General features: G+C 70.0%; 45 protein-coding genes and 1 other RNA gene (1 of these 46 running past the window's edge). 18 read left to right on the top strand and 28 right to left on the bottom strand.

The window, feature by feature from the left end; genetic code table 11:
- The 7 genes from J7E96_RS22330 to J7E96_RS22300 form a co-directional block, all read right to left on the bottom strand.
- Window positions 1-295 carry the 5' end (the start) of a uroporphyrinogen-III synthase gene (locus J7E96_RS22330; RefSeq protein ID WP_308296076.1) on the bottom strand. It extends 869 nt beyond the left edge of the window, so only the first 295 of its 1,164 coding nucleotides appear in the window; the start codon lies at window positions 293-295; its stop codon lies off the left edge, out of view.
- A gap of 119 nt (window positions 296-414) precedes the next feature.
- The gene (locus tag J7E96_RS22325) at window positions 415-1,746 is read right to left on the bottom strand and encodes a nitrate/nitrite transporter (protein WP_215133442.1); all 1,332 of its coding nucleotides are present in this window, start codon (window positions 1,744-1,746) and stop codon (window positions 415-417) included.
- A gap of 185 nt (window positions 1,747-1,931) precedes the next feature.
- Entirely contained in the window at window positions 1,932-2,798 is an 867-nt protein-coding gene (locus J7E96_RS22320; RefSeq protein WP_215133441.1) for a chitosanase, read from the bottom strand.
- Window positions 2,795-4,126, bottom strand: a complete 1,332-nt coding sequence (locus tag J7E96_RS22315) for an acyltransferase (protein ID WP_215133440.1) — start codon at window positions 4,124-4,126, stop codon at window positions 2,795-2,797. Before J7E96_RS22315 ends, J7E96_RS22320 begins: the two co-directional genes overlap by 4 nt.
- Window positions 4,123-6,285 (bottom strand): bifunctional polysaccharide deacetylase/glycosyltransferase family 2 protein, encoded by a 2,163-nt coding sequence (locus tag J7E96_RS22310; protein WP_251070269.1) that lies wholly within the window; start codon window positions 6,283-6,285, stop codon window positions 4,123-4,125. Before J7E96_RS22310 ends, J7E96_RS22315 begins: the two co-directional genes overlap by 4 nt.
- A complete protein-coding gene (locus J7E96_RS22305; protein WP_215133439.1) occupies window positions 6,282-6,905 on the bottom strand; it encodes a hypothetical protein in 624 nt (207 codons plus the stop codon). Before J7E96_RS22305 ends, J7E96_RS22310 begins: the two co-directional genes overlap by 4 nt.
- Window positions 6,906-7,146: 241 nt before the next feature.
- A complete protein-coding gene (locus J7E96_RS22300; protein ID WP_215133438.1) occupies window positions 7,147-8,112 on the bottom strand; it encodes a LysR family transcriptional regulator in 966 nt (321 codons plus the stop codon).
- A gap of 119 nt (window positions 8,113-8,231) precedes the next feature.
- Here J7E96_RS22300 and J7E96_RS22295 point away from each other — a divergent pair, with 119 nt between their 5' ends.
- Window positions 8,232-9,497 (top strand): MFS transporter, encoded by a 1,266-nt coding sequence (locus J7E96_RS22295; RefSeq protein ID WP_374196706.1) that lies wholly within the window; start codon window positions 8,232-8,234, stop codon window positions 9,495-9,497.
- A 29-nt stretch (window positions 9,498-9,526) separates the two neighbouring features.
- On the opposite strand, the gene ssrA is transcribed toward J7E96_RS22295, so the two are convergent.
- The 5 genes from ssrA to ftsE all read right to left on the bottom strand — a co-directional run bounded on the left by ssrA (window position 9,527) and on the right by ftsE (window position 13,366).
- Window positions 9,527-9,897: a transfer-messenger RNA gene (gene ssrA / locus J7E96_RS22290) on the bottom strand.
- A gap of 107 nt (window positions 9,898-10,004) precedes the next feature.
- Window positions 10,005-10,490, bottom strand: a complete 486-nt coding sequence (smpB, locus tag J7E96_RS22285) for an SsrA-binding protein SmpB (RefSeq protein ID WP_214969401.1) — start codon at window positions 10,488-10,490, stop codon at window positions 10,005-10,007.
- Between the two features lie 18 nt (window positions 10,491-10,508).
- Complete coding sequence (locus J7E96_RS22280) at window positions 10,509-11,681, bottom strand: S41 family peptidase (protein WP_215133436.1); 1,173 nt, start codon at window positions 11,679-11,681, stop codon at window positions 10,509-10,511.
- Window positions 11,682-11,749: 68 nt separating this feature from the next.
- Window positions 11,750-12,667, bottom strand: coding sequence for a permease-like cell division protein FtsX (gene ftsX, locus J7E96_RS22275; RefSeq protein WP_215133435.1), 918 nt, complete (start codon window positions 12,665-12,667; stop codon window positions 11,750-11,752).
- Window positions 12,668-12,676: 9 nt separating this feature from the next.
- Complete coding sequence (gene ftsE, locus J7E96_RS22270; protein ID WP_028815006.1) at window positions 12,677-13,366, bottom strand: cell division ATP-binding protein FtsE; 690 nt, start codon at window positions 13,364-13,366, stop codon at window positions 12,677-12,679.
- A gap of 258 nt (window positions 13,367-13,624) precedes the next feature.
- Between ftsE and J7E96_RS22265 the strand changes: the two genes are divergently transcribed.
- Window positions 13,625-13,819, top strand: a complete 195-nt coding sequence (locus J7E96_RS22265; RefSeq protein ID WP_215133434.1) for a hypothetical protein — start codon at window positions 13,625-13,627, stop codon at window positions 13,817-13,819.
- A gap of 140 nt (window positions 13,820-13,959) precedes the next feature.
- On the opposite strand, the gene J7E96_RS22260 is transcribed toward J7E96_RS22265, so the two are convergent.
- The 4 genes from J7E96_RS22260 to J7E96_RS22245 form a co-directional block, all read right to left on the bottom strand.
- Entirely contained in the window at window positions 13,960-14,961 is a 1,002-nt protein-coding gene (locus J7E96_RS22260) for a hypothetical protein (RefSeq protein WP_215133433.1), read from the bottom strand.
- A gap of 265 nt (window positions 14,962-15,226) precedes the next feature.
- Window positions 15,227-16,333 carry a peptide chain release factor 2 gene (prfB, locus tag J7E96_RS22255; protein WP_215133432.1) on the bottom strand — a complete coding sequence of 369 codons (1,107 nt, stop codon included), beginning with the start codon at window positions 16,331-16,333 and terminating at the stop codon, window positions 15,227-15,229.
- A 70-nt stretch (window positions 16,334-16,403) separates the two neighbouring features.
- Window positions 16,404-17,651, bottom strand: coding sequence for a serine/threonine-protein kinase (locus J7E96_RS22250; RefSeq protein ID WP_215133431.1), 1,248 nt, complete (start codon window positions 17,649-17,651; stop codon window positions 16,404-16,406).
- A gap of 137 nt (window positions 17,652-17,788) precedes the next feature.
- Window positions 17,789-19,411 carry a serine/threonine-protein kinase gene (locus J7E96_RS22245; protein WP_215133430.1) on the bottom strand — a complete coding sequence of 541 codons (1,623 nt, stop codon included), beginning with the start codon at window positions 19,409-19,411 and terminating at the stop codon, window positions 17,789-17,791.
- A gap of 417 nt (window positions 19,412-19,828) precedes the next feature.
- Here J7E96_RS22245 and J7E96_RS22240 point away from each other — a divergent pair, with 417 nt between their 5' ends.
- The 4 genes from J7E96_RS22240 to J7E96_RS22225 all read left to right on the top strand — a co-directional run bounded on the left by J7E96_RS22240 (window position 19,829) and on the right by J7E96_RS22225 (window position 26,729).
- Window positions 19,829-22,951 carry an FtsK/SpoIIIE domain-containing protein gene (locus tag J7E96_RS22240; RefSeq protein WP_215133429.1) on the top strand — a complete coding sequence of 1,041 codons (3,123 nt, stop codon included), beginning with the start codon at window positions 19,829-19,831 and terminating at the stop codon, window positions 22,949-22,951.
- A gap of 172 nt (window positions 22,952-23,123) precedes the next feature.
- Window positions 23,124-24,497, top strand: coding sequence for an ABC transporter substrate-binding protein (locus J7E96_RS22235; protein WP_215133428.1), 1,374 nt, complete (start codon window positions 23,124-23,126; stop codon window positions 24,495-24,497).
- 4 nt (window positions 24,498-24,501) lie between these two features.
- Complete coding sequence (locus J7E96_RS22230; protein WP_215133427.1) at window positions 24,502-25,857, top strand: carbohydrate ABC transporter permease; 1,356 nt, start codon at window positions 24,502-24,504, stop codon at window positions 25,855-25,857.
- Window positions 25,854-26,729 (top strand): carbohydrate ABC transporter permease, encoded by an 876-nt coding sequence (locus tag J7E96_RS22225; protein WP_215133426.1) that lies wholly within the window; start codon window positions 25,854-25,856, stop codon window positions 26,727-26,729. The genes J7E96_RS22230 and J7E96_RS22225 overlap by 4 nt, the downstream gene beginning before the upstream one ends.
- 76 nt (window positions 26,730-26,805) lie before the next feature.
- Here J7E96_RS22225 and J7E96_RS22220 read toward each other — a convergent pair whose 3' ends face one another.
- A complete protein-coding gene (locus J7E96_RS22220) occupies window positions 26,806-27,420 on the bottom strand; it encodes a TetR/AcrR family transcriptional regulator (protein WP_215133425.1) in 615 nt (204 codons plus the stop codon).
- A 117-nt stretch (window positions 27,421-27,537) separates the two neighbouring features.
- Between J7E96_RS22220 and J7E96_RS22215 the strand changes: the two genes are divergently transcribed.
- Genes J7E96_RS22215 through J7E96_RS22205 form a run of 3 tightly spaced genes read left to right on the top strand, consistent with a single transcriptional unit; the run spans window position 27,538 to window position 30,393 of the window.
- Window positions 27,538-28,413 (top strand): ABC transporter permease, encoded by an 876-nt coding sequence (locus J7E96_RS22215; RefSeq protein WP_215133424.1) that lies wholly within the window; start codon window positions 27,538-27,540, stop codon window positions 28,411-28,413.
- Window positions 28,406-29,125 (top strand): ABC transporter ATP-binding protein, encoded by a 720-nt coding sequence (locus J7E96_RS22210; RefSeq protein ID WP_215133423.1) that lies wholly within the window; start codon window positions 28,406-28,408, stop codon window positions 29,123-29,125. The genes J7E96_RS22215 and J7E96_RS22210 overlap by 8 nt, the downstream gene beginning before the upstream one ends.
- Before the next feature lie 26 nt (window positions 29,126-29,151).
- Window positions 29,152-30,393: a glycosyltransferase 87 family protein gene (locus J7E96_RS22205; RefSeq protein WP_215133422.1), complete on the top strand. Its 1,242-nt coding sequence runs from the start codon at window positions 29,152-29,154 to the stop codon at window positions 30,391-30,393.
- A gap of 67 nt (window positions 30,394-30,460) precedes the next feature.
- Here the strand turns inward: J7E96_RS22205 and J7E96_RS22200 are convergent, their stop codons facing one another.
- Window positions 30,461-35,434, bottom strand: coding sequence for an NAD-glutamate dehydrogenase (locus J7E96_RS22200; protein ID WP_215133421.1), 4,974 nt, complete (start codon window positions 35,432-35,434; stop codon window positions 30,461-30,463).
- Window positions 35,435-35,875: 441 nt separating this feature from the next.
- Here J7E96_RS22200 and J7E96_RS22195 point away from each other — a divergent pair, with 441 nt between their 5' ends.
- Window positions 35,876-36,454: a DJ-1/PfpI family protein gene (locus J7E96_RS22195; RefSeq protein WP_215133420.1), complete on the top strand. Its 579-nt coding sequence runs from the start codon at window positions 35,876-35,878 to the stop codon at window positions 36,452-36,454.
- A gap of 64 nt (window positions 36,455-36,518) precedes the next feature.
- Here the strand turns inward: J7E96_RS22195 and J7E96_RS22190 are convergent, their stop codons facing one another.
- Window positions 36,519-37,184 carry an HAD family hydrolase gene (locus J7E96_RS22190; protein WP_215133419.1) on the bottom strand — a complete coding sequence of 222 codons (666 nt, stop codon included), beginning with the start codon at window positions 37,182-37,184 and terminating at the stop codon, window positions 36,519-36,521.
- 69 nt (window positions 37,185-37,253) lie between these two features.
- Complete coding sequence (locus J7E96_RS22185) at window positions 37,254-37,760, bottom strand: hypothetical protein (protein ID WP_215133418.1); 507 nt, start codon at window positions 37,758-37,760, stop codon at window positions 37,254-37,256.
- A 278-nt stretch (window positions 37,761-38,038) separates the two neighbouring features.
- Here J7E96_RS22185 and J7E96_RS22180 point away from each other — a divergent pair, with 278 nt between their 5' ends.
- A complete protein-coding gene (locus tag J7E96_RS22180; RefSeq protein ID WP_215133417.1) occupies window positions 38,039-38,536 on the top strand; it encodes an Rv3235 family protein in 498 nt (165 codons plus the stop codon).
- Between the two features lie 82 nt (window positions 38,537-38,618).
- On the opposite strand, the gene secA is transcribed toward J7E96_RS22180, so the two are convergent.
- Complete coding sequence (gene secA, locus J7E96_RS22175) at window positions 38,619-41,453, bottom strand: preprotein translocase subunit SecA (RefSeq protein ID WP_215133416.1); 2,835 nt, start codon at window positions 41,451-41,453, stop codon at window positions 38,619-38,621.
- Window positions 41,454-41,692: 239 nt separating this feature from the next.
- Between secA and J7E96_RS22170 the strand changes: the two genes are divergently transcribed.
- Both J7E96_RS22170 and J7E96_RS22165 read left to right on the top strand, forming a co-directional pair.
- Entirely contained in the window at window positions 41,693-42,307 is a 615-nt protein-coding gene (locus tag J7E96_RS22170; protein WP_215133415.1) for a GNAT family N-acetyltransferase, read from the top strand.
- A 9-nt stretch (window positions 42,308-42,316) separates the two neighbouring features.
- Entirely contained in the window at window positions 42,317-43,489 is a 1,173-nt protein-coding gene (locus tag J7E96_RS22165; RefSeq protein ID WP_215133414.1) for a winged helix-turn-helix domain-containing protein, read from the top strand.
- Here J7E96_RS22165 and J7E96_RS22160 read toward each other — a convergent pair.
- From J7E96_RS22160 to mtnA, 7 genes are all read right to left on the bottom strand, one after another.
- On the bottom strand, window positions 43,482-44,237 hold the full coding sequence (locus J7E96_RS22160) for a response regulator transcription factor (protein ID WP_215133413.1): 756 nt from the start codon (window positions 44,235-44,237) through the stop codon (window positions 43,482-43,484). The two genes, J7E96_RS22165 and J7E96_RS22160, sit on opposite strands and share 8 nt — an antisense overlap.
- A 221-nt stretch (window positions 44,238-44,458) precedes the next feature.
- Window positions 44,459-45,148, bottom strand: a complete 690-nt coding sequence (hpf, locus tag J7E96_RS22155) for a ribosome hibernation-promoting factor, HPF/YfiA family (protein ID WP_215133497.1) — start codon at window positions 45,146-45,148, stop codon at window positions 44,459-44,461.
- 315 nt (window positions 45,149-45,463) lie between these two features.
- A complete protein-coding gene (locus tag J7E96_RS22150; RefSeq protein ID WP_215133412.1) occupies window positions 45,464-46,192 on the bottom strand; it encodes a ComF family protein in 729 nt (242 codons plus the stop codon).
- 71 nt (window positions 46,193-46,263) lie between these two features.
- Entirely contained in the window at window positions 46,264-48,150 is a 1,887-nt protein-coding gene (locus tag J7E96_RS22145; RefSeq protein ID WP_308296075.1) for an LpqB family beta-propeller domain-containing protein, read from the bottom strand.
- A complete protein-coding gene (gene mtrB / locus J7E96_RS22140) occupies window positions 48,140-50,131 on the bottom strand; it encodes an MtrAB system histidine kinase MtrB (RefSeq protein ID WP_215133411.1) in 1,992 nt (663 codons plus the stop codon). The genes J7E96_RS22145 and mtrB overlap by 11 nt, the downstream gene beginning before the upstream one ends.
- Before the next feature lies 1 nt (window position 50,132).
- Entirely contained in the window at window positions 50,133-50,822 is a 690-nt protein-coding gene (mtrA, locus tag J7E96_RS22135) for a two-component system response regulator MtrA (protein ID WP_187281934.1), read from the bottom strand.
- 4 nt (window positions 50,823-50,826) lie between these two features.
- A complete protein-coding gene (gene mtnA / locus J7E96_RS22130) occupies window positions 50,827-51,981 on the bottom strand; it encodes an S-methyl-5-thioribose-1-phosphate isomerase (RefSeq protein WP_215133410.1) in 1,155 nt (384 codons plus the stop codon).
- A gap of 140 nt (window positions 51,982-52,121) precedes the next feature.
- Between mtnA and J7E96_RS22125 the strand changes: the two genes are divergently transcribed.
- Genes J7E96_RS22125 through J7E96_RS22105 form a run of 5 tightly spaced genes read left to right on the top strand, consistent with a single transcriptional unit; the run spans window position 52,122 to window position 57,530 of the window.
- Window positions 52,122-53,360 carry a hypothetical protein gene (locus J7E96_RS22125; protein ID WP_215133409.1) on the top strand — a complete coding sequence of 413 codons (1,239 nt, stop codon included), beginning with the start codon at window positions 52,122-52,124 and terminating at the stop codon, window positions 53,358-53,360.
- 4 nt (window positions 53,361-53,364) lie between these two features.
- The gene (locus tag J7E96_RS22120) at window positions 53,365-54,054 is read left to right on the top strand and encodes a DUF4129 domain-containing protein (RefSeq protein WP_215133408.1); all 690 of its coding nucleotides are present in this window, start codon (window positions 53,365-53,367) and stop codon (window positions 54,052-54,054) included.
- Window positions 54,051-55,235, top strand: coding sequence for a DUF4350 domain-containing protein (locus tag J7E96_RS22115; protein WP_215133407.1), 1,185 nt, complete (start codon window positions 54,051-54,053; stop codon window positions 55,233-55,235). Before J7E96_RS22120 ends, J7E96_RS22115 begins: the two co-directional genes overlap by 4 nt.
- Window positions 55,232-56,206: a MoxR family ATPase gene (locus tag J7E96_RS22110; RefSeq protein ID WP_215133406.1), complete on the top strand. Its 975-nt coding sequence runs from the start codon at window positions 55,232-55,234 to the stop codon at window positions 56,204-56,206. Before J7E96_RS22115 ends, J7E96_RS22110 begins: the two co-directional genes overlap by 4 nt.
- 13 nt (window positions 56,207-56,219) lie before the next feature.
- Window positions 56,220-57,530: a DUF58 domain-containing protein gene (locus J7E96_RS22105; RefSeq protein ID WP_215133495.1), complete on the top strand. Its 1,311-nt coding sequence runs from the start codon at window positions 56,220-56,222 to the stop codon at window positions 57,528-57,530.
- Window positions 57,531-57,671: the final 141 nt, after the last annotated feature.

Raw genomic sequence — 57,671 nt, 5'->3', positions numbered from 1 at the left:
CCTCGCCCAGGCCCCAGCCGTCCGCCGCCTCCACCCAGCCCCGGAACCCGATCGCCGTCGTCGCGATCACGACGTCGGGCGCGTTGTCGATCAGCTGCTTCGTGGTGGCCAGGAGCTCGCTGTCGTCGGACAGCGGCACGATCCGCAGCGCGGGCGCGTGCATGACCACCGCGCCGCGCCGGGTCAGCAACGTGCCCAGCTCGTCGGCGCGCCGGGCGGCGGTGACACCGACGGTGAAGCCCGCTAGCGGGCCGTGCTGGGGCTCTGGCTGTGGTTCCTGCGTGGCGTTGTTCACGGACATCGCGTACCCGGCTCTCATACCGCTGTGCTGGTCGTGCGGAGGACCGAGCCTGTCAACACCACGTGACAGACTCGGTTCCTTCATATTTCCCGGCCGTTACGGACCCGCGCGGCTCACACCTCCGCATACGTGAGCTGCGGCTTCGCCGGCACGGCCGCCGGACGCCGAAGGTATACCGCCCAGGTGACGGCGAAGCACGCGGCGTAGAAGGCCAGGAAGGCCGCGAAGGCCGCCGTACCCGTTCCCGCTGTCTGGAAAGACTGACGGAAGGCGAGGTTGATCGCGAGTCCGCCCAGCGCGCCGACCGCGCCGATCAGCCCCATGGACGCCCCGGACAGCCGCCGCCCGTACGCCGCCGCCTCCTCGCCCTCCATTCCGTTCGCCAGCGCCTTCGCCTGGAAGATCGCGGGGATCATCTTGTACGTCGAACCGTTGCCGAGGCCGCTCAGGACGAACAGCGCGGTGAAGCCGGTCAGGAAGACGGGGAGGGACTTCGTGGTGGAGGCGTAGACGACCACGGACGTTGCCGCTGCCATCGCGGCGAAGTTCCAGAGGGTGATGCGCGCGCCGCCGAAACGGTCGGCGAGGGAGCCGCCGAGGGGGCGGATCAGCGAGCCGAGGAGCGGGCCGATGAAGGTGAGCGAGGCCGCCTGGAGCGGCGTACGGCCGAACTGGGTCTGGAGGACCAGGCCGAAGGCGAAGCTGTAGCCGATGAAGGAGCCGAACGTCCCGACGTAGAGGAAGGCCATGATCCAGGTGTGCGGGGCGCGGATGGCCGCCTTCGCCGCCCCCGTGTCGTTGCGTACGGGCGCCAGGTTGTCCATCCACAGCGCGGCGCACACCGCCGCGAGGATGATCAGCGGGATGTACGCGGCCAGGAGGATGCGGGGGTGGTTCGCGCCCGCCACCGCGATGACCAGCAGGCCCACGAGCTGGACCACCGGTACGCCGATGTTTCCGCCGCCCGCGTTCAGGCCGAGCGCCCAGCCCTTCTTACGGAGCGGGAAGAAGGAGTTGATATTGGTCATGGAGGAGGCGAAGTTGCCGCCTCCGACGCCGGTGAGCGCCGCCACCACCATGAAGGTGGTGTACGACGTGCCGGGTTCCATGACGGCGTACGCCGCGCCCGTCGGCAGGAGCAGCATCAGGGCGCTGAAGATGGTCCAGTTCCGGCCACCGAAGCGGGCCACGGCGAAGGTGTACGGCACCCGGACGACCGCGCCGACGAGCGTGGCGGTGGCGATCAGGAAGAACTTGCCCGCCGGGTCGATGCCGTACTCCGGGCCCATGAAGAGCACCATCACGGACCACAGGGTCCAGATGGAGAAGCCGATGTGCTCGGAAAATACGGAGAAGAGCAGGTTGCGGCGGGCGATCCGCTCTCCTGATTCCTTCCAGAAGGTGTCGTCCTCGGGGTCCCACTGTTCGATCCACCGGCCTGCCATGACGCGCCTCCACGAGTATTCGGGTCGTAGAGGCGACGCTAGGGACAGTGGATTTCAGGCCCCGTGCCGTGAGGTGACCGGCGCGCAACCTTGATCTCACCCGGCGCGGGGCCGGGCGGTGAGGGAGCGGGCCGGGGACTGTACGGCCTGCATGCAGCTGACCGACGGGCGCCACTGCCGCGATCTCAGCGGGAGCGGAATTCCTCTCCGTACATGTGCCAGGTCAGCGGTGTCCTCAGATCGAGATTGCCCTCCCGCAGGAAGACCCGCTGGGCCGTGTCGATGCGGCTGGTGTCGCGACCGGAATCCGACTGCTTCATCACCTGGCGGCAGGTGTCCAGGAACGCGTTGAGGTACACCGTCTCCTTGCCGCCCTCGGCCTTGGTCTTCGCCTTGGCCATCGCGCGCTCGCGGATCCCGTAGAAACCGTCACGGCCGACGCCGGGGCCGTGCAGGACCATCGCGTCGTAGTAGATGAACTGGCCGAGCGTCCCGAGGCCGTCCATCTTCGCGAGGTCGACAGCCTCCTTGAAGTACATGCTGTCCCGCAGTTCGTCCTGCGCCGCGCGGAAGGCGGCCTGGTCGGCCTCCTGCTCCCACGCCTCGGTGAAACCGTCCAGGCCCTTGTGCGAGTCGGTGCCGTTGACCTCGCGCAGAGCGGGCAGGTACTCGGCCAGGCCGTTGTCGGGGTGGTCCTCGGTGTAGGACTCGACAAGCGTCAGCATGTCCTTCGTGCCGGAGCAGAAGCCGACCACACCGCCGCAGTAGCCGGAGCCGTGACCGCTGTCCGCGATGTGGCCGTACAGGCTGCGCCACTTCTTCGTGGAATTCATGGCGGTCGCCACCAGCTCGTGGGCGAGTTCCTTCTTGTCCGGGGCCGCGAGGCCCGGCGGCAGCTTCGCTATCAGGTCCTCGGCCGCATCGCGTTCATGCCGCGCGCGCTCGGCGGTGCTGCGCGCCTGGTCCGCTTCGGACTGGGCCGGGGCGAAAGCGTACAAGGAGATCATCGCGACGGGGGCGATGGCGAAGAGGAGCCAGCTGACGCGCTTCATCCTGTTGCTTCCGATCGTTGTGCGACCTTGCTGCGGGCCTTGCCGTTCGGCCAGAGGCGCGGGCTTCGCCGGCCGGCGACGTCCTCGACCCAGCCGACGGCCAGGATCATCAGAGCGAGTAGCGGCCAGACCAGTACGAACGTGAGGAATTGGTAGGAATTACCCAGCATTTCGGCGAAGTTGTCGCTCACGAACGGGATCTTCCACAGCAGGTCGATCAGCGGGACCGCCAGCAGGATCAGGATGTTGTGCCAGAGGTAGATGGTGATCGCTCGGTTGTTGAACAACGTCACCAGCTTGTCGAACCGGGCAAGCCTGCCGGGCAGTCGCTGCCAGGAAGGTGAGTACGTCAGCAGGATGGTGGTGAAACCCAGGGACCACGTGGCCTGGGCCAGCGGAATGGCGTTGAGGTTCCAGCCCTCCTCGGTCAGGTGACCCGATGCCCACCACAGGCCAAAAGCCATGACCATGGCCGCGCTCGATACGACGATGTAGCGCGGGATCTTCTTGAGCAGGCCGTCCTGGTGAGCGAAGCCCAGAATCCAGCAGGCTCCGAACTGGGCGAACGCGCTCACGGCGCTGCCGGTCTCCCCCGGGATCGTCACCAGGCCGGTCTCGATGACCGCCGTCAGCGCGATCGGCGCGAGCATCGTCAGCCACGGGCTCCTGCGGAACGCCATGAGCAGCAGCGGCGAGGCCACCACGAACCACAGGTACGTGCGCAGATACCAGAGCGGGACGATGGCGCTGACCGCCCAGCCGGTACCCAGCAGGTCGGTGTCGGTACCGACGGCCCAGGGGAACGGCGGGGCGCCGACCGGGACGAGGTAGTTGAGGATCTTCAGCCACCACCAAAGACCGTCTTCCGCCGAGGCCCTCCAGCCGGCGTAGAACATGAAGCCCAGCATCATGGCGCCGAACACCCACAGGGGTGGCAGCAGTCGTCGGATCCGGTCACGGATCACCCCGGCGGCCGGGCGGCTCAGCGACCGGGCCATCAGCGAGCCCGCCAGCGCGAACATCACGCCCATGGAGGGAAAGACGACGGTCAGCCATGCCCAGCCGACGGTGTGGAAGAGGACGACGCGGATGAGCGCCGTGGCGCGCAGCAGGTCCAGATACCGGTCCCGGCCGGGCGCTTTCGGCGCGGCGACGGGCTCGGGCGCGGGCGCGATTGCGGTCGCGGTCACCGGGTGGGCGTGCTCCTGCGGATGCGGGTACGGGTACGGGTCGTACGCCGGTTCCGCGTACGGCTGCGGTGCGAACGGGTCCCCGCCCGCGTTCTCGTACTGCTGCCGGTACGGACCCTCGGGACAGTTGTGCGTCATGCGACGCGCCTCCGGTCGCGGCGCTGCGTCGGCACGGCGCCCGGTGCGGCTCCCACGACTCCGGTACGCCGCAGCTTCTGCCAGCGCAACCGGCCGCCGGTGAGTGCGGTGATCCAGGACTGGAGCAGCACGGCGTACATGAGCTGCCGGTAGAGGAGCTGCTGGAGGGGGAGCGAAATGAGGTACGTCATCTTCTCCTTGTCCAGGCGGAAGGCGTACGCCGCGCAGACGCCCTGCAGGAGGAGTACGCCCAGCCAGGCGGCGATCGTCTTCCCGGTCGGGCCGAAGACCAGGCCGTACAGGAGGAATACGTCGATGAGCGGCGCGAGCAGCGGCGTGACCACCATGAAGAGCGAGACCAGCGGCATGCCGACGCGGCCGAACCGGCCGGACGGGCCCTTGTCGACGAGGGAGCGGCGGTGCTTCCAGATGGCCTGCATGGTGCCGTAGCTCCAGCGGTAGCGCTGCGACCACAGCTGCTGGACGGTCTCGGGGGCCTCGGTCCAGGCCCGCGCGTTCTCGGCGTACACGACTTTCCAGCCGTCGCGGTGGATGGCCATGGTGATGTCCGTGTCCTCGGCGAGGGTGTCCTCGCTCATGCCGCCGACCCGCTCCAGCGCCGTGCGGCGGAAGGCGCCGACCGCGCCGGGGATGGTGGGCATGCAGCGCAGTACGTCATACATGCGGCGGTCGAGGTTGAAGCCCATCACGTACTCGATGTGCTGCCAGGCGCCGATCAGGCTGTCCCGGTTGCCGACCTTGGCGTTGCCCGCCACCGCGCCGACGACCGGGTCGCCGAAGGGCTGCACCAGCTCGCGGACCGTGGACGGCTCGAAGACGGTGTCGCCGTCCATCATCACGACGATGTCGTAGCGGGCGTGCCCGATGCCGTTGTTGAGGGCGGCGGGCTTGCCGGAGTTCTCCTGGCGTACGACGCGTACGTTCGGCAGCCGCATCGCTTCGACGATGACCGCGGTGCCGTCCACGGAGCCGTCGTCGATGACGATGACCTCGATCGGATGGTCACTGCTCATCAGCGAGCGGACGGTGTTGGCTATGCACGCCTTCTCGTTGTACGCGGGGACCAGCACCGTGACCGGTTCGGTGACCGGAGCGCCCCAGCTGAAGTTACGCCCGCGCACCTTGCGGGCGTGCACGAACGCCAGGACCAGCATCAGGCCGAAGCGCCCCATGACGAGGACACCGACGATGCTGAGGCCGGCCACCAGGACGGTCGTGATGTTCTCCGAGATGCCGACCGCGTAGACGAACGCCTTGGCCTTCCACAGCTCCGGGCCGGTGACCTGGGTGTGGGCGGTGGGCGCGTTCAGCGCCTTGCTGAGCGTGGTGAACTCGTAGCCCTTGTCCTGCATGGCGGGCAGGAAGCGTCCGAGGGCCGCGACGGTCTGGGAGCGGTCACCTCCGGAGTCGTGCATCAGGACGATCGCGCCCTTGCCGGCCTTGGGCGTGGCGTTGCGGATGATCGTGTCGACGCCCTGGCGCCGCCAGTCGTGGCTGTCGGTGTCGTTGAACGCGGTGATGTAACCGCGGCTGCCGATCGACTTGACGAGGTTCCAGTTCTTGTTGTCCAGGTGCCGGACGAAGTTCGAGTACGGCGCCCGGAAGAAGGACGTGCGGACGCCGGCCGCCCCCGCGAGCGCCATCTGGTTCTGGGAGAGCTCCCGGTCCAGGCGGGACTGCGCCTGGAGGGAGAGATCGGGATGGTTGAAGGTGTGCAGGCCCACCTCGTGACCCTCCTCCACCATCCGCTCGACCAGCTCGGGGTGGCGGGAGGTCATCGCTCCGGTGACGAAGAAGACCCCGTGGGCGTCGTACTTCTTCAGCTGGTCCAGGACCTTGGGCGTCCAGACCGGGTCCGGGCCGTCGTCGAAGGTGATGACGATCTTGTCGTCCGGAACGCGCAGGCTGACGGGCTTGTCCGGCTGCCGTGCGTCGATGACGGGTCCGCCCTCGTGGATCTCCCTGGGCACCTGACGCCTGTCGTCGAGGATCCTGATCCGGTGATCGGGCTGGATCTCGTTGTGCACGTACCCACGCATCATCAGCATGGCGAAGAGCGCGGCGAGGAAGAGTGAGGGCAGCAGGTAGCGCATGGGCAGCCTGCGTCGGCGCCTGATGGCTCGGCGTCTGGCTGTCATGCGCTGTCTCCTGAGGGCGGATCGGGCCTGACCGAGGGGGCACCGGGGGTGCTGTCGCTGTGGGCGGGGGTGCTCGGCTTTGGCCTCGGCACTGGCTCAGTGGCGGTACGGCCCGTGGCGGGCGATGTGGGCGAGCGGACGGAGTCGGGCGGCGGGGCGACGGTGGCGCCCGAGGACCCGGGCTCCGGGGAGGCCGCCGGGCGTCCGGGCGGGCTGGCGGGGACGGGCGCGTCGCCGGAACCGCTGCCGGCGGGCGGCGCGGGAACGACTGACCCGCTGGAGTCGGTGGGCGGGGGCGCGCCGGGTGCCTGGCCGGCGCCGCTGCTAGCGGGAGCGGGCAGCGAAACGGGCTCCGTGGGGCCCGGTGAGGTCTTGACCGTCTCCGCCTTCTTGCCGTCGAACTGGCCGGGTATCAGCAGCCAGGGCGCGTTGGAGTTGCCGCCGCTCAGGGTGGCGACCAGCACGCCTCCGTAACAGGCGAAAGCGAAGGCGAGAACCCAGCCGATGCGGCGGAGCTTCTTGCTCCTGCGGCCGGTCTCGTCAACGAAGACCGGCCCGTCGGATTCCTCCGGGAACTCCGGGGCATCCGGCAACTGCCGGTGGAGGACGTCGAGCTGCACGGTGCCGAGCTGGACCGTGATCTCACTCGGATTCAGATCTTGCGAGTACCCGATTCGGGCATCATCTCGCCAATTTTCCACAGTTGTACGCACATCCCCCACTGAAAGGATTCGGGGGTGCGCACGCGACTGCCTGGATATCTGTCGCCGGATTTGGGCCCCCACCCACCCCGAGCGCCCCCTACCACACCGCACCCAGGCGACGAATGTAGCGCACGCCGGACACGGTCGGATCCCGTAGTCAGGCGTTGTTGAGCATCAGTGACATGTCAGCCTCGGGCAGCCAGCCGCCTACTGGCATTTCCAGCCACTCGTTCCGCTCCCCAAGCTCAATTATTGCCCCTTTTAGCGCCTCAAATCCCTTATGGCGGAGACCTTTGCGCCACACAAGTGAGATGGGCGACAGTGGTACGGGGTCCACGATCCGGCGCAGTTCCATGCCCGGCACGGCGATGAATTCGGTACTCGCCAGCACCGACCAGCGCCGCTTACGGACCACCCGTACGAACTCCTCCGCACCCTCGATCTCCGGGAACGGCGCCGCCACCTCGATGCCCCGCCCCGCGAAGAGCCGGAGCGCCAGATCGGTCCACTCGGCGGTGGCCGGATTGCCCGCCCCCGCATAGAGGGTCTCCCCCGCGAGCGCGTCCAGCGGCACCTCGTCCAGCGCCGCCAGCGGATGGTCCTCGGCGAGCAGTACGGCCATCCGCTCGAAGCGCACCGGCCGGTGCTCCAGCCGGTCGAGCACCGCGGGATCGAGCCCGGCGACCCGGCCCGAGGACACGTCCAGCCGGCCGGCGACGATCTCGGCCGCCGCGCCCGTGAGGCCGCTGTGGAAGCGCGCGACGAACTCGACGTCGGGCGCGGCCGCCCGTGCCGCCTCCAGCACCTGGTACGCCGTACCGACCGGCGCACCGACATCGACGACGAGCGGCCGCTCGTCGAGTGCCCAGGCCGCGCCCATCTCGTCGTACGCCGCCAGTACGCGTCGTGCGTACGGCAGGAGTCGCCGGCCGTCCGCCGTCAGCGACACGCTGCGGGTGGACCGTACGAACAGCTCGGAGCCCAACTCCCGCTCAAGGCGCCGGATGTCGCGGCTGAGCGCCTGCTGGGCCACGTACAGCCTGGCGGCCGCACGGGTGAAGTGAAGATCCGCGGCAACCGCCTCGAAGGCGCGCAGCAGACGGGGTTCGATGTCATGGGGCACGCCGTGAACTTACAACGCGAGTGCGTGAATCGACGCCCAGAAGGTGTTGGACCGCCGCCGCCCCTCACCGCAAAGCTTGATCCATGCCCCTCCAAGAACCCCCCTCCCCTCTGCCTGCCATGTCCGGCGACATCCTGATAGCCACCGACCGCCCCATCCGTTACGCACACGAACCGCACCGCCGCGGACCCGGCCGCCTCTCCCCCTACCGCCGCCTCTTCGCCAACCCCGGCGCCCGCGCCTTCACCGCGGGGAACCTCCTCGCCCGGCTCCCGATGGGCATGTTCAGCGTGAGCGCGGTCATGATGATCGCCGGTTCGCGCGGCTCGTACGCCCTGGCAGGTGCGGTCACCGCGACCGGCCTCGCCGTCACCGCCCTGGTGGCGCCGTGGACGGCCCGGCTCGTCGACCGTCACGGCCAGGCCCGCGTAGCGGTGCCGGCCACGGCCATCGCGGTCCTCGCGTCGCTCGCTCTCCTCCTGTGCGTCCATTACGACGCACCGGACTGGACGCTCTTCGCCGCGTACGCCGCTACCGCCACCACCCCCAACACGGGCGGCATGTCCCGCGCCCGCTGGGCCCACCTGCACCGGGACGACCCGGCGGCCCAGCACACCGCCAACTCCTTCGAACAGGCCGCCGACGAGCTGTGCTTCATGCTCGGCCCGGTCGCCGCCGCCTTCCTCTGCTCGGCGCTCTTTCCCGAGGCCGGCACGCTGACCGGCGCGATCCTCCTCATGGCGGGCATCCTGATCTTCGCCGCCCAGCGCTCCACGGAACCGCCCGTCGCCCCCCGCACGGCGACCACCCGCTCCCCCCTGCGCCTGCCCGGCGTGCCGGCGCTGCTCGCGGTCTTCCTGGCCACGGGCGCGGTCTTCGGCTCCATGGAGGTCGTCACCCTCGCCTTCGCCGACGGCCTGGGCCACGGCGCGGCGGCGGGCCCGGTCCTCGCCCTCCAGGCGGCCGGATCGTGCGTGGCGGGCCTGCTGTACGGCTCCGCGCGCCCGGCAACGAAGCCACACGTCCGCCTGCGCGTGTGCGTCGCGGCGATGACGCTGCTGATGTCCCTGCCCCTGCTGGCGGCCTCGACGGGCTCGCTGGTCGCGGTCGCCGCAGCGCTGCTCCTCGCGGGCGCGGCGACGGCGCCCACGATGGTCACGGGCATGACCCTGCTCCAACGCGTGGTCCCGCCAGCCCAGTTGAACGAGGGCATGACCCTGGCTGTCACGGCCATCCTTGGCGGCATAGCCGCAGGCTCGGCAACGGGCGGCTGGCTGGCCGAACACACGACCCCGGCCACGGGCTACGCGCTCCCGGTGACGGCCGCGGCCATCGCCCTGCTGCTCTGCGCGCACCGGCACACGACAGAGGCCCCACCGTCCTAGGACAGCGGGGCCTCGGCCTCACATGGGAATTGTGGAGATGGCGGGAATCGAACCCGCGTCCAACGGTGCAGAAACAGGGCTTCTCCGAGTGCAGTCCGCTGCGATTTTCTCGGCCCCGGAGATCACACGGACAAGTCTCCGACGGGCTCAGTCACTGTTTGATTTCCCACCCGATCCCGTGACCGGACCGAGTGGTTTAGTTCCCTTGATGATGCCAGGATCCGGGTCGGGAACACCCCCGGGCTGACACTTCGCGCAGTCGCTACTTAGGCAGCGAGGGCGAAGGAATCGCGCTTGGAATCGGCGATTATTGGTTGCGACATATGGTTAACGAGATCATTGCCGCTTCCTCGACTCGCTTCCCCTGCCTCGACATCCGCTGTCGAAACCGATCATCCCCATGTTGATTTATCAAGGTGGTACGTGTGCCCCGAGGAGCACATGCGCCATCGTACGTGAACAACGCACGACCGTGCCAGCCTATTCCTCACGGCCGGCCCTCAGCCGTCAGACCCGCCCGCGCTCCCGGCGCTTCACGGCCGAGATCGCCCGGTTCGTCTCCCGCAGGTCCTGCTTCTCGCGCAGCGTCTGCCGCTTGTCGTACTCCTTCTTACCCTTGGCCAGCGCGATCTCGATCTTCGCCCGGCCGTCCTTGAAGTACATCGCGAGCGGCACGATCGTGTGACCCGTCTCCTGGGACTTGCTCGCGAGCTTGTCGATCTCCACCCGGTTCAGCAGCAGCTTGCGCTTGCGGCGCGCGGAGTGGTTGGTCCACGTCCCCTGCGTGTACTCCGGTACGTGCACGTTGTGCAGCCACGCCTCGCCCCCGTCGAGCTGCACGAAGCCGTCCACCAGCGAGGCGCGTCCCTGGCGCAGGGACTTCACCTCGGTGCCGGTCAGAACCATGCCGGCCTCGTAGGTGTCGATGATGAGGTAGTCGTGTCGCGCCTTCTTGTTCTGCGCGATCATCTTGCGCCCTTTTTCCTTAGCCATAGTGCGTTCATTTTCGCACTACGACCCTCCCCCGAGGCCACTCAATACTGTCCGGGCCCGTTCTTCGGCCCGTTCGCTCACCGCGAGGTCCGGGCTGATGCCCCTGCCGTCGACGCTGTGCCCCGCCGGGGTCCGGTAATGGCCGACGGTGAGCTCGGCCACGGAGCCGTCCGGCAGCCGGCTCGGCATCTGGACGGAGCCCTTCCCGAACGTACGCGAACCCACAGTGACCGCCCGGCCACGGTCCTGGAGCGCGCCCGTGACGAGCTCCGCCGCGCTCATGGTGCCGCCGTCGACGAGCGCCACGACGGCACGGTCGGTGTCCCCGCCCGGCTCCGCGTACAGCGCGCGCTGCTCGCCCTCCATGTCGTACGTCGCGACCAGGCCGCCGTCGAGAAAGGCGGAAGCCGCGGTGACGGCCTCGGTGACGAGCCCGCCGCCGTTGCCGCGCAGATCCAGCAGCACGCCGTGCCCCTCGGGTACGGCACGGACCGCGTCCCGTACCTGCTCGCCCGAGCCCTTGGTGAAGGACGCCACCTTGATCAGCGTGGCACCGTCCGGCAGCCGCTCGACGGTGACGGCCTCGGTGGCCAGCCGGGCACGCCGCAGCCGCTCGGTCCACCGCTTGGTGCCGCGCTCCAGACCGAGTACGACCGAGCTGCCGGCCTCCGCCACCCCGTCGCCGTCTCCGCGCAGCAGCTGGACGACTTCGGTGACGGGCCGGTTCTCCACCGGGCGCCCGTCGATCGTACGGAGCCGGTCGCCCGCCCTGACTCCCGACCGCTCGGCGGGGCCGCCGCGCTGCACCCTGGACACCTCGATGCGGCCGTCCTGGGCGCGCTCGGCCCAGAGGCCGACGCCCGTGTACTCGCCGCCGAGCGCCTGCTCGAACTCCTCGTACTCCGCCGGGTCGTAGACCGCGCCCCACCGGTCCCCGCTGCGGCTGACGACCTCTTCGGCCGCCTCCTTGCCTGACTTGCCGTCTGCCATCGCCTGGGCGGCGGCCTCGGCGACCGCTTGACGGTCGGTGGCGGCCGCGACGGAACGGGCGGAGAGCGAAGGGGACTTCTCGGCGTCGCGCTGCCAGGAATCGGTGGCGGCGGCAGTGACAAGCACGGTCGCGAAAACCAACGTCAGGGCCGCCCCGCGGCGAACACCGCGGGGATGAGGGGTTGCTTCCGGGCCCGGCATGGCGCCGAGTCTAGGACAAACGAAGAGCGCCGTACGGTCGGTTGACCGTACGGCGCCAGGGGCTCATGTCACACCTTGAGGTACTTGCGCAGTGCTACGAAGCCCGCCATCGCCGGCATCAGCAGGGCGATCGCGAGGACCAGCGGCAGCTTGGCCAGCACCGCGTCCCAGCCGATGAAGTTGACGAGGGTCAGCTTCTCGGACAGTGCCAGGCCGTGGTCGATCAGGAAGTACCGGCCGGCGAGCAGCATGACGCAGGCGAACACACCGCCGATCAGGCCCGCGACCGCGGCTTCCATGATGAACGGCATCTGGATGTAGAAGCTCGACGCGCCGACGAGCCGCATGATGCCCGTCTCACGCCGACGGCTGAAGGCGGAGACGCGCACGGTGTTGACGATCAGCATCAGCGCGATGACGAGCATCAGGGCCATCACGTAGAGCGCGACGACGTTCATGCCGTTCATGAGATTGAAGAGGTTGTCGAGGATGCCGCGTTGGTCCTGGACGGACTGCACACCGTCCCGGCCCGCGAACGCGGTCGCGACCACCTTGTACTTCTCCGGGTCGTCGAGCTTGACGCGGTACGACTCCTGCATCTGGTCCGGGGTGATGGTGTCGGCCATCGAGGAGTCCCCGAACTGCTCCTTGTAGTGCTTGAACGCCTGGTCGGCCGACTCGTAGTCGATGCTCTTGACGATGTCCATCTTGTCGAGGTCGGCGTAGACCTGCTTCTTCTGCTCAGCGGTGACCGCCCCCTTGGCGCACTTGGGGATGGTCTCCGCGTCGTTCTTGTTGCAGAAGAAGATGGAGACGTTGACCTTGTCGTACCAGTAGCCCTTCATCGTGCTCACCTGCTCGCGCATGAGCAGCGCCCCGCCGAAAAGGGCGAGGGAAAGGGCGACGGAGATGACCACTGCGAAGGTCATGGTGAGGTTCCGGCGGAGACCGACGCCGATCTCCGACAGGACGAACTGGGCGCGCATGGCGTCCTTTCAGTGCTGGTAGCCGTAGACGCCGCGAGACTGGTCGCGCACGAGGCGGCCACCCTCGAGTTCGATGACGCGCTTGCGCATCTGGTCGACGATCTGCTGGTCGTGGGTCGCCATCACCACAGTGGTGCCGGTGCGGTTGATGCGGTCCAGCAGCTTCATGATGCCGACGGAGGTCTGCGGGTCGAGGTTGCCGGTCGGCTCGTCCGCGATCAGCAGCATCGGGCGGTTGACGAACGCCCTCGCGATCGCCACGCGCTGCTGCTCACCACCGGAGAGCTCGCCGGGCATCCGGTCCTCTTTGCCGCCGAGGCCGACAAGATCGAGGACCTGGGGCACGGACTTGCGGATCTCTCCGCGCGACTTGCCGATGACTTCCTGCGCGAACGCCACGTTTTCCCCAACGGTCTTGTTGGGAAGAAGACGGAAGTCCTGGAAGACGGTGCCGAGCTGGCGCCGCATCTGCGGCACCTTCCAGTTGGACAGGCGCGCGAGGTCCTTGCCGAGGACGTGCACCATGCCGTGGCTGGCGCGCTCCTCACGCAGCAGAAGCCGCAGGAAGGTTGACTTACCGGAGCCGGAAGAGCCCACGAGGAAGACGAATTCGCCCTTCTCGACCTCCAGGGAAACATCCCTGAGGGCGGGGCGGCTCTGCTTCGGGTAGGTCTTGGAGACGTTGTCGAATCGGATCACGGGTGCACCACGGTCGCCGGGAGTAGGTGAGCGTGACCATACGCGACGCGGGCAGGGGCGCGCAGTCGGCGTCCTGGGATGGGCGATTTATCACGGATCGCCGACCACTTCTGAACGGAACGGAACGGCCGTAACCCGGCGGGGCGCGCCGGAACGCGTGGGAGCTGGCACAGTGGGAGAGGGAACAGTCACGTTCCCCTGAGCGTTGGGCGAGAGAACGCGTGAAGGCGTCCCCGCCGCGCGGGAGGAGGAAAGCGCATGACCTATGACCGACTGGTGTGCGCGAACTGCGCGGCCCCTGTGAGCGAGGGCCGCTGCCGGGTCTGCCGGGCGCACCGGGCCAGGATGCAGCAGGAGGGCGGCCCGCTGGGCGGGCTGAGTCCTGCGGCGCTGCTGGCTCTGGTGGCGCTGCTGGTGGCCGCGGTGGCCCTGCTGGTGCACCGGACCGCGTAAGAACCCGGCGTCCCTACCGCTCGGTACGGCGGCTTTTGCCGCTCCTGTCGCTTCCATGGCCCCTCTGAGGGCCGACGGGGACCAAAGAGAGGGGCCAGGAGCGCTCAGCGCTCCTGGCCCCTCTTGTGCGCCTAGGTGGTTCAGGCGATCGTGCGGCCGCCGGCCAGACGCGGCAGCATGCGGAAGCCGATGCCACCGGCGATCATCGTCGCGGCACCGACCAGCAGGAACGTGGTCCCGGCGGCGCCCGTCTCGGCGAGCTCCTCCTTGGCCTTGCCCTGCGCTACCGGCTGGGAGCCGGCGCTGTCGGTGTCGGTGTTGTCCTCGCACTCGGCACCGTCGAGGTCGAGGGTGCAGGTACCGGCGTCGTCGCCGGTGTCACCCGAGCCGCCGCTGCCGCCCGTGGTGCCGTCGGTGTCGCCCGTGGTGTCGCCGGTGCCGCCGCCGACGCTGCCGCCGGTGCTGTCGGTGGCGCCGACGGAGTTGCCACCGCTGTCGCCGCCGGAGTTACCGCCGCTGTCGCCGCCGGAGTTACCGCCGCTGTTGCCACCGGAGTTGCCGCCGGAGTTGCCGTTACCGCCGCTGTTGCCGTTACCGCCGTTGTTGCCGTTACCGCCGTCCGTGGAACCGCCGTCGGTCGTGCCACCGTCAGTGGTGCCGCCGTCGACCGTGCCGCCGATGCTCACACCACCATCGGTCGTCCCACCGTCAGTGGTGCCACCGTCGACCGTGCCGCCGATGCTCACACCACCATCGGTCGTCCCACCGTCAGTGGTGCCGCCGTCGACCGTGCCGCCGATGCTCACACCACCATCGGTCGTCCCACCGTCAGTGGTACCGCCGTCGACCGTGCCGCCGTCGGTCGCGCCACCGTCAGTGGCACCGCCGTCGGTCGTGCCACCGTCGACACCGCCGTCAACACCACCCGCGACGGTGGAACCGCCGTCGGTGCCGCCGTCGACGCCGCCGGCCACATCCAGGCCGACACCGTTCTCGTCGGCCTGGGCGCTCACGCCGAGCCCGCCGAGGCCGACATCGAGGTTGACGGCCGAAGCGGCGCCCGCGGCGGTCAGCGAAGCACCGGCTGCGATCACCGCACCGGCTGCTATACGCGCAACGCGGATCCGCGTCTTCTTGGTCATATGGCTGCTACCCCCAGTAGCTGAATTCGTCATGGAGCAGCGCAAGGGGCCACGGACACTGGGGGTTTGTGAATTCCCCCCGGTCACACACGCCCCACAGATACGCATGCCGCGCGTCAGCTTTGCCACTTTTAAAGGGAGCGTCAAGGTCATTCCGGGCGCCATGTCCGGATTGCAGGCACTTGCCCGTCGTACGGGAATACGACTGTGACACAAAACGCAACTGCCGCCTCAGGGGCGGCAGTTACTGTGTCGACAAAGCGAGTTACTTCTCCTGCTGCTTGCGCCAGCGAATTCCGGCTTCCAGGAAGCCGTCGATCTCACCGTCGAGGACCGCCTGCGGGTTGCCGACCTCGAACTCCGTACGCAGGTCCTTGACCATCTGGTAGGGGTGCAGGACGTACGAACGCATCTGGTTGCCCCAGGAGTTGCCGCCGTCGCCCTTGAGCGAGTCCATCAGCGCCTGCTCCTCCTGGCGGCGGCGCTCAAGGAGCTTCGCCTGGAGGACGTTCATCGCGCTCGCCTTGTTCTGGATCTGCGAACGCTCGTTCTGGCAGGACACGACGATGCCGGTGGGCACGTGCGTCAGACGCACGGCGGAGTCTGTCGTGTTGACGCCCTGACCACCCGGACCGGACGCGCGGTAGACGTCGACCCGCAGTTCGGACTCGTCGATCTCGATGTGGTCGGTCTTCTCGACGACCGGCAGCACCTCGACGCCCGCGAAGGACGTCTGACGGCGGCCCTGGTTGTCGAAGGGAGAGATCCGGACCAGGCGGTGCGTGCCCTGCTCCACGGAGAGCGTTCCATAGGCGTACGGCGCCTTGACGACGAAGGTGGCGGACTTGATGCCGGCCTCTTCCGCGTACGACGTCTCGTAGACCTCGGTGGAGTACCCGTGGCGCTCGGCCCAGCGCAGGTACATGCGCATCAGCCGCTCGGCGAAGTCGGACGCGTCGACGCCACCGGCCTCGGCGCGGATGTTGACCAGGGCCTCGCGCTCGTCGTACTTGCCGGACAGGAGCGTACGAACTTCCATCTCGTCCAGCGCCTTGCGCACGGAGATGAGCTCGGCCTCCGCCTCCACCAGCGTGTCGGCGTCGTCCTCCATCTCGGCGAGCTCGAAGAGCACCGAAAGATCGTCGATCCGGCTGCGGAGCGCCTCGGTCTTGCGGAGCTCGGCCTGGAGATGGGAGAGCTTGCTCGTGATCTTCTGAGCGGCGTCCGGGTCGTCCCACAGGGACGGGGCCGCGGCCTGCTCCTCGAGCACGGCGATATCGGCCCTCATCCTGTCGAGGTCCAGGACGGCCTCGATCGACCCCATGGTCGAGGAGAGGGACTTGAGCTCTTCGGATACATCGACGACTGCCACGGGTCCAGCGTAACGGCATGGCGGCCGTACGTTCCCCTCCCCCGGGAGAGCGCCTCGTCACTCCCCCGGACTACGGCTGTGACGGAGCGGACTGCTCAGTGTCCTGCGGAGGCTGGTCCGACCCCTCCGCCGTCGCCGCCAGCCAGCCGCCCACGCCTATCGCGGCGGCGACCAGGACGGCGGCTCCGCCGAGTACGAGGCGCCGCCTGCGCACGGCGTCCGGCTTGTTGCGCGCCGAACCGGGGCGGCGCTGCCCCGCGGCCCGGGGGGCGCGCGCCGTGCCGCGGGCGCCGCCGGACAGCTCGTCGGGGGCGGGGACGCGCATGCTCGTGTGGGTGTCGCGGTTGGAGTCCGGTGCCGAGCCGGGCACCAGGGGGACGGCGCCGCGACGGCGAGGCTCGCCGGGGGAAACGGGCCGCGCCTCCTCGTACGCCGTGTACTGCGACGCCTCCTCCTCGTCCGAGCCGGGCTCGTCCACGTCCAGCGGCGGCATCCCGGCAAGAAGCGGCAGCTGGTCACGCAGCCGGGCGGAGAGCTCAGAAGCGCGCAGCCGGGACGCCGGGGCCTTCGCCAGGCACTGCACCAGGAGCTGCCACAGCTCCTCCGGGATGCCCGGCAGCGGTACGACGGTCTCGGTCACATGGCGGCGCAGTACGGCGCCCGGGTGGCCGCCGCCGAAGGGTGTGAAGCCTGCGAGCAGCTCGTACAACACGGTCGCCAGGGCGTAGATGTCGACGGCGGCGCGGGGCTGCAGGCCTTCGACGATCTCGGGGGCGAGGTAGTCGGGCGTACCGATGATCTTCGTGGCGCGGGTGCGGCGCGGGGTGTCGATCAGCTTGGCGACGCCGAAGTCGGTGAGCAGCGCGGGGTGCGCGCCGCCGGGCCCGAGCGGCCCCTCCATGTCCAGGAGGATGTTCTCGGGCTTCACATCGCGGTGTACGACGCCGGCCGCATGCGCGGCGGCGAGCCCGTCGGCGACATCCGCGGCGATCGCGACGGCCGCCTCGGGTGCCAGCCGCCGCTCGCGGTCGAGCCGTGTACGCAGATCCGTACCCCGTACAAGATCCATCACGAGCGCGAGGTCGGTGCCGTCCACAACGAGATCGCGGACGCCGACGACGCGGGGGTGGTCGAGTCCGAGCAGGGCGGTGCGCTCCTGGACGAAGCGTCCGACGAGTTCCTGGTCGGACGCGAGGTCTTCGCGCAGGAGCTTGATGGCGACAGGCCCCTCGGGTCCTTCACCGAGCCACACCGTGCCGGCACTGCCCCGCCCGAGGATCTGGTGGGCCGTGTACCGGCTGCCGATTTTCCGTGCCAAGACTGCTCCCTCAGCGGCTGACGGTCGCCCTGAGGCTACGCGGCTGGCAGGGCGTCCGGTGCCCCGTATGGCGCCAACCTCGACTTCTGGGGGTGAAATCCACCCCCAGAAGTCGACAAATCAACGAACTGGGCGTCTCAAGCGCCCGTAGAGCTGCTCAGATCGCTCACGAACTTCGAAATGCTGTCGATCACGTCACCGATCTGGGCGAAGAAGCCCTTCGTGGTGCCGATCCACTCCTGAAGCCCGGAGAACTCCCAGATCAGCCACGAAGCGACGAACAGCAGAACGATCGTGAACAAGCAGCCCTTCAGACAGCCAAGGCCCGGGATCCGCATCGGGTTGGCGCTGCGGCGGCGCGGCTCGCGGGGCTCGCGCGGCGGGCGAGGGGCGGGCTGCTGCGGCGGCGCGTACCGCTGCTGCGGGGGCGGCGCCTGGGGCTGCTGGTACTGCGGCGGGGGCGGCGGGGCGTACCGCTGAGGCTGCTGCGGACGCTGTTGCTGCGGACGCTGCGGGGGCTGCTGCGGCTGGCGCTGGGGCCGGCGGCGCAGCGGGTCCTCGCTCGGGTCGAGGTACTGGACCTGCGTCTGCTCGTTCCGGTCGCGGGCCGCCCGCAGCTGGTTCTGCCAGGGGTGCGGGTCCTCGGGGCCGCCGGGTGCGCCGTCGGGGCGCGGCGGCACGGGCGGCATGACGGCGGTCGGGTCGGCGTGCCGGCCTCCGCCGCCGTACTGGGGTGCGCCGGTCGACGGCAGGACGCTGGTCGCGGCGCTCGGGTCGTACGATCCGGCGTTGCTCGGCAGGACCTGCGTCGGGTCGGCTGCTCCCGGCGTACCGGGGACCGGCGCCGGGGCGGGGTCGGGCGCCAGCAGCGCGCCGACGCCCATGGCCGCCTCGACCTGGGCAGACGACGAATGCACGCCGACGCCGGCCGCGACGGTGCGCAGAGCGCGGGCGAGGTTCTCGGCGCTGGGCCGCTCGTCCGGTTCCTTGCGCAGGCAGCGCTCTATGACCGTCCACAGAGGCTCGGGAACGGTGGTGGGCCGACGGGGCTCCTCGCTCAGATGCCGGTGCAGCACCTCCAGCGCGCTGCCGCCCGCGAACGGCGGCCGCCCGGTGACCAGCTCGTACAGCAAGATCCCCGCGCCGTAGATGTCGACGGCGGACGTCTGGGGACGCCCCTCGGCCGACTCGGGGGCGACATAGGCGGGCGTACCGACGAACTCGTGCGTCCGGGTCAGTCCCGGCGAGTCCGCCAGTCGCGCGATGCCGAAGTCGGTGAGCATCGGATGCATCTGACCGTCGCGCTCGTCGAGCAGGACGTTCGCGGGCTTGAGGTCGCGATGGACGACGCCGTCGGCGTGACTGGCCGCGAGAGCGTCCGCGATCTGCGCGGTGAGCAGCGACGCGGCAACCGGCGAGAAGGGACCGTTCTCCCGCAGATACCGATGCAGATCGGGCCCGTCGACGAGATCCATCACCAGAGCGAGCAGATCCCCTTCAACGACCAGGTCGCGGGTCCGCACGATGTTGGGATGCGTAAGGCGCAGAAGAACCGACCGCTCGCGCAAGAACCGCATCACGACATCGGCGTCGTTGGCGAGCTCCTCCTTGAGGACCTTGATCGCGACGGTCTCGCCGGGCTGACCGGCCACTGCCGCCTCGGCGCCCGCGGTCTCACGCTGGCGGGCCCGCCAGACGGTGCCCGTGGCGCCGCGTCCGAGCGGCTCCTCGAGCAGGTATTTACTGCCGACCGGCCGCACGTGATGCGCTCCCTGCTGCTCGTGTCCTCATGGTCTACGTCGTCCAGGGCCCTCGGGCCCGTAGTTCCGATCCACTGTAATGCCGCCCGGCGCCTCGCACCGGGGCGCGGCCGGACCGGGTACCGAGGGAAGACGCCCGCACCACACACATGGTTGCCGGACATGTGTGCCACACATGTCACTGATGATCCCAAGCCTGCACTTTTACGCCCACAGCCGACCATTCAAGATCACTTGGCGGTGGCCGACGGGCGTGTTGTCAGTGGCAGGTGCGAGGATGCCTGCAGCACGGACTGTGGGGTCGGGAGCCCCGCGCCACGTGCCGACCTGTACCGGACGACGCGTCCGTGCCGGGTGGGGGGAATCACAGGGCGGCACCCCTGCCGGGCACTTCGCGCAGAAGGGACCGCTGACGCGATGCAGATCCGGCTGACCGTCCTCGCGCCGCGCAGCGGCCAGAGCCCGCACCGCACGTGCGACGTGCTCGTGACCGCGCCCTCGGGAACCGCGCTGGCCGCGGTCGCCTCCGGCCTGGCCGCGGCCGTCTCGGCCCCCGGGTCGGCCCCGGAGACCACGGGGGCCGTGGTGGTCTACGCGGGCCAGGAACGCCTCGACGCCCAGCGCTGTGCCCTGGGCGAGCCGCCACTGGTGGACGGAGCGACGCTGTCCCTCTACACACCCACCGCGGAGCCCGAGGGAACGACCCAGACCCAACTGCACGTGGTAGCGGGCCCGGACGCGGGCGGGGTCCACTTCCTCCACGGCGGCCAGATCCGGATCGGCCGCTCGGCGGACGCGGACATCCCACTGGACGACCCGGACGTGTCGCGACTGCACTGCGCGGTAACGCTGGCTGAGGACGGCGGGATCTCCGTAGCGGACCTCGGCTCCACGAACGGCACGACCCTGGACGGCAAGGACCTCACCGCCCACCCGGTCCCCTTTCCTCCGCGCGCACTGCTGCGCGTGGGCGAATCGGCCCTGCGCCTGGCCCTGGGCGACCAAGCCCCTCCCCTCCCCACCACCCCCGACGGCGAGGGCCACCTGCGCCTGCCCCGCACAACCGAAGCCCCGAGCACACCCCCCAAACCCCTGGCCGGCCGCCGAGTCTCCGGCCACACCGCACCAGGAGCACCCCCCACCCCCGCGTCGCACGTCACGGTGCCAGGAGGGGACGTGCCGGGGCGCTCCCCGCAGGGTGTCGAACACAACACGCCCGAAGACGCCCAGTACCCGAACGTTCGGCACCCGAGGAGACGCCCCGACGCGGCACCGACCCCGGAGCCCCCGCTGCCGCACCACCCGGAAGCGACACCGCCCCCGGAGCAGAGCCGACGCGGCGGCATAGGGGCGTGGGCCCGGCGGCTCACCGGCGGCCGGGCGGAGCCCGTGGACGAGTACGCGCCCGCCGAGACCACCCCCCTCGGCATGCCCCCAGCCGCCACCGGCCCCGCGCCCGTAACCCCGCTGCCCGACGCCTGGCCCGACCCCGCCTCGCTCCTGCTGACCGCGCTCGGTCCCGGCCCCCGCCTGTGGGAGCGCGGCCCCGCCCACCCCGAGGCACTGGTACTGCGCCTGGGCACCGCCGACCGCCCTGCACCCGACGGCGGCCGCCCACTGCACGCCGTACCCGTAACCGTGGGGCTCCGCGAGGTCGGCTCACTGGGCCTCGCCGGCCCCCGAGCCCGCCTGGCCGGCCTGGCCAGATCGGCCATCGCGCAGCTCACCGCGCTGCACTCCCCCACCGACCTGGAAATCGTCCTGATCAGCGCAGACAGGGCGAGGCCACTCCAAGAGCGCACAGCGGAGTGGGCCTGGCTCGGCTGGCTGCCGCACCTGCGCCCCGCCCACGGCCAGGACTGCCGGCTGCTCCTCGCGTACGACCGTGACCAGGCCTCCGCCCGGATAGCCGAACTGGCGCGCCGCACACAGGACGACCCCCACGCACAGGGCCCGTACACCGTAGTGATCATCGACGGCGACCCCGGCTCCGCCGACCTCCGCGAGTCCGTCACCCGCATGGCCGCCACCGGCGCGGCCTGCGGCATCCACCTCATCTGCCTGGCCGAGACCCCCGCCGCATCACCCCTGTCCCCAGTCGCGGCGACGTACGAGGCCGCCTGCGCCGCGTCGCCGGCGTTCCGCGAGTGCGGAGCGGCAGCCCTGCTCAGCGGCGACGTAGCCACCGCCCTGCGCCTGCTGCGTACGGCAGTCGGCGAGCCCGCCGGCCACGGCACGCTGGCCGCGGTGGACGCGGTGTCCGCGGCCTGGGCGGAGCGCTTCGCCCGCGCCCTGGCGCCACTGCGCACGGACGCGCAGCCCGCGGGCGGCAGCCCGGACCCCACCGCCCGCCCCGGCCGCGCCGTCGCCCTCCCCCCGTCCTCCCGCCTCCTGGACGAGCTGGGCCTGGCCAGAGCCACCCCCGCCTCCCTGATGGCCCGCTGGGCGGCAGCCGCCGACGACGGCCAGGCACCCGGCGCCACCCGCGCATGGGCGGTCCTCGGCGCGGGCCCGCGCGGCCCGCTCTGCGTAGACCTGACCGCGGAGGGCCCGCACCTCCTGATCGAGGGCCCGGCAGGCAGCGGCCGCACCGAGCTGCTGCGCTCGGTAGCGGCGTCACTGGCGGCGGCGGCCCGCCCGGACCGCCTGGGCCTGGTCCTGGTGGACGGCGCCGGCGGCGAACGGGGCGAAGGCCTGCGCGCCTGCACCGAACTGCCACACGTCTCCACGCACCTCACCGCATCCGACCCGGTCCGTATGCGGGAGTTCGCCCAAGCCCTGAACGCCGAACTGAAGCGCCGCCACGAGCTGCTCGGCAGCCTCGGCTTCGCCGAATGGCACACGCACCGCGAGGTCTCGGGCCGGATGATCGGCCAGCGCCCGCCCAGCGCCGCCGAGCAGAACGGCGACCTCGACTCACCCCCCAGCGGCACCCTGCGCTTGCGGACCACCACATCCCGCGAGCGCCAGGCCCGCGCCGACACCGCGCCCTCGCCCCTCCCCCGCCTCGTCGTCCTGGTCGACGACCTCGACGCGCTGGTCGCCCCCGCCCTCGGCAGTACGGGCCGCCCCGCGGCCGGTTCGGTCGTACGGGCACTGGAAGCCGTGGCCAGGGAAGGCGAGCGGCTCGGCGTACACCTGGCGGCCACCTCAGCGAGACCGGACCGTACGGCCGACACCGAGCTGGCGCGCGCCACTCGGCTGCGGGTCGTACTGGACCCACCGCCGTCCGCACCCGACGAACCCACGCCGGGACGCGGCAGGCTGCACCAAAGGACCGGACCCGGAAAAACGGACGGCACCGCGACCCCATTCCAGGCCGGCCGCGTAACCGGCCGCATTCCCCGTACGGCGACGCAGCGCCCCACCGTAGTTCCGCTGGAGTGGGAGCGGATGGGCGATCCGCCGGCCCGCCGCCCGGTGCGCGAACTGGGTAACGGGCCGACCGACCTGGCGCTGCTGGCCAGCGCCCTGGACCGCGCCGCCCGTACGGTCAACGCGACCCCGCTGCCGCCCCTCGACGCCCCCCGCGAGGCCTGACGTAACGTCACGAGCCCATCACGATCACCCGGTTGACACGCAAGGCGCTATTGCCGGGGCCGACCACCGGGCGTAGGACTGACCCACGGGACAGCTAGACCGGCATCGGCGTCGCCATCGTCCTCCGAGGGCTGCGCCGAATCCGCACGCGCACAGGAGAGACGGGGCAGTAATGCGCACAACTCTTCGTACACACCGGGGTCGCAGGGCTCGAAGGGCCGCCCTGGCGATGATCGCCGCGAGTACGCTCGCCCTCACCGCCTGCGGCGGCAACGAGGACAAGGACAAAGGAAACGAGGGAAGCGGAGCCACCACAGAACCCCCGGCCTCCGTAGAGCTCCCCAAACTGAACGGCGAGGAGGTCCAGGTCGCCGCGGTCTGGACGGGCCCCGAGCAGGAGAACTTCACCAAGGTCCTCGACGAGTTCGAGAAGCGCACGGGCGCGAAGGTCACCTTCGTCCCGGCCCAGGACCCCATCGTGAACTTCCTCGGCACCAAGATCGCAGGGGGCTCACCCCCCGACGTGGCGATGCTGCCGCAGGTCGGCGCGCTCCAGCAGGCCGTCAAGCGCAAGTGGGCGAAGCCGGTTGACGCGGCGACCCAAGCACAGCTGGACAAGAACTACTCGCAGGGCTGGAAGGACATCGGCGCTGTCGATGGCACCCAGTACGGCGTGTACTTCAAGGCCGCCAACAAGTCCCTGATCTGGTACAACGCCCAGGTCTTCGAGGACGCGGGCGCCGAGGAGCCGAAGACCTGGAAGGACTTCCTGGCCACGGCCGAGACAATCTCCGCCTCCGGCGTCCCCCCGGTGTCGATCGGTGGCGCGGACGGCTGGACCCTCACCGACTGGTTCGAGAACATCTATCTCTCGCAGGCGGGCCCCGAGAAGTACGACCAGCTGGCCCAGCACAAGATCAAGTGGACGGACCCCTCCGTCAAGAACGCGCTGACCACCCTCGCGGAGCTGTTCGGCAAGAAGGAGCTCATCGCGGGCGGCCAGGACGGCGCCCTGCAGACAGAGTTCCCCGCGTCCGTCACCCAGACGTTCGCCGAGGACCCGAAGGCCGCGATGGTCTTCGAGGGCGACTTCGTCTCCGTCAACATCGCGCAGACGAAGGCGAAGATCGGCACCGACGCCAAGGTGTTCCCGTTCCCGGCGGTGGGCAGCGAGTCGCCCGTGGTGACGGGCGGCGACGCGGCCGTGGCGCTGAAGGACTCCAAGGGCGCCAAGGCGCTGCTGACCTTCCTGGCGTCACCCGACGCGGCGAAGATCTGGGCCGCGGCAGGCGGGTTCGTGTCGCCGAACAAGTCCCTGGACGTGGCGGCGTACCCCAATGACGTGCAGCGCGACATCGCGAAGGCGCTGATCGCGGCGGGTGACGACTTCCGCTTCGACATGTCGGACCAGGCCCCGCAGTCGTTCGGCGGCACGCCGGGCAAGGGCGAGTGGAAGGCTCTCCAGGACTTCCTGAAGAACCCGAAGGACATCGCGGGGACCCAGCAGCGGCTGGAGTCCGACGCGGCCAAGGCGTACAAGAGCTGACGCCGTGACGCCAGCGAGCGCGGGGGGCGCCGCGAAGATCACGCCGCCCCCCGCCGACAAGGGCAAACGCAAGAGCGTGACAGGCACACGCAAATCCATAGCGGTCGGCTTCCTGCTGCCCGCGCTGGTGCTGCTCGGCGCGCTCGTGGTCTACCCGATCGGGTACTCGGTCTACCGGAGCTTCTTCGACAAGGCGGGCGACAGCTTCGCCGGGCTCGACAACTTCGTCGAGATCTTCACCGACGACACCATCCTGACGGCCGTCAAGAACAACGCCATCTGGGTGGTCGTCGCCCCGGCCGTCTCGACCGCGCTGGGCCTGATATTCGCCGTACTCACCGAGCGCATCCGCTGGGGCACGGCGTTCAAGCTGCTGGTCTTCATGCCGATGGCGATCTCAATGCTCGCCGCGGGCATCATTTTCCGGCTGGTGTACGAGCAGAATCCGGAGCGCGGCGTCGCCAACGCCGTGGCGGTGAGCGTCCACGACACCTTCTCGGAGTCGGCCGGCTTCCCGAAGGCGCGCCCGCTGCCGGTGCATCCGCTGAAGGCGGGCGGCGGCGGCTCCTTCATCACCAAGGAGCCGGCGAAGGCGGGTGAGCAGGTCCTGCTGCCCCTGGTCGGCGTACCGCCCGCCAAGATGCCGGGCGACGCCGAGATCGCCGCGCCCGCCAAGACCGCGCCCGACAAGGTCACCGGCACAGCCTGGCTGGACTTCACGAAGGGCGGCGGCGGCAAGCCCAACGCCATCGACCCCGAGGAGCTCGGCCTCAAGGGCATCAAGGTCGAGGCCGTCAAGGACGGCAAGGTGGTCGACTCGGCCAGGGCAGGATCCGACGGTACGTTTACGCTCTCCGCCGAGGCCGACGGAGCGGACCTGCGCTTCCCGGCCTCGAACTTCCGGGAGCCGTACAACGGCGTCGACTGGCTCGGCCCGAGCCTGGTGACCCCGGCGATCATCGGCAGTTACGTGTGGATGTGGGCGGGCTTCGCGATGGTGCTGATCGCGGCCGGGCTCGCGGGCCTGCCGCGCGAACTCCTGGAGGCGGCCCGTGTCGACGGCGCCAACGAGTGGCAGGTCTTCCGCCGCGTCACGGTCCCGCTGCTCGCGCCGGTGCTGGCGGTGGTGCTGGTCACGCTGATGATCAACGTACTGAAGATCTTCGACCTGGTGTTCATCATCGCGCCGGGGTCGTCCCAGGACGACGCGAACGTGCTGGCGCTCCAGCTCTACCGCTCGTCGTTCGGTACGGACGCGGACCCGGGCATCGGCAGCGCCATCGCCGTACTGCTCCTACTGCTGGTGGTCCCGGTGATGCTCTTCAACATCCGCAGGATGCGAAAGGAGAGCCGCCGATGACCGTAACGACCTCCAAGCCCAAGCAGTCCTTCCCGGCGCGGATAGTGGCGCGCGCGGGCAGCGGAGTGGTGAGCGTCTTCCTCATCCTGGTCGCGCTGTTCTGGCTGATGCCGACGATCGGGCTGCTGTTCTCGTCCCTGCGCAACCCCACCGACATCGCGGAGACGGGCTGGTGGAAGGTCTTCTCCGCCCCCTCCGAGCTCACCCTCGACAACTACGCCGGCCTCCTCGACAACAACACCATCGTCGACTCCCTGCTCAGTACGATCATGATCACCGTCCCGTCGACCGTCCTGGTCGTCGTGATCGGCTCACTGGCCGGGTACGCCTTCGCCTGGATGGACTTCCCGGGCCGCGACTGGTGGTTCCTGGTGGTCGTAGGCCTGCTGGTGGTTCCGGTGCAGGTCGCGCTCGTCCCCGTGTCCGAGCTCTTCGGCAAGATCGGCATCTTCGAGACCACGGCGGGCGTGGTCCTCTTCCACGTCGCCTTCGGCCTGCCCTTCGCGATCTTCCTGCTCCGGAACTTCTTCGCGGAGATCCCGAGGGAACTCCTGGAGGCGGCGCGACTCGACGGCGCGGGCGAGATCCGCCTCTTCACCCGCGTCGTGATGCCGCTCGGCGGCCCGGCCATCGCCTCGCTCGGCATCTTCCAGTTCCTGTGGGTCTGGAACGACATGCTGGTCGCGCTGATCTTCGCCGACTCGGCCAACCCGCCGATCACGGTGGCGCTCCAGCGCCAGGTACGGCAGTTCGGCAACAACATCGACATTCTGGCGCCCGGCGCCTTCATCTCGATGGTCATCCCGCTGATCGTCTTCTTCGCGTTCCAGCGGCAGTTCGTGTCCGGCGTGATGGCCGGCGCGGTGAAGTAGCCGGCCCCGGCCGCACGCCCACGACGGCGGCCCGGTCTCCGTGACCGGGCCGCCGTTCCGCTGCCCGGGCGGACCGTCAGGCCTTGAGCGCGGCGACCGCCGACGCCGCGAGGTCGTCGAGATACCCGGCGGGCAGCTCGGTGCGTACGACCACGAGCCGCCAGTACAGCGGCCCCACGATCAGGTCGAGGGCGCGGTCCACGTCCGTCCCCTCGGGCAGCTCGCCGCGCGTGACGGCGTCCCGTACGACACCGGCGGCGACGCCCTGCTGTCCGTCGAGGAGGGCCGACTTGATGGCGTCGGCGATCTCGGGGTGACGCGCGGCCTCGACCAGCAGATCCGGGATGACCTGCGAGGCGACGGGGTGCCGCAGCGCGTGGGCGGCCACTTCGAGCAGGGCGCGCACGTCGCCGTACAGCGAACCGGTGGCGGGGGCCGGCAGCCCCTCGGCCGCGACGGCGGAGACCAGGTCGAGCACGAGCGCGAGCTTGGACTTCCAGCGCCGGTAGACGGCCGTCTTGCCGACGCCGGCCCGGCGGGCGATGCCCTCGATCGACATACGGGCATACCCGACGGCGGCCAGTTCCGCGAAGACCGCGGTGCGGATGGCGTCGGTGACGTCCTCCCGGAGCACGGCGGCTCCGGCGGGGACGCGGCGGGGTGGCGCGGTCGGTCGCGGGTCGGCACTCATGCGGGACAGCTTAGCGCCGCGACGCAACGGTTGCGTTTCGACGTACGAGCGCCCTACTGTCACCGTAGCGACGATACGGTCCCGTCCCGTCGTACCGCACTACCGAAAGCGACCGATGTGAGCTCCCTCGACCTCGCCGCACTCGCCGCCCGCCACGGCCTCACCGAGAGCGGCGCCCGCCCGCCGCTCCCCGAGTACACGCGCCGCCTGTGGGGCCGCCGCCACTTCGTCACCGCGTTCGCCACCGCCCGGCTGACCGCCCAGTACAGCCAGGCCAGGCTGGGTCAGATGTGGCAGATCATGACTCCACTCCTCAACGCCACGGTCTACTACTTCATCTTCGGCGTCCTGCTCCACACCAAGGACGACATCCCCGACTTCGTCCCGTTCCTCGTCACGGGCGTCTTCGTCTGGACGTTCACCAGCAGCTCGGCCCTCGCGGGCACCCGCGCCCTCACCGGCAACCTGGGCCTGGTCCGCGCCCTGCACTTCCCACGCGCCGCACTCCCCGTCGCGTACGCCGTCCAGCAACTCCAGCAGCTCCTCTTCTCGATGGCCGCGCTTTCGGCGATCCTCTGCTGCTTCGGGCAGCTGCCCCGGCCGTCCTGGCTGCTGGCACTGCCCGCTCTCGCGCTCCAGTCGCTGTTCAACACGGGCCTGGCGCTGATCATGGCCCGGCTGGCGTCCCGGACCCCCGACATCGCCCAGCTGATGCCCTTCGTCCTGCGCACCTGGATGTACGTCTCGGGCGTCATGTGGAGCGTCGGTCATGTCCTGCAGAGCGACAAGCTGCCGCACCTGGCGGCCGTGGCGCTGGAGTGCAATCCGGCCGCCGTCTACATCGGCCTGATGCGCTTCGCCCTCATCGACAGCTTCACCGCCGCCCAGCTGCCGCCGCACGCCTGGCTCCTCGCCACGGGCTGGGCGCTGCTCGCGGGCGTCGGCGGCTTCATCTACTTCTGGCAGGCAGAGGAGACGTACGGCCGTGGCTGAACAGCCCGCACAAACCCCCACCGTCATCGCTGACGACGTCCACATCACCTACAAGGTCCAGTCCGGGACCGGCGCCCGCGAAGTGCACGCCGTCAAAGGCGTCACCTTCGTCGCCCACAAAGGCGAGGCCATCGGCCTCATCGGCTCCAACGGCTCCGGCAAGTCCACCCTCCTCAAGGCGGTCGCCGGCCTGCTCCCGCCCGCGGGCGGCCACATCTACACCCGGGGCCGGCCCTCGCTCCTCGGCGTCAACGCCGCGCTGATGAACGACCTGAGCGGCGAACGCAACGTCGTCCTCGGCGGCCTGGCGATGGGCATGACGCGCAGGGAGATCCGCGAGCGCTACCAGCAGATCGTCGATTTCTCCGGCATCGACGACAAGGGCGACTTCATCACGCTGCCGATGCGCACGTACTCCTCCGGCATGGCGGCCCGTCTGCGCTTCTCGATCGCCGCCGCCAGGACCCACGACGTACTGATGATCGACGAGGCACTCGCCACCGGTGACGCCGCCTTCCAGCGCCGCAGCAAGGCCCGTATCGCCGAGCTCCGCGCGACGGCGGGCACCGTCTTCCTGGTCAGCCACAACAACAGGACCGTCACCGAGACGTGCCACCGGGCAATCTGGCTGGAAGCCGGGGCGCTGCGGATGGACGGCCCCGCGAAGGACGTCGTCGCCGCGTACGAGCAGCACACAAAGGCGAAGAAATAACACAAAGGTGGCTAAAGTGCGCCTTGATGACGACCGACCAGATCGCGGCCGACGCGAACACCGCCCCCGGCTCCCCCACTTCCGCGACCGCCGCTCGCCGCCGCGCCCGCGCACTCGCCGCCGTCTGGCTCACCACCCGCCTCCTCATGCTCGCCCTGCTCGCGCAGCCCCTCGCCGCCTTCGACGTGGGAACGATCAGCGGCGAGGTCCACCACATCTACTACGGCTGGTACGAACAGCTCGCCCGCGGCGGCTTCCCCCTCGACGACGCCATGTGGCAGTACCCGCCCGGCACGGCCCTGGTGATTCTCGCGCCGGGCACCCTGCCCTGGCTCACGTACTTCCAGGGGTTCCTCGTCCTGACCCTCGCCGCCGACGCGCTCGTCGCCCTGGCCCTGGCCCGCGCGGGACGGCGCACCGGACGCAGCACGGCCGGCGCCTGGATGTGGGTGGGCGCGCTGCCGCTGCTCCTCCATCTGCCCCTGGTCCGGTACGACGTCCAGGTCACCGCCCTCGGCGCACTGGCCCTGCTCGCCCTGCACCACCGGCCCCGCGTCGGTGGTGCACTGGCCGCGCTCGGCGCGACGGTGAAGATCTGGCCGGTCCTCACGCTCCTGGGCACCCCCCGTGGACGTACCACCAGGGACGCCTGGCTGTCCGCCGCCGCCAGTGCGGCCGCGCTGCTCGCCGTGCTCGCGTTCGCCTTCTCGCACACCCTCGGCTTCCTGCGCCAGCAGGGCAGCCGAGGCGTTCAGATCGAGTCGCTGGCCGGGACAGCGCTGTCCCTGGCGCGGCTGGCGGGCTGGCCGGGCACGGCCGAATACCGGTACGGCGCCATGGAGCTCACCGGGCCGTACGTCTCGTCCCTCGCCCACGCGTCCCTCCTCCTCACCGCCGCCGCCTTCTGCTGGCTGCTGGTGTGGCGGATCAGGGCGCGGCGCTGGACACTGGCCACCCCCTTCGACGCCGCGCTGGCCGCCGTGCTCCTGTTCACCGTCACCAGCCGCGTGATCAGCCCCCAGTACCTGGTCTGGCTGCTGGGCCTGGCCGCCGTCTGCCTCACCTCGCGCGCCACCACCCAGCGCCCGGTCGCTGCGCTGCTGCTGCCGGCGGCCGCGCTGAGCGCGCTCGCGTATCCGGTGCTGTACGCGGACGTGGTGTCGGGTACGCCGCTGGGCTGCGCGCTGATGGTCGTACGCAACGGCCTGCTGCTCGCGGCGGCCCTGCTGTCCTGCCGCAGGCTGTGGACGTCGGCAAGAGGTACGTGAAAAGGGGCGCCCCGCACCGATGTCGTTCCGGTGCGGGGCGTCCCTTTTCCTACGCGTACGTACGGACTCAGACGCGCGTACGCAGCATCGTCCGCATCGTGCGCATGGCCACCGAGAGGTTCGCCAGGTCGAACGCGTCCGACCCGTGGATCTCCTCCAGCGTGGTCCGCGCACGGCCCAGGATCGCCGCGTTCTTCTCCTCCCACGCCTTGAAGCGCTGCTCCGGCGTCGATTCCCCGTTGCCGACGGACAGCACGTCCTGCGTCAGGCCGGCGTGCACCGCGTACAGGTCCTCGCGGATGGAGGCGCGGGCCATGGACTGCCAGCGGTCGGCCCGCGGCAGCTCGATGATCCGGTCCATCAGCTGGGTGATCGAGAGGCGGTCGGCGAGGTCGTAGTACACCTCGGCGACCTCCATCGCGGTCTTGCCGCTGCGCTCCGCGATGGCGACGATGTCGAGCGTCGGGAAGGCGGACGAGAACCCGGCCACCCGCAGCGCCAGCTCCTGCGGAACGCCCGCGTCGGTCAGCTCGTCGAGGATGCCCTGGTACCACTCGAGGTCCGCGCCGCGCAGCAGCTTCGGCAGCTCGTCCCAGACCCGCGCCACACCGGCTTCGAAGAACTCGATGGTCTCGGCGAGCTCCAGCGGCTGCGGCCGGTTGCCCAGCAGCCAGCGCGTACCGCGCTCGACGAGGCGGCGCGAGTGCAGCCGGATCCGGGTCTGGACGTCGGCGGCGACCTTGTTGTCGAGCGCCTCGACGGCGTCCCACACATCACTCAGCCCGAAGATCGCGCGGGCCGCGAACTGCGCCCGTACGATCTCCTCGATCGACGCCCCGGTCTCCTCCCGCAGGCGGTGCAGGAAGGTCGAGCCACCGGTGTTGACCGTGTCGTTGACCAGCACGGTCGTGATGATCTCGCGACGCAGGGCGTGCGCGTCGATCTGCTCGCCGAACTTCTCCCGCAGCGCCTTCGGGAAGTACGCGTGCAGCAGGCCCCGCAGGTGCAGGTCGTCCGGCAGGCCGGTGTGGATCAGCTCCTCCGCCACCGTGATCTTGGTGTACGCCATGAGGACGGCCAGCTCCGGCTGGCTCAGGCCGCGCCCGGCGCTGAGCAGCTCGCGGATCTGCCGGTCGGTGGGCAGGAACTCCAGCGGACGGTTCAGGTGCCCGTCGCGCTCCAGCCGGCGCATGAAGCGCTGGTGGGCGTGGAGCAGGGAAGGCGCCTGGGCGACGGCGTTCGCCAGAGCGACGTTCTGCGCGTAGTTGTTGCGCAGGACGAGCGTGCCGACCTCGTCGGTCATCGTGGCGAGCAGCTTGTTGCGCTGCTTGACCGTCATGTCGCCGTCCGCGACGAGCCCGTTCAGCAGGATCTTGATGTTCACCTCGTGGTCGGAGGTGTCCACGCCCGCGCTGTTGTCGATGGCGTCGGTGTTACACCTTCCTCCTGAACCACTGAGGCCGCCCTCGCCGCCGGCACCGCGGCGGGCGAACTCGATGCGGCCGAGCTGGGTCGCGCCCAGGTTGCCGCCCTCGCCGACGACCTTGACCCGCAGGTCCTCGCCGTTGACGCGGATCGCGTCGTTCGCCTTGTCACCGACGTCGGCGTTCGACTCCGCCGAGGACTTGACGTACGTACCGATGCCGCCGTTCCACAGCAGGTCGACCGGCGCCTTGAGGATCGCCTTCATCAGGTCGGCCGGGGTCATCTTGGTGATGCCCCGCTCGATGCCGAGCGCCTCGCGGATGTGCGAGTTGATCGGGATCGCCTTGGCGCTCCGCGGGTGGATGCCACCACCGGCGGACAGCAGCGCGGTGTCGTAGTCGGCCCACGAGGAGCGCGGCAGCTCGAAGAGGCGGCGGCGCTCGGCGTACGAGGTGGCCGCGTCCGGGTTCGGGTCGATGAAGATGTGCCGGTGGTCGAAGGCCGCGACGAGGCGGATGTGCTCGGAGAGCAGCATTCCGTTACCGAAGACGTCACCCGACATGTCACCGACACCGACGACCGTGAAGTCCTCGCTCTGGGTGTCGTGGCCGAGCTCGCGGAAGTGCCGCTTGACGGACTCCCAGGCGCCGCGGGCGGTGATGCCCATGCCCTTGTGGTCGTAACCGACCGAACCACCCGACGCGAAGGCGTCACCGAGCCAGAAGTTGTAGGCGATCGCGATCTCGTTGGCGATGTCGGAGAAGGTCGCGGTGCCCTTGTCTGCGGCGACGACGAGGTACGTGTCGTCCTCGTCGTGGCGCACGACATCCTTCGGCGCCACGACCTGCCCCGCCACCATGTTGTCGGTGATGTCGAGCAGCGCCGAGATGAAGGTCTTGTACGCAGCGATGCCCTCGGCCATCCACGCGTCACGGTCGACGGACGGGTCCGGCAGGTTCTTGGCGACGAAGCCGCCCTTGGCACCGACCGGCACGATGACCGTGTTCTTGACCATCTGTGCCTTGACCAGGCCCAGCACCTCGGTCCGGAAGTCCTCCCTCCGGTCCGACCAGCGCAGACCACCGCGGGCGACCTTGCCGAAGCGCAGGTGGACGCCCTCGACGCGCGGCGAGTACACCCAGATCTCGTACGCCGGGCGGGGCGCGGGGAGGTCCGGAATCGCCTGCGGGTCGAACTTCATCGACACGTAGGAGTGCGGCTCACCGGTGGCGGTCTTCTGGAAGAAGCTGGTGCGCAGCGTCGCCTTGATGACGGTCAGGAAGGACCGCAGGATCCGGTCCTCGTCGAGGGACGCGACCTGGTCGAGCGCGCCGTCGAGCTCTTCGAGCAGCCCGTCGGTCAGCTCGGTGCCCGCGACCTGGCGCTCCGGCGACATCCGCGCCTCGAACAGCGAGATCAGCAGGCGGGTGGTGTGGACGTTGTTGCGGAGGGTGTCCTCCATGTAGTCCTGGCTGAAGGTCGAACCGGCCTGGCGCAGGTACTTCGCGTACGCGCGCAGCACCATCGCCTGCCGCCAGTCCAGTCCGGCGCTGAGCACGAGGGCGTTGAAGCCGTCGTTCTCGGCCTGCCCGGTCCACACGGCGGAGAACGCTTCCTGGAAGCGGGCACGGGCGTCGTCGGCCAGGTAGCCGTCGTTGCCGTTCAACTTGGGCATGCGCAGGCCGAAGTCGTAGATCCACGCGTGCGTACGGTCGGTGCAGCGCAGCTCGTACGGACGCTCGTCGACGACCTCGACACCGAGCCGCTGGAGCACGGGCAGGACGGCGGACAGGGAGACCTGCTCGCCGATCCGGTAGATCTTGAAGCGGCGCTCGTTGGGTCCGGCGCCCACCGGCTCGTACAGGGAGAGCGAGAAGCTGTTGCGGCCGTGCGTCAGCTGTTCGAGGTGGACGAGGTCGGCGACGGCGGCGCGCGGCGAGTGGTCGGCCTTGTAGCCCTCGGGGAAGGCGTGACCGTACCGGCGCAGCAGCTCGGCGGCGCGCTCCTCACCCAGCTCGGCGTTCATGGCCTCGGCGAAACCGTCGGCCCAGGAGCGGGCGGCCTCGACCAGGCGGGCCTCGATGCGCTCGGTGTCGGCGTCGGTGAGGGCCGGCAGCTCGGTGCCGGCCGGGACACGGACGACGAAGTGCAGGCGGGAGAGGATCGACTCGGTGTTCCAGGCGGTGAAGTCGACGCTGACGCCGCCGAGCTCCTCCTTGAGGATGTCGATGAGCCGCAGCCGCACGGCGGTGGTGTAGCGGTCGCGGGGCAGGTAGACGAGGGCGGAGTAGTAGCGCCCGTACTCGTCCTGTCGCAGGTAGAGGCGCAGCCGGCGCCGCTCCTGGAGGTACAGCACGCTCGTCACGATGGACGTCAGCTGGTCGACGGGCGTCTGGAAGAGCTCGTCGCGCGGGTACGTCTCCAGGATCTGGAGCAGGTCGCGGCCGTCGTGGCTGTTGGGCGAGAAGCCGGCGGTCTCCAGGACCTCTTCGACCTTGCGGCGGACGACGGGGACACGGCGTACGGACTCGGTGTACGCGGCCGAGGAGAACAGCCCGAGGAAGCGCCGCTCGCCGACGACATTCCCGTCCGCGTCGAACTTCTTCACGCCGACGTAGTCGAGGTAGCTGGGCCGGTGCACGGTCGAGCGGCTGTTGGCCTTCGTCAGTACGAGCAGCTTGTGCTCGCGGGCCTTGGCCCGGACGTCTGCGGGCAGCCGGCTGAAGGACGGGCTGACCGGGTGGTCCTCGTTGCCGCTGTGGTGCGGGTCGGAGCGCAGGATGCCGAGGCCGGTGCCGGAGACGGCGGACAGCGCGTCGTCGGGCGTCAGCTCGTACTCGCGGTAGCCGAGGAAGGTGAAGTGGTCGGCGGCCAGCCAGCGCAGCAGCTCGCGGGCCTCGTCGACCTCCTGGTCGCGCAGGTCGTCCGCGGTGGGCTCACTCGGCAGCTCGTCGGCGATACGCAGCGCCGAGTCGCGCATCTTCTCCCAGTCCTCGACGGCCTCGCGGACGTCGTTCAGGACGCGCAGCAGGTCGGCGGTGATCTGCTTGAGGTCGGAGCGGTCGGTCTCGCGGTCGATCTCGACATGGATCCAGGACTCGACGCACGCGTCGTGCGGCAGCTTCTCGGCCTTGCGGCGGCCGTCGGCCGGGAGAACCTCGATGAGCTTGCCGGTGAGATCGCGCCGCACGGTGACCTGCGGGTGGATCACGACATGGATGCCGCGCCCCTGGCGGGACAGCTCATTGGTGACGGAGTCGACGAGGAAGGGCATGTCGTCGGTGACCACCTCGACGACGGAGTGGCTGCACGTCCAGCCGTTCTCCTCGACGGTCGGGGTGTGCACCCGGACGTTGGCAGTGCCCTGCGGGCGGTTCTCCGCCAGCCGGTAGTGCGAGAGCGCCGCGCCGAATACATCGACCGGGTCGCGGTCGGCGAGGTCTTCGGGGGCCGTGTGCAGGTAGTAGCGCTGGAGGTACGCGAGAAGGGTGTCCCGGTCGGGAATGCCCTCACTCGTGGACCCAGTCGAAGGTTGCCCCCCGGCCGGGCTGTTCTCAGCTACCCGGGCCGCCCGTACGAGCAGCTCGGCCTTGGCTTCGTCCAGCTTGGTCTGCATGTCCTCTGGCTCCTGTCGCGCGCCATTGCGTGACGTAGGTGAAGAAAGATGACACAACGCCACGACGCGGGGTATCCGGTCGGGTCGACGTTATGCCGCGAAGAGAGATACCCATGACGTTATTGGCCAATTTTGACGGCCGGTCGGGGTTTCGGGGACCAGCGATCGCCCGGGCACGGTGGCGCTCCGGGCGCATGCCGGGGGCTTCACTGCCCCCGAGGGCTATCGCGCTGATCACGGCACCAGGCTATCTCCCCGCACGGGGGGCCCGTCATGTCCGATCGGTGTACAAAACCAGCCCCGAAGTTTGACACTCTGGACAGCGCGGAACGTACGACGGCCTCTCACCTGTTCCGGCGGGGCGCCTTGGCAAACGCCGCCGCCCGGTGCACGTTGAACCGGACGGCACGGCACGGCCCGCCCGAGGAGGAGCACACAGCCATGGCACTCAAGATCCTCATCGTGACCGGCGACGCGGCGGAATCGCTGGAAGTCCTCTACCCGTACCAACGCCTGCGCGAGGAGGGGTACGAAGTCCACATCGCCGCCCCGACCCGCAAGAAGCTCCAGTTCGTGGTCCACGACTTCGAGCCCGGCTTCGATACGTACACCGAGAAGCCCGGCTACACCTGGCCCGCCGACCTGGCGTTCTCCGAAGTCGAGCCGGGCCAGTACGCCGCCCTGGTGATCCCCGGCGGGCGGGCCCCGGAGTACCTGCGCAACGACCTGGAGCTGCGCAAGATCCTCAAGGCTTTCTTCGACTCGGACAAGCCGGTGGCACAGATCTGCCACGGCCCGCTCCTGACGGCCGCCATCGACGGCCTGGCCGGCCGCCGGGTCACGGCCTATCCGGCCCTGGAGCTGGACATGCAGGCCGCGGGAGCGACCTTCCAGGACGCCGAGACGGTCGTGGACGGCACACTGGTCTCGGCGCGCGCCTGGCCGGACCACTCAGCCTGGATGCGCGAGTTCCTGAAGGTCCTGCGCGCGAAGAGCGATTCCGGCCCCTCCGGCGTCTGAGGAGCGGGGTCCGGGGCGGAGCGCCAGTCGTACGGGGGGCGGCGGAGTGCTGACCGGGTGACTCTCACCCCATCCACCGCTCCGCCAGCTCCACCGCCTCCGCGAGCGTGTCCACCACCGGCACCCCGGCCGGCTCCAAGCTGGCCCGACTGTGCGAGCCCCCCGTATAGAGCACCGCCCGAGCCCCCACATGCGCGGCCGCCACCGCGTCGTCCACCGCATCGCCAATCACAACTACCCGCTCCGGCGCCACGCCGCCCAACGCCGCGACGTGGCGGGCCATGTGCGCGGCCTTGCTGCCACCGGAAGGCCCGGTCCGCCCGTCGACCCGCACGAAGTGCCGCTCGATCCCGTACTGCCGCACCACCGGCAGCAGCTGGTCATGCCCGTACATGCTCAGCAGTGACTGGCTGCGCCCCCCGGCCTGCCACTCCACGAGCAGCTCCTCGACCCCGAGGGTGAGCGCGCACACCACCCGCAGCTCGGTGTAATGCCGATGGAACGCCTCGTCCATGACCAGCCACTCGTCGTCCGTCGGCAGCCGCCCCATCAGCCGCTCGTAGAAGCGGGGGATGGGCACGCAGTACAGCTCGCGGTATTGCGCCAGCGTGATCGGCTCGATCCCGATCTCCGCGAAGGCGGCGTTCGTCGCCCCGATGACCGCACTGATGTCATCGAGCAGCGTGCCGTTCCAGTCCCAGACGAGATGCGTCGTCGTGTGCTTCCCCATTCCAAGAAGGTACCCACTGACTACGACAACGCAGACATCCCACCGCAGCCCAGCCCAGGCCAGCCCAGCTCAGCCGATCAGATTCGGGATCTCCTGGACCCCGAACCACAGCAGCTCGTGGTCCTCCGCCCCGTCCACCGTGAACTGCGCGTCGTCGTCCCCGTGGTCCGCCGCACCCAGCGCCGCGGCCGCCGCGGCCACATCCGCCTCCGCGTCGTCCGCGTCGACATGCACCGCCGCCGCCTTCTTCAGCGGCACCGCGGCGGCGATCCGCACCTCGCCGAGCCCAGCCGCGTCCAGCCCCCGGTCGGGGTCCGCGACAGCTTCCCCGTCCGGTACGTCGACGGCCACGACGACCCGGCGGCGCGCGGCGCCGGGGTCCCCGGCGAGCAGCCGCAGGGACGCTGCCGCGGCCCGGTTCAGCGCGGCGTACTCCAGCTCCTCGATGTCGTCCGAGACGTACCACTCGCGCAGACCGGGCGTCACGGCGTAGGCGGTCAGCGGACCGGGCCCGAGCTGTCCGGCCTTGTGCGCCTCAGCGAGACCGGAAAGGGTCAGGGGGACGTAGACGCGCATTGGCAGGCCGCTTTCGTAGTCGGGAGGCGGACTCAAGGATACGTACGGAGTCCCCCTTCGGGGTGGTGGTCCCCGGCCTCCACGACGTCCACCCGACGAACCGCCTGTCGGCCGCCCGCCGCCCCACGCCTGCCTCCCATCACCCGGATAGGTGATTTGGCCGACGGCCGCTTCCCCCGGTTACCCGGTCTTGCAGCCGCCTCTCACTCCCGTAGAAGATCACCAGCAGAAGTTACCGCCCGGTAGTAAAGCCGGGCCGGCAGAGCGGGGGCACACAGATGAGCAACGACAGGACACGGCCGCAAGGGCGCCGCGACCCGCGCAGGCCCGGCGCACCCACGTCACGGGCAGCCACTACGAGCCCCACAACCGCGACCGCGACCGCACCCACAGCACCCCGCCGGCACCACCACCGCCCCACCCCGCACGAACAGTTCGCCGAGCGCCTGCTGGCCGTACTCAGCGGCCGGCGCCCCGTGCACTGGATGCTCGGCCACACCATCGGAGAGGCGTACGAGCAGCTCGTCCAGCTCGCGCCCAGGACCCCGCTGCGCACCCGCGGCACCCTCCCCGTCGTACGCACCTGCGGCGGCTTCCACCCGCGCCCCGGCGTGGTCGAGGCCTTCGCAAGCATCGCGGCCGGCGAGCAGGTACGGGCGATGGCGTTCCGCCTGGAGCAGGGCCAAGACCTGCGCTGGCGGTGCGCCGCCGTCGAGCTGGGCGGCGACCGCGGCGACCGCGGCGACCCGGTGGCCGCCGCCTGCGCCCCCGACTAGCCACAGCCGACCCGCCGAAATGCGGCCGGGGCCGGACACCCATCGGTGTCCGGCCCCGGCCGCGCTGCAAACGAAGCAATTCCTACTTCTTGCGGCGACGGCCGCCGCTGCCGCCACCCTTCTGCGCCTTGCGCCGCTCGGCACGCGTCATGCCGTCCGACTCGGACCGCGCAGGCCCTTCACCGTTCTCGAAGTCACCCTCGATGACACTGCCCTCACCGTCCACCTTGGGGGCGGAGAAGTGCAGCCGGTCGGGCCGCTGCGGAGCGTCGAGCCCCTTCGCCCGGATCTCCGGACGCGGCGCACCCGCGGGAACCGCGTCTTCCTTGCGCAGCGACGGCTTCTGGGACGCGTCCTGCGCCGGAACCGGAACTTCCTCGACCTGCTGCTCGACCTGGACCTCCAGGTTGAACAGGTAGCCGACGGACTCTTCCTTGATGCCGTCCATCATGGCGTTGAACATGTCGAAGCCCTCGCGCTGGTACTCGACCAGCGGGTCCTTCTGGGCCATCGCGCGCAGGCCGATGCCCTCCTGGAGATAGTCCATCTCGTAGAGGTGCTCGCGCCACTTGCGGTCCAGGACGGACAGCACCACGCGCCGCTCCAGCTCGCGCATGATGTCGGAGCCGAGCTGCGCCTCGCGCTCGGCGTACTGCTCGTAGATGTCGTCCTTGATGGACTCGGCGATGAACTCGGCGGTGATCCCCGCCCGGTCGCCCGCCGCTTCCTCCAGCTCCTCCACCGTGACCTTCACCGGGTAGAGCTGCTTGAACGCGCTCCACAGCCGGTCGAGGTCCCACTCCTCGGCGAAGCCCTCGACGGTCTCCGCCTGGATGTACGCGTCGATGGTGTCGTCCATGAAGTGACGGATCTGCTCCTGCAGGTCCTCACCCTCCAGGACCCGGCGGCGCTCGCCGTAGATGACCTCGCGCTGCCGGTTGAGCACCTCGTCGTACTTCAGGACGTTCTTACGCGTCTCGAAGTTCTGCTGCTCCACCTGCGACTGCGCGGACGCGATCGCCCGCGTCACCATCTTGTTCTCGATCGGTACGTCGTCGGGCACGTTCGCCATCGACATCACGCGCTCGACCATGGCGGCCTTGAACAGGCGCATCAGGTCGTCGCCCAGCGACAGGTAGAAGCGGGACTCGCCCGGGTCGCCCTGGCGGCCGGAACGACCGCGCAGCTGGTTGTCGATACGCCGCGACTCGTGCCGCTCCGTACCGAGCACATACAGCCCGCCGAGGGCCTTGACCTCTTCGAACTCGGCCTTGACGGCCTGCTCGGCCTTCTCCAGCGCGCCGGGCAGGGCCGCGGCCCACTCCTCGATGTGCTCCTCCGGGTCGAGGCCGCGCTGGCGCAGCTCCGCCTCGGCGAGGTCGTCCGGGTTGCCGCCGAGCTTGATGTCCGTACCGCGACCGGCCATGTTCGTGGCGACGGTGACGGCGCCCTTGCGGCCGGCCTGGGCGATGATCGGCGCCTCACGGTCGTGCTGCTTGGCGTTGAGGACCTCGTGCTGGACGCCGCGCTTGGACAGCTGCTGCGAGAGGTACTCCGACTTCTCCACGGACGTCGTGCCGACCAGGATGGGCTGGCCCTTCTCGTGCTTCTCCGCGATGTCGTCGACGACGGCGGCGAACTTCGCGACCTCGGTGCGGTAAATGAGGTCGGACTGGTCGGCGCGGACCATCGGCCGGTTCGTCGGGATCGGTACGACGCCCAGCTTGTAGATCTGGTGGAACTCGGCGGCCTCGGTCATGGCCGTACCGGTCATGCCGGAAAGCTTGTCGTAGAGGCGGAAGAAGTTCTGCAGGGTGATCGTGGCGAGCGTCTGGTTCTCGTCCTTGATGTCCACCCCTTCCTTCGCCTCGATCGCCTGGTGCATGCCCTCGTTGTAGCGGCGGCCGGCGAGGATACGGCCGGTGTGCTCGTCGACGATCATGACCTCGCCGTCGATGACGACGTAGTCCTTGTCCTTCTTGAACAGTTCCTTGGCCTTGATGGCGTTGTTCAGGTATCCGACGAGCGGCGTGTTGACCGACTCGTAGAGGTTGTCGATACCCAGCCAGTCCTCGACCTTGGCGACACCGGACTCGTGGATGGCGACGGTGCGCTTCTTCTCGTCGACCTCGTAGTCGCCGGTCTCCTCGATGCCCTTGAGCAGGTTGCCCGGCTCGCCCTTCTTCAGGCGGACGACCAGCTTGGCGAAGTCGCCGTACCACTTGGTGGCCTGGTCGGCCGGTCCCGAGATGATCAGCGGCGTACGGGCCTCGTCGACCAGGATCGAGTCGACCTCGTCGACGATCGCGAAGTTGTGGCCGCGCTGGACGAGCTCGTCCTTCGACCACGCCATGTTGTCGCGCAGATAATCGAAGCCGAATTCGTTGTTCGTGCCGTACGTGACGTCGCAGGCGTACATCTCACGGCGCTGCGCCGGCGACATGTTGGCGAGAATGCAGCCGACATCGAGGCCGAGGAACTTGTGCACCCGGCCCATCATCTCGGAGTCGCGCTCCGCCAGGTAGTCGTTCACCGTGATCAGGTGGACGCCCTTGCCGGACAGCGCGTTCAGATACGCGGGAAGCGTGCCGACGAGGGTCTTGCCCTCACCGGTCTTCATCTCGGCGACATAACCGAGATGCAGGGCGGCTCCACCCATCATCTGGACGTCGTAATGGCGCTGACCGAGAACACGCTTCGCTGCCTCGCGGACGGTCGCGAAAGCCTCGGGAAGCAGGTCGTCCAGGCTCTCGCCGTCGGCGTACCGCTCCTTGTACTCATCGGTGAGCGCCCGCAACTCGGCGTCGGAGAGGTTGACGAAGTCCTCTTCGATGGAGTTGACCTGGTCCGCGATGCGGTGCAGTTTGCGCAGGATCTTGCCTTCGCCTGCACGCATGAGCTTGTTGAAGACGGACACTGAGGCTGGTCTCCTTGCCGGTCGGGCCTGTGCACTGGGTCGTATGGACTCTGGCGCGGGCACGGCAGGTGGTCCCCACCGCATCGGCCATCGTAAGCGAGGACCCCGCCACGCCGGGAGGTCCGCCCGCAGGAAGGCCCACTGTTACCCGCAAAGAGAACGGACAGGGAGCCCGGAAGGTGCCGGGCCATCCCAAAAAGGTCTGGCGTGCCCCTGTCCGCCGAGCCGAGAATCAGCCGATGGAGCCCACCATCCTCACCACCGAGCGTCTGCTGCTGCGCCCTTTCGAGCCCACCGACACGGACGCCGTCCTCCATGCCTGTCAGGACCCCGACATCCAGCGCTGGACGTCGATCCCCTCGCCGTACGAACGTGAGCACGCGGAGGGCTTCGTCCACCGGATCGTGCCGGACGGCTGGCGTTTCGACACCGTGTACGCCTTCGCGGTGCTCACCCGGGGCAGCGGGGAACTGGTGGCGGCGATCTCGTCGATCACCCGCGGCGAGGGCGCCGCGGAAGTCGGGTTCTGGGCGGCGAAGCGGCACCGTGGCCGCGGCTACGTCACGGAAGCGGTGCGGGCCGTCGCCCACTGGGCCTTCACCACGGCGGGCGTGGAGCGCCTGGAGTGGCGCGCCGAGGTCGGCAACGACGCGTCGCGCGCGGTCGCCGAGAAGGCCGGTTTCGTCATCGAGGGCGTCCAGCGCTCCGGCATCGCGAACAAGGGCGTACGCCGCGACGGCTGGACCGGCGCGCTGCTCCCGTCCGATCTCGGTCTGCCCACAGTGCGCCCGTACCTGCCCGCCAAGGACCTGAATCCCCGCAGGCCAGGGCCTGTTGTCAGTGGCGGCGCCTAGGCTGCGGTCATGACCAGTCTGCTGTCGCCCACCACGTCTCTGTCCGCCGACGAGGCCCGCAGGATCGCCCTGCGCGCGCAGGGGTTCCTGGGCGCCCCGGACCGGCGGGGCGGGGTGCGCGGCGTGCTGCGCCACCTGGGCGCGGTGCAGCTCGACACGATCTCCGTGCTGGCCCGTTCCCACGAGCTGATTCCGTACGCCCGGCTCGGCGCCGTAGGCCGTACGACCGTCGACGCCGCCTACTGGACCGGCGCTCACGCCTTCGAGTACTGGTCGCACGCCGCGTGCATCCTGCCCATGGAGGAATGGCCGCACTTCGCGTTCCGCCGCCGCGCCTATCGCGACCGCCCGCACTGGCACCACGACCTCCCGGACGGCTCGTACGACGCGGTGATCAAGCAGCTGCGCGCCGAAGGCCCGCTAACGGCGACCGACTTGGGCGGTGCCAAGAACGGCGGCGAGTGGTGGGACTGGTCGGCGTCGAAGGTGGCCGTCGAGCGGGCGCTGATGTACGGCGAGGTGGTGTGCACCGAGCGGCGCGGCTGGAAGCGGGTCTACGACCTGGCCGAGCGCGCCGTCCCGGACGCCGTGTACCACGACGACCTGGATGACACCGAGTGCCTTCGCCGCCTCGTGCGGCTGGCCGGACAGTCCCTGGGCGTCGGCACGCGCGCCGACATCGCGGACTACCACCGCCTCAAGGGCGAGCAGGTCGAGGCCGTGATCGCCGAGTCGGGCCTGGTGCCGGTCGAGGTCGAGGGCTGGGCCAAGCCCGCCTGGGCCGACCCCGAGGCGCTGGCGACCACCCCGCGCGGCCGCCACCGCACGACGCTGCTGTCGCCCTTCGACTCCCTCATCTGGGACCGCCCGCGCACCGAGCGCCTCTTCGGCTTCACTCACCGCCTGGAGGCGTACGTCCCCAAGCCGAAGCGGATACACGGGTACTTCGCGATGCCGCTGCTCGCGGGCGGCCGGCTGCTGGGCCGCGTCGACCCGGCGCGCGAGGGAAAGACCCTGGTGGCGCGCCAGGTCTCACTGGAGGGCCGGAAGGCGGTCCGGCCGATGGCCGAGGCACTGGTCGAGGCCGCTCAGTGGGTCGGCTGCACGGACGTACGCCTGGAGCGCGTCGACGCACCCGACCTGCGCAGTGCGCTGAGCACGGAACTGGCCCGCCTCACCTGATCTCCAGGATCTTCTCCCGCATCGCGTAAACGACCGCCTCCATCCTGGAGTGCAGCTGCAACTTCTCCAGGATGTTCCGGACGTGGTTCTTCACCGTGTTCTCGGAGATGAACAACTCCTTGGCGATGTCACGGTTGTTCATGCCCGTCGCGACGAGCTTGAGGACCTCCAGCTCCCGCTCGGTCAGCCGCGGCGCCGGGACGAGCCGGCGCTCGTCGGTGCGCTGGATCATCGATTTGAACTCGGTGAGGAGCTTCGACGCCATCGAGGGGCTAATCTGGGACTGGCCGTCGGCCACCGCCCGGATCGCGGTCGCCACCTCGTCCGTGGAGATCTCCTTGAGGAGATACCCCGTCGCCCCCGCCTTGATCGCGTCGTAGAGGTCCGCCTCCTCGTCGCTTATCGTCAGCATGATGATCTTCGCGCTGGGCGCCACCTCCTTGATCGAGGTGCACGCCTCGATGCCGCCGCGCTTGGGCATCCGTACGTCCATCAGCACGATGTCGGGCAGCAGATCGGCGGCCTTGTCCACGGCCTCCGCCCCGTCCGCCGCCTCGCCGACGACCTGAATGTCCTCCTCCTGCGCGAGGACGATCTCCAGCCCCCGGCGAAACAGGGCGTGATCGTCCACGACCAGCACCCTGATGGGCTCCTTGCGCGCCCCCCCGGCGTCCGTACCCGAACCGCCGACCCCGTCGGCGTCCCCCATGTCGGACTCGTCCTGCACCGGACCGAAGCTGTCCGCCATCGTTCCTCCCCCTGAAGGCCGTGGCCCGAAATTCATGAGCTGCCCCAACCACAGTGTGGTGAGCACCGATTGGCTTGCGACGCCATGATTTCATGCCCGGACGACAGAGCGGTGATCCTGCGGTCGCACGATGGTGCCCCTGGGGGCGCACAGGCGCTCCAGGGGCACCATCACAGATGGGTACGGCGCGCTGCCCGCATCGGTTCAGCGTGCCCGGCGAATCACCCGCCGAGTGCACCACCGGCGCCGCCCGCGTCGGTTTCGGCGAGGGGGTCGGTCGTAAGGCGGATAACGCCGTAGTCGTAGGCGTGCCGCCGGTAGACGACACTGGGCTCCTTCGTCTCGGAGTCGACGTAGAGGTAGAAGTCGTGCCCGACCAGCTCCATTTCGTAGAGCGCCTGGTCGAGCGACATCGGAGCCGCGACGTGTGTCTTCTCGCGGACCACCAGCGGTCCTTCGCCCTGCACTTCGAGCGGTCCGATCCTGGTGGTGGGAATGGTGGGCGGCGCCTCCTCGGCGACCAGCAGCCCATTGCCGTTGATGGCTGCGGCACCCGGCACCGCCGCACCCACCTCGGCGGCGGACAGCCTGCCATTGCCACGACGCGTGTGGCGCTTGTCGTGCTGCCTCCGCAGCCGCGCCTCCAGCTTCCCCGTGGCCAGGTCCAGCGCTGCGTACGGGTCACCGGCCGAAGCCTCGGCCCGGATCACCGGGCCACGCGAGCGAAGTGTGATCTCCACCCGGTCGGAACGGTCCGCCTGTCGCGGGTTGGGCTCCTTGGACACCTCGACGTCAAGGCTGATCACCTTGGCGTCGATTTTCTGGATTTTCTCCAGGTTCAGCTTCTCGGCCACGTGCTTGCGGAACCTCTCGGGCACCTCGGTCTTGCGGCCCTTGACGACGATGTCCACGCAGAACTCCGTTCCCGGATAGCCCCGCTTCAGCTGCGGAGCGTCTCCCTTTCGCACCAGGTTCCGGTGATCACCGGAACCTCGGACTTGGTGACTTTCACCTCCTCCTCCCCAGTCGACAAGATCCCCACCCCATCGACTTCGGGCTGAAGAGGAAACCCGAAGCGCAGCCGTCCCAATAAGTGAGGCACAGGGTCTGCTTTTCCTCACAACCGAACATAGCTCGCTCGGACGCTTGTCGGCACCCGCTACCGGCGCGTACCTCCGTTCAAGTGCATTTCCCCTCTCTCCACCTGCAACGATCCAAGTTCCCCGTCAGTTCCGGTTTATTTCGAACGAGAGCGCCGGGGCCGCGACTACGGCCGCGCTCACCTGTGCGGATACGGAAATCAGCCTTTCCTGGGTGGCACTCAGTGCACGGGCCGCCTCCGCCAGGGAGGCACCCGTTGTCATGAGATCGTCCACCAGCACGGCCCGGCCGCCTTCCAGGAGCCGCCCGCCGCCCGCGACGACCTCCAGGGCTCCCGCCAGGTTCGCCGCCCGCTCCCGGGCGCTCAGGCCCGCCTGGTCACTCACCGCCCGCCGCTGCCTCAGTACGGCGAGCACTCGGGCGGGCACTCCGGTGCGCCGCAGCTCGCCGGCGGCGGCCAGTGCGATCCGGCGCGCCGGATCATGCCCGCGCGCCCTGACCGCGCCGCGCGCGGACGGTACGGGTACAAGCAGCAGCGGCCCCGCGGTCTTGGCCTGCGGCCAGGTCACCGCGGCCCGCACCGCGCCCGCCAGCGCGCTGCCGAGCGCCCCCGCGAGCCCCAGTGCGCCCCGCTCCTTGTGCCCGAGCAGCACGGCCCGTACCGCGTCCTCGTACGGAGCGGCGGCATGGACCGCCGGCAGCCCCGGCGGCTCCGGCGACGGGCGCACCCGGCCCGCTGCGCCGCCGTACAACGCCTGCCCGCACTCGGCGCACAGCACCGTGCGCGGCCTGCCGCAGCCGCCGCACGCGACCGGCAGCACCAGACCGGCGACCTCCTGCCACCACCCGTGCATGGACTCCACTGTGCCCAGCGAAGCGCGCCGCAATCACCCCTGGGGAAAACCCGGTTGCCGGTCGTACCGAGCTAACCCGGATAGACCGGATACGACCCCTTGCTGACCACCGTCTTCCAGTTCGCGCCGGGCGGCAGCCGCACGATGCCGTCCTCCACCGAGTGCGCCAGCAGCGGCAGCCGGTCGTCGTCCGCCGAAGCGACCGCCGTCACCCGGTTCACGCCCGGCACCGCCTGGGCGTCCGACGTCGAACCGTCCGTCTGCAGATACCGCAGCTGCTGCACCCCGCCGGACTCGCGGCCGACGACCACCAGGCGGCTGCGTCCGGCCCACGACACGGCCGTCACTTCCTCCATCTGAGGCGCGATGGGCCGCAGGTCGACGACGGACACTTCCGGCCTGTCCGCGGGCCCGTGCCGCTCGACCCGGCCGAGCTTCAGGGTCGTCCGGCCGTCCTGCGTCACCAGCAGCGCGATCCGTACGCCGTCCGCCGACACCTTCAGCGCCTCGATACGAGCCCCGTCGAGGCCGTCGACGACCTTGACCTCTTCCGCCTTCCCCTCGCCGCCCGCCAGCCGCAGCAGCCGCGGCTGACGCGGGTCCCGGTCGGCCACCCACAGATCGCCCCGCCCGTCCCAGCTCGGCGCCGAGAGGCGGTCCTTCCCCTGCTTACCGCTGCTGGTCAGCGCCGGCTCCCCGGGCTCGCTGTCGGAGACGACGGACGCCACATACAGCGAGCGCGCGTCCAGCGACACCCCCGCAGCGTGCCGTTCATTGCGCGCCACCGCGACCGCGCTCAGACGCCGTTCGCCGTTGCCGAGCGGGCCCGGCACAGGGGCGGCCTCATCGTCGGCGCCGGTGTTCTCGGTGCTTGCCACCATCCGTACGAGACGCTGCTTGGGGTCGAGGAAGTACTGGTAGTCCGGACTCCCCGAGGCCCGTTCCGGAGCAAAGTCCTCCGCCTGGTCCCCGCCGAGCACGCACAGCGTCGAACCGTCCGACCGCTGCAACTCCACTTGGCCGACCCGGTACGACGTCAGGTCACGCAGCGTGAAGAGCAGTTGGGCGGCCATCTCCCTGCACCGCTTCTGGCCGACGTTGGACGCCTTCCCGTTGAGCGGCACCTTGAGAGCGTTCCGGTCGTCGAACGCGAGTGACTTGGCGCCGTCCTCGAGCTTCAGCGCCGTACCCGTGGGGAAGCTCGAACCGACCACCGGTTTGAGCCAGTTGGTCGGTCCGCTCAGCAACGCCTCGACCGTCTGCGTCACCGGATCCATCTGGGTCTGCGGGTCCATGCGCTTGCGTACGTACACCGGGTCGGCGACCAGCCACGGATGAGCCGCACCGGCCCCCTGCGACGACGTACCGGAAGCGAAGTAGTACTTGTTGACGGAGCGGTAGATGCGCTCGAAGTCCGACTCACCGAGCACCAGCCCCTGCGGCAGGCCGTCGATGCGCCACTCCTTGCCGTCCGGGCCGTTCTGCCTGCTGAGATGAAGCGTCTCGTGATACGGGCGGTTGACCGGCTGGTACGCGCGCTGCCCGTTCACTTCGGCGATCTTCGTGCCGGTCAGCGCGTACGTATAGGCGCCGCCCTCGCGGTCATTGGCCCGCTGGTCCTGCGGCACCGGGCCGTCGTCCAGCACCGCGACCTGCGTCGGGTTCCACTCCTGGGACGCCTTCTTCGTCAGGTACTTGCGGGCCGTGGCGAACTGGGGGTCGTCGCCCGTCATCGCCTCCAGGAAACCCTCGACGATCTCGTTCGGCTGGGCACCCTTCCTCGGCGCCATCCCGTACACCCGCACCTGCGAGTCGCCCCGCGGGGACGCCTCCACGGCCTCCACGTCGCCGCTGTCCGGCATGGACGCGCAGCCGGCCAGCAGCAGACCGCCGCACCCCAGCAGCACCGTCGTCCGCGGCACCCACCACCGGCCGCCGCGCAATCGCTCAGTGCCCACGGGTGATGTCCTTCCGGTCCGTCTGCGATGAACTGTCCCCGTCGCCCGACGACCGCGCCACAACCCGGGCCCCACTGCCCGGCAGCGCCGTCGGATCCGCCGCCGGCGCCGCCCGCGTCGCCGCGGGCAGTGGCGAGCGCTCGGCGTTCGGCTGTGCGGGCACCCTCGCGAGCCGGTTGGCGCCGCCGCCCGGCCGGTCTCCCGTCACCCGGCTGTCCGCCTCCGCGCGCTCGCGCGCACGCCGTGAATCCTCGGGCTCCAGCGGAATCGGAGAGCCGCGCAGCGACTCGTCGGCCGTACGCGGCAGGGTGAGCCTGAACTGTGATCCGCCGCCCGGCTCTCCCCACGCCTGAAGCCAGCCGCCGTGCAGCCGCGCGTCCTCCACGGCGATGGACAGGCCGAGGCCGGTACCACCCGTGTGGCGCGCACGCGCCGGATCGGCCCGCCAGAACCGGTTGAACACCCGCGTCGCCTCCCCCGGCTTCAGCCCGACGCCGTAGTCACGGACCGCCACGGCGACAGCGCCACCCGCGGCGCCCAGCCGGACCACGACATCCCGGCCCTCACCGTGCTCGACGGCATTGACCACAAGATTGCGAAGTACGCGCTCCACCCGCCGCGCATCGGCCTCGGCAACCACGGGCTGCTCATCACCGGTCACCCGTATCCGGGTCCCCTTGCGCTCGGCCAGCGGTTCGGCGCCCTCGATGACCCGGCGTACGACCTCACGCAGGTCTATCGGTTCCGCCTCCAGAGCCGCCGCACCCGCGTCGAACCGGCTGATCTCCAGCAGGTCGGCGAGCAGCGACTCGAAGCGGTCGAGCTGCCCGGCGAGCAGTTCGGCGGACCGTGCGGTCACCGGATCAAAATCAGCCCGCGCCTCATGAATGACATCGGCGGCCATCCGTACGGTCGTCAGCGGCGTACGCAGCTCGTGCGAGACGTCCGACACGAAGCGCCGCTGGAGCCGGGACAGCTCCTCCAGCTGCTGGATCTTGACCTGCAGGTTCTGCGCCATCTTGTTGAAGGCCTCGCCGAGCCGCGCGATGTCGTCCTCGCCCGTGACCTTCATACGTTCCTGGAGCCGGCCGGCGGACAGCCGCTCGGCGACCCCGGCGGCCATCCGCACAGGCGTGACGACCTGCCGCACCACCAGCCAGGCGATGCCGCCGAACAGCACGACAACGAACACCCCCGCGGTGGCGAGCGTGGTCTTCACCAGACTGAGCGACTCCTCCTCCTGCGTCAGCGGAAAGAGGTAGTAGAGCTGATACGGCTGACCACTGTTGTCATTGAGCTGCTTCCCGATGACCAGACCTGGCTCGGACGGCTCCTGCGCGTCCGTGTACGTAATCCTGACAAAAGCCTTGTGCGCCTTGCCGGTCCCCTGGTCGATCGCGTCCCGCAGCTGCTGCGGCACGCTCGCGCTCTGGTTCACCCCGCCCGACGCGCGCGGCCCGCGATTGCTGGCACTCTCGTCGTCCGAATCAGCACTGAGTGCCACCACGTGGAAAGCCTGTCGGCCGCCGCTGGCGAGCTGCTCCACGAGCTCGGTCCTCCAGTTGGTGGAGTTACGAGCGGTCACCCTGGCCTGCGAGCTGTCACCGGCGCCCGTTCCCGCGACGGTACGGGCCTTCTCCTCCGCCACGTCGAATCCACCGGCCGCCTGGCTCTGGGCAGCCTCCTGCTTCGCGTCGAGCAGGCCATTACGCACCTGCCACATCACCACGAAGCCGAGCAGCAGCACCACACCGAGCGACATCAGCAGCGAGCCGACGACGACGCGCAGCTGGATGTTCCGCCGCCACAACCGCAGCGAAGGCAGCAGCGGCCGCCGCACCCAGCGCGCGAAGAGCCGCAGGGCAGGACCGCCCTGCACGAAACGTCCGATCCTGGACGTCCGTCGCCGAGGACCGGCAGCCCGCCCCGTACGGACTCCCGGCTCCCCCCCGGGCATCGGAGCAGCGCTGCCTCGGCTCATATCAGCTCGGTCCGGCCTTGTAACCGACCCCGCGGACGGTCACAACGATCTCCGGACGCTCCGGGTCCTTCTCCACCTTCGACCGCAACCGCTGGACATGGACATTGACCAGTCGGGTGTCCGCGGCATGGCGATAACCCCACACCTGCTCCAGCAGCACCTCGCGGGTGAACACCTGCCAGGGCTTGCGGGCGAGCGCGACCAGCAGGTCGAACTCGAGCGGCGTCAGGGCGATGGACTGCCCCTCCCGCTTCACGGAATGACCGGCCACGTCAATGACCAGGTCCCCGATTGCCAGCTGTTCCGGCGCCGGCTCCTCCGACCTCCTCAGTCGCGCCCTGATACGGGCGACGAGCTCCTTGGGCTTGAACGGCTTGACGATGTAGTCGTCAGCGCCGGACTCCAGCCCCACCACCACATCTACGGTGTCGCTCTTGGCGGTGAGCATGACGATCGGCACCCCGGACTCGGCCCGGATCAGCCGGCAGACTTCGATGCCGTCCCGTCCGGGCAGCATGAGATCCAGCAGCACCAGGTCAGGCTTGGCCTCCCTGAATGCGGCAAGTGCCTTGTCGCCATCCGCTACGAACGACGGCTCAAATCCTTCACCACGCAGCACAATGCCGAGCATCTCGGCCAGTGCGGTGTCGTCGTCGACGACAAGGACGCGTCCCTTCATAAACGACATCATCCCATTAGCTAATCGTTACCTGGCGTGACCTGGCACACAGGTCCGCCAGTGCGGCCCCCGTGACCGGGGAAATTGCACCCTGCTCCGTGACGATCGCGGTCACCAGTTCTGGCGGCGTTACGTCGAAGGCCGGGTTGTACGCCTGTGTCCCCAGCGGCGCCACAGACATCCCGGCCCCGATCCCGGCATCAGATCCAGCCACCAGGACCGACGGCACCGTGAACTCTGTCACCTCCTGCCCCGGCCGCTGCTCCACCTCGATGGAAACACCGTCCGGGGTGCCCAGATCCACCGTGGTCACGGGCGCGACCACGATGAACGGAACGTGGTGGTACTTGGCCAGCACCGCGAGCGGATAGCTCCCCACCTTGTTCGCCACCGAACCGTCGGCCGCGATCCGGTCGGCGCCGATGAGTACGGCGTCCACCTCACCAGCGGCGAAGAGCGAACCCGCCGCATTGTCCGTGAGCAGCGTGTACGCCATGCCGTGCCGTGCCGCCTCGTACGTCGTCAGCCGGGCCCCCTGCAGCAGCGGGCGTGTCTCGTCGACCCACAGCCGCCGCAGCCTGCCCGTCCGGTGCGCGGCCAGCGCCACCGCGAACGCCGTGCCCTCACCGCCCGAGACCAGCGCCCCGGTGTTGCAGTGAGTCAGTACACGGTGCCCGCCTCCCGGCAGCAGTTCCTCCAGGAGAGCCAGCCCGTGCGCGGCCATCCGCGCACTGGCTTCGGCATCGGCCCGGTGCAGCTCCCGCGCGGCGACCAGCGCCGACGCGGCCGCCCGCTCGGCGCCCACCCCCTTCTCCAGGGCCGCCCGGTACGCCGCCGCCGCGTGCCGCACCCCGTACCCGAGGTTCACAGCGGTGGGCCGCGCCCGCTCCAGCAGCCCCACGGCCTCGTCCACGTCGTACCCCCGCGCGGCAGCCAGCGCCACGCCATAGGCGCCGGCCAGCCCCAGCACAGGCGCTCCACGAACAGCGAGCGTCTGGATGGCCTGCACCAGCGCAGGCACATCCGTACAGACCAGCTCGACCTCCTCCGCGGGCAGCCGCGTCTGGTCGAGCAGCACCAGCACGGGACCCTCGGGCGGCTCCTCCCACCGCAGCGTAGGGAGCGGGGGCGGCTCGGCGCCCGCTGGGAATTGCGCGTCCTGATCAGCCATCTGCCCAGTCTGCCCGCTGAGGCGCCCACAATTGAAGGTGCACAGGAGATACGGGGCCCGGTCCGCCGACAGGTGCCCCATGACACGATGGCTGCCAACCTGCCACCGCGACCGCGGACGGGCACCGTGAAGGAGCGACGATGAACGACTCTCCGGGCTGGGCCTCGCCCGGATCTGCCCCCTCCGACGACCAGAAGCCGGGCCTGCCACGGCCCGCCGAGCCGGCCGAGCCGGCCGATCAGAGCGACCCCGCATCGAAGTGGTCGAAGGAGCAGCCCCCGCCAGGCCAGTGGTCCGCCCCCAGCGGCCCTGGCGACCCCGCCGGAGCCCCGCAGCAGCAGCCGGCACGGAACTGGGGCGGCAGGCCCCAGGGCGGCGGCTGGGGCGGTCCTGCGCCCGTAGCCAAGCCCGGAGTGATCCCGCTGCGCCCGCTCGGCATCGGCGAGATCCTCGACGGAGCGGTGTCGACGCTGCGCGCCCACTGGCGCACGGTCCTCGGCATCACGGTCACCGTCGCGGTGATCACGCAGATCTGCGACATCCTGATCCAGCGCTACCTGCTGTCCGCACCGCCCGAGGTCGACCCGAACGCCACGCCGTCCGAGGCCCTGCGCCAGTCGCTCAGCGCGGCGAAGAGCACGCTGGTCAACACATCCCCCACGCTCGCGATCGCTCTCATCGGCACGCTCTTCACCACGGCCCTGCTGACCATGGTGATCAGCCGCTCCGTACTCGGCCGCCCGGTGACACTCGCCGACGCCTGGCGCGAGGCCAAGCCCCAGCTGCCCCAGCTGCTCGGCCTGACCCTCCTGCTCCCCCTCCTCGCCGCGGCGATCATGACGGTCGGCATCCTCCCCGGCCTCCTGCTGGGCGGCGCAGTAGGTACCACCCTTGCGCTCCTCCTCGGTACGGCGGCCTTCGTCGCCGTCCTGTGGCTGATGGTCCACTTCAGCCTCGCGTCGCCCGCCCTGATGCTGGAGAGGCAGAGCATCATGAAGTCGCTGAGCCGCTCGGCCAAGCTGGTCAGCGGCGCCTGGTGGCGGGTCTTCGGCATCATGCTGCTCACGATGGTGCTCACCTTCATCGTGTCGATGATCATCACCCTGCCGTTCGGTCTCGCCGCCATCGCCGCGGACGACGGCCTGGACGGACTGTTCACCGGGGAGACTCCGGAGTTCGGCTGGCCCTTCCTGATCATCACCGGCATCGGCGCCGTGATCGCCTCCTCGATCACCTACCCGATCAACGCCGGCGTGACGGTTCTGCTCTACATCGACCAGCGCATCCGCCGCGAGGCTCTCGACCTGGAGCTCGCCCGCGCCGCGGGCGTCCCCGGCTACGGCCCCCAGCAGCCCACCGACACCACACCCGGGAGCTGATGCGGTGTCCACAGCGGGGGGCAGGACAGCAGCGAGCCTCCGGGCTCGCGCAAATGACGACGTTCCGGTGGACATTCCGCGCTCCCCGGCCCGAGAGGCCGCGGAGCGCGAACTGTCCAAGCCGATGTACCACGAGAACGACCCGAGCTTCCTCGAACGCGCCATCGACCGCTTCTGGGAGTGGGTCAACGACCTGTTCAGCGCGGCGTCCGGAGCCACCCCCGGAGGCGCGGTGGGGCTCGTGGTCGTCGTCGTACTCGTCGTGCTCCTCGCCGCCGGCCTGTGGCTTCGGCTCGGCACGCCCCAACGCACCCCTGCCCCCGAGGGGAAGCTGTTCGACGAAGGCCCGCGCAGCGCGGCGGAGCACCGCACCGCCGCCGAGGCACACGCCGCCGCACAGCGCTGGAACCAGGCCGTCCAGGAACGGATGCGGGCCGTCGTACGCTCCCTGGAAGAACGCGCCCTCCTCGACCCGCGCCCCGGCCGCACCGCGGACGAGGCCGCCGCGGAAGCCGGACAGTCCCTCCCCGCCCACGCCGGCCGACTGCGCGCCGCCGCCCGCGAATTCGACGACGTCACATACGGCGGCCGCACCGCCGACCAGCAGGCGTACCAGCGCCTGAGCGAACTCGACTCCGCCGTCGAGCGCACAAAGCCGCTGCTCAGCGGCGCGTCCCAAGGAGCCGCGGAATGACCGGAGCTCCCACCGGCTCCACCTCGGCCTCCCCCACCGCCCGCCAGATCTGGACACGCACCCGCGGCCTCCTTCTCGGCCTGGTCGCCATCCTGGTCGCCGGTATCGCCATCGCCGCCGTACGCTCCGGCGACCAGCACGGCCGACTCGACCCGCGCTCCGCCGACCCCCACGGCAGCCGCGCCGCAGCCGAACTCCTCAAGGCCCGTGGCGTCACCACCCACGTGGTCACCACCCTCGACGAGGCCACGGCCGCCGCGACCGCCGACAGCACTCTGCTCGTCACCGCCCCCAATCTCCTGACAGCCCGGCAGCAGAACCAACTCCGCACCACCATGCGGGAATCCGCGTCCCGTACGGTGCTCCTCGCCCCCGGCTCCCCCTCCATCCCCAGGCTCGCCCCCGGCGTGCGCGTCGAGCGGCGCACCACCGTGTCGCCGCGCTCCCCCCAGTGCTCGCTGCCCGCCGCGCTCCGCGCAGGCGACGCCGACACCGGCGGGTTCCGCTACACCACCGAGGCCCCCGACGCCGATGCCTGCTACCCCGGCGACGGCCTCGCGACCGTCCTGCGCGTACCGCACACCGCAAGCAGCGACACCGTCCTGCTCGGCGCGCCGGACATCCTCTACAACGACCGCCTCGACAAGCAGGGCAACGCCTCGCTCGCCCTTCAACTCCTCGGCTCCCGGCCTCATCTCGTCTGGTACCTCCCCTCGCTCGGCGATGCCTCGGCCACCGACGGTGGCGAAAGCAGCTTCTACGACCTGGTCCCTCGCGGCTGGCTCTGGGGAACCCTCCAACTCACCCTCGCCGCCGTACTCACCGCCATCTGGCGCGGCCGCCGACTGGGCCCCCTCGTCACCGAACAGCTCCCCGTGGCCGTCCGGGCCTCCGAGACCACCGAGGGCCGCGCCCGCCTCTACCGCAGAGCCGACGCCCGCGACCGCGCAGCCTCGGCCCTCCGCTCGGCAACCCGCACTCGCCTGGCCCCCCTTCTCGGCGTGCCCGCCTCCCGGGCTCACGCCTCCGACACACTTCTCCCAGCCGTCTCCGCCCACCTGCCGACAACCGGCCGGGACCTCCCCGCCCTCCTCTTCGGCACCGCACCCTCCAACGACGCCGGCCTCATCCGCCTGGCAGACGAACTCGACGCCCTCGAAAGAGAGGTACGCGCTTCATGAGCGCCCAGCCCGCAGAGAACCCAGACAGCGCCCGAGCCTCCCTCGAAGCCCTGCGCACCGAGATCGCGAAGGCCGTGGTCGGCCAGGATCCCGCTGTCACCGGACTCGTCGTAGCCCTGCTCTGCCGAGGCCACGTCCTGCTCGAAGGAGTCCCCGGAGTAGCCAAGACGCTGCTCGTCCGCGCCCTCGCGGCCTCCCTCGAACTGGACACGAAGCGCGTCCAGTTCACCCCCGACCTCATGCCCAGCGACGTCACGGGCTCCCTGGTCTACGACGCCCGCACCGCCGAGTTCTCCTTCCAGCCCGGCCCCGTCTTCACGAACCTCCTCCTCGCGGACGAGATCAACCGCACGCCCCCCAAGACCCAGGCGTCGCTCCTGGAGGCCATGGAGGAGCGTCAGGTCACCGTCGACGGCACGCCCCGCCCCCTGCCCGACCCCTTCCTGGTCGCAGCGACCCAGAACCCCGTGGAGTACGAGGGCACTTACCCCCTCCCCGAGGCGCAGCTGGACCGATTCCTCCTCAAGCTCACCGTCCCGCTCCCGTCCCGCGAGGACGAGATCGGCGTCCTGACCCGCCACGCGGAGGGCTTCAACCCCCGCGACCTGCACGCAGCCGGCCTACGCCCGGCCGCCGGCCCCGCCGACCTGGAAGCGGCCCGTGCTGCCGTGGCCAAAACCGCGGTCTCCGCCGAGATCACCGGCTACGTCGTCGATATCTGCCGTGCCACTCGAGAATCCCCCTCGCTCACTCTCGGCGTCTCACCCCGAGGCGCCACCGCTCTGCTCTCCACCGCCCGCGCCTGGGCCTGGCTCACCGGCCGGGACTATGTCATCCCCGACGACGTGAAAGCCCTGGCTCTGCCCACCCTGCGCCACCGCATCCAGCTCCGGCCCGAGGCGGAGATGGAAGGAGTCACCGCGGACTCCGTCATCACCGCGATCCTCGCCCACGTCCCCGTCCCCCGCTGATGAGGCGATGACCGTGGCCCTCACCGGACGAACCGCACTGCTCGCCGCTCTCGGCGCGATCCCCATCGGCATCCTCGCGCCGAACTGGTCCGGGGTCCTCGCCGTGAACGCTCCCCTCACGCTCGCAATTCTGTGCGACTACGCCCTGGCCGCGCCAGTGCGAAAGCTCCGTTTCACCCGAAGTGGTGAAACGTCAGTTCGATTGGGTGACGGCGCCGAGATCCAGTTGACCGTCACGAACTTTTCGGGCCGCCCCCTGCGTGCCCAGCTCCGCGACGCCTGGCCGCCCAGCAGCTGGCCAACGGGCACCGAACAGGCCGCCTCACGCCACGAGCTGACCATCCCCGCGGGAGAGCGCCGCCGCCTCACCACCGCACTACGCCCCACCCGCCGCGGCGACCGCCACGCCGAACGGGTCACCGTCCGCTCCTACGGACCGCTGGGCCTGGCAGCCCGCCAGGGCAGTCACCGGGTTCCCTGGACCATCCGCGTCCTGCCGCCCTTCACAAGCCGCAAGCATCTCCCGTCCAAGCTGGCCCGCCTTCGCGAACTCGACGGCCGCACCAGCGTCCTGACCCGCGGCGAAGGCACCGAGTTCGACAGCCTCCGCGACTACGTTCCCGGCGACGACACCCGCTCCATCGACTGGCGCGCCACCGCCCGGCAGAACACCGTCGCCGTACGCACCTGGCGCCCGGAACGCGACCGTCACATCCTGGTCGTCCTCGACACCGGCCGCACCTCGGCCGGCCGCGTCGGTGACGTACCGCGCCTGGACGCCTCCATGGACGCCGCCCTTCTCCTCGCTGCTCTGGCCTCGCGCGCGGGCGACCGCGTCGACCTCCTGGCCTACGACCGCCGCATCCGCGCCCAGGTCCAGGGCCGCACCGCAGGCGACGTCCTGCCGGCCCTGGTAAACGCTCTGGCCCCGCTGGAGCCCGCGCTGGTCGAAACCGACGCCCGGGGCCTCAGCGCCGCAGCACTGGCATACGCCCCCCGCCGTTCCCTGATCGTGCTGCTGACCGGCCTGGACGCCGCCCCGGTCGAAGAAGGTATCCTCCCCGTACTGCCGCAGCTCACCCAGCGCCACACCGTTCTGGTGGCCTCGGTAGCCGATCCCCGCGTCGAGCAAATGGCAACCGGCCGCGGCACAGTCGACGCGGTTTACGAAGCCGCTGCGGCTACCCAGGCACAGGAAGAGCGCCGCCGCACAGCGGAGAAACTTACCCGCCACAACGTCACCGTCGTCGACACCACCCCCGAGGACCTGGCACCAGCTCTCGCCGACGCGTACCTCGCACTCAAAGCAGCCGGCCGCCTGTAAAGGCAGTTACCTACAAAGAAAGGCCCTGCCGACGGGCGGCAAGGCCTTGAACGCAGAAAAGCCCCGCACCATAAGGTGCGGGGCTTTCCCACAATGATTGTTCGGCGGCGTCCTACTCTCCCACAGGGTCCCCCCTGCAGT

Source organism: Streptomyces sp. ISL-96 (genome assembly GCF_018614035.1).
Taxonomy (GTDB): Bacteria; Actinomycetota; Actinomycetes; order Streptomycetales; family Streptomycetaceae; genus Streptomyces.
The sequence above is the reverse complement of the archived record's forward strand: the minus strand, read 5'-3'. Positions and strand labels throughout refer to the sequence as shown.

What these genes read in the sequence shown, in the direction of transcription:
- J7E96_RS22325 (WP_215133442.1), bottom strand. Translation starts at nt 1,746, where the DNA reads ATGGCAGGCCGGTGGATCGAACAGTGGGACCCCGAGGACGACACCTTC.
- J7E96_RS22320 (WP_215133441.1), bottom strand. Translation starts at nt 2,798, where the DNA reads ATGAAGCGCGTCAGCTGGCTCCTCTTCGCCATCGCCCCCGTCGCGATG.
- J7E96_RS22315 (WP_215133440.1), bottom strand. Translation starts at nt 4,126, where the DNA reads ATGACGCACAACTGTCCCGAGGGTCCGTACCGGCAGCAGTACGAGAAC.
- J7E96_RS22310 (WP_251070269.1), bottom strand. Translation starts at nt 6,285, where the DNA reads ATGACAGCCAGACGCCGAGCCATCAGGCGCCGACGCAGGCTGCCCATG.
- J7E96_RS22295 (WP_374196706.1), top strand. Translation starts at nt 8,232, where the DNA reads ATGTCCGGCGACATCCTGATAGCCACCGACCGCCCCATCCGTTACGCA.
- smpB (WP_214969401.1), bottom strand. Translation starts at nt 10,490, where the DNA reads ATGGCTAAGGAAAAAGGGCGCAAGATGATCGCGCAGAACAAGAAGGCG.
- J7E96_RS22280 (WP_215133436.1), bottom strand. Translation starts at nt 11,681, where the DNA reads ATGCCGGGCCCGGAAGCAACCCCTCATCCCCGCGGTGTTCGCCGCGGG.
- ftsX (WP_215133435.1), bottom strand. Translation starts at nt 12,667, where the DNA reads ATGCGCGCCCAGTTCGTCCTGTCGGAGATCGGCGTCGGTCTCCGCCGG.
- J7E96_RS22265 (WP_215133434.1), top strand. Translation starts at nt 13,625, where the DNA reads ATGACCTATGACCGACTGGTGTGCGCGAACTGCGCGGCCCCTGTGAGC.
- J7E96_RS22260 (WP_215133433.1), bottom strand. Translation starts at nt 14,961, where the DNA reads ATGACCAAGAAGACGCGGATCCGCGTTGCGCGTATAGCAGCCGGTGCG.
- J7E96_RS22240 (WP_215133429.1), top strand. Translation starts at nt 19,829, where the DNA reads ATGCAGATCCGGCTGACCGTCCTCGCGCCGCGCAGCGGCCAGAGCCCG.
- J7E96_RS22235 (WP_215133428.1), top strand. Translation starts at nt 23,124, where the DNA reads ATGCGCACAACTCTTCGTACACACCGGGGTCGCAGGGCTCGAAGGGCC.
- J7E96_RS22225 (WP_215133426.1), top strand. Translation starts at nt 25,854, where the DNA reads ATGACCGTAACGACCTCCAAGCCCAAGCAGTCCTTCCCGGCGCGGATA.
- J7E96_RS22220 (WP_215133425.1), bottom strand. Translation starts at nt 27,420, where the DNA reads ATGAGTGCCGACCCGCGACCGACCGCGCCACCCCGCCGCGTCCCCGCC.
- J7E96_RS22205 (WP_215133422.1), top strand. Translation starts at nt 29,152, where the DNA reads ATGACGACCGACCAGATCGCGGCCGACGCGAACACCGCCCCCGGCTCC.
- J7E96_RS22200 (WP_215133421.1), bottom strand. Translation starts at nt 35,434, where the DNA reads ATGCAGACCAAGCTGGACGAAGCCAAGGCCGAGCTGCTCGTACGGGCG.
- J7E96_RS22195 (WP_215133420.1), top strand. Translation starts at nt 35,876, where the DNA reads ATGGCACTCAAGATCCTCATCGTGACCGGCGACGCGGCGGAATCGCTG.
- J7E96_RS22190 (WP_215133419.1), bottom strand. Translation starts at nt 37,184, where the DNA reads ATGGGGAAGCACACGACGACGCATCTCGTCTGGGACTGGAACGGCACG.
- J7E96_RS22185 (WP_215133418.1), bottom strand. Translation starts at nt 37,760, where the DNA reads ATGCGCGTCTACGTCCCCCTGACCCTTTCCGGTCTCGCTGAGGCGCAC.
- J7E96_RS22180 (WP_215133417.1), top strand. Translation starts at nt 38,039, where the DNA reads ATGAGCAACGACAGGACACGGCCGCAAGGGCGCCGCGACCCGCGCAGG.
- J7E96_RS22170 (WP_215133415.1), top strand. Translation starts at nt 41,693, where the DNA reads ATGGAGCCCACCATCCTCACCACCGAGCGTCTGCTGCTGCGCCCTTTC.
- J7E96_RS22165 (WP_215133414.1), top strand. Translation starts at nt 42,317, where the DNA reads ATGACCAGTCTGCTGTCGCCCACCACGTCTCTGTCCGCCGACGAGGCC.
- J7E96_RS22160 (WP_215133413.1), bottom strand. Translation starts at nt 44,237, where the DNA reads ATGGCGGACAGCTTCGGTCCGGTGCAGGACGAGTCCGACATGGGGGAC.
- J7E96_RS22150 (WP_215133412.1), bottom strand. Translation starts at nt 46,192, where the DNA reads ATGCACGGGTGGTGGCAGGAGGTCGCCGGTCTGGTGCTGCCGGTCGCG.
- mtrB (WP_215133411.1), bottom strand. Translation starts at nt 50,131, where the DNA reads ATGAGCCGAGGCAGCGCTGCTCCGATGCCCGGGGGGGAGCCGGGAGTC.
- mtrA (WP_187281934.1), bottom strand. Translation starts at nt 50,822, where the DNA reads ATGATGTCGTTTATGAAGGGACGCGTCCTTGTCGTCGACGACGACACC.
- mtnA (WP_215133410.1), bottom strand. Translation starts at nt 51,981, where the DNA reads ATGGCTGATCAGGACGCGCAATTCCCAGCGGGCGCCGAGCCGCCCCCG.
- J7E96_RS22125 (WP_215133409.1), top strand. Translation starts at nt 52,122, where the DNA reads ATGAACGACTCTCCGGGCTGGGCCTCGCCCGGATCTGCCCCCTCCGAC.
- J7E96_RS22115 (WP_215133407.1), top strand. Translation starts at nt 54,051, where the DNA reads ATGACCGGAGCTCCCACCGGCTCCACCTCGGCCTCCCCCACCGCCCGC.
- J7E96_RS22110 (WP_215133406.1), top strand. Translation starts at nt 55,232, where the DNA reads ATGAGCGCCCAGCCCGCAGAGAACCCAGACAGCGCCCGAGCCTCCCTC.